The sequence below is a fragment of the Dictyobacter kobayashii genome, from assembly GCF_003967555.1.
Taxonomy (GTDB): domain Bacteria; phylum Chloroflexota; class Ktedonobacteria; order Ktedonobacterales; family Ktedonobacteraceae; genus Dictyobacter; species Dictyobacter kobayashii.
This window is the reverse complement of record NZ_BIFS01000001.1, coordinates 1,498,682-1,556,352: the sequence shown is the minus strand read 5'-3', so window position 1 is coordinate 1,556,352 and position 57,671 is coordinate 1,498,682. Positions and strand designations below refer to the sequence as shown.

Here is a 57,671-nt window from a genome sequence, read left to right as displayed (position 1 = left end):
GTCGCTTGCCAATCTGGAGCCTTAGCCACATAGCCATCATTACACAGCACAATATTAACCTCGCCATGAGGATATTTCTCCAGGTAGCGATCGCGGGCCGCCAAAATACCTTTTAAGGTCGGTCTGAGGATCGCGACCCCCTCATTGACGGTGGGGATAAAGACAAAAATGGGATAGCGGGTAGGATCTTCGGTACGCTGCAACGTCAACTGGGCACGTGGCCAGAGGGTAAACTGCAAGCCTACCGTGTGAATGGCACCCAGTGTCTCCGCGAACAGCAATGGGACAGCGATCCACCAGCCAGCCCAGTTTGTGACCTCAAAGCGCCAGCTCACATAGTCCATAAACGAGATACCAACGGCGATTGCCAGTAGCATCGTAATGATTTGATGGTAATTGACCTTTTTGTGGGCGGAAGTAAGCGAAATGCCCAGTCCAAAGAAGAGAGCAGCGATAATGACCCAGGCATTTGGCAATGCATAGCTCATCAAGCCCAGGGCCATATATCCGATCCAGCCCAAAGTGACCAATACCAGTAGCGGGACTAGCAATGTGCGCAACTTGTTTGAGCGGCTAGCTTTTCTGGTGACGATATGCCCAGGAGTAACTGGCATACTTGCGCTCTTCACTGTTTGCTGGTGAGCAAGGCGTTCAAGCTGCGTTTCTACCCGTGACTGTAAGGTAGCAGCCGTCACCGCTGGCATTACCGAGGTCAGTTCTTGATCGACCGAGACGAGTGAGTTAATGTCATGCTGATCATCCTTCTCAAGACGGGCGGGAAAGATGAAGCGATTTAATAATCCTAAATTGATCAGGGCAAGGGCCACAAAGATGAATGTACTCAAAGGATTCCAGATGCTGGTAGCATAAGGATAGAGGAGAGCCATGCCAACGAAAGCCAGCGCATTGAGCAGGATTACAGCCAGCAGTTTCCAGATCCGCCCGGCCGCTGGAACCTCTTTAAGTAGGCGTCCCATATGCTGCAAAGCCCGAACGCCTTGCTGGAAGTCCGCCTTGCTCTCACCATGTTCACGTTGTTGGAAATGATAAGGCACCTCAACCAGACTATCCCATTGGCAGCGGACCATAATCTCTAACAAGATTTTATAGCCAATCGGCCGCAAGGTAACGCCGTTGAGCAGGGAACGTTTGAGGAGAAAGAAACCACCGAGGGGGTCCGAAACGCCAGCCAGTTGGGTCGGGAAAAGAATTTTTGCCACCCACTTCAGGCCAACAGAGAAAAAGAGACGGCTCGGACCATCCAGGCCACCGGGGCTACCGCCCTTAATATAACGACTGGCCAGCACCAGATCCACATCTTGCTTGACTGCTTCATCATAGAAAACCCGTAATTGTGCGGGTGGATGTTGTAGATCGGCATCAATCACGGCCACATAGCGTGCTTGAGCGACATGCAGACCCAGGTCAACCGCCGTTGCCAGTCCGCCTGCACGCTCAGGACCTTTTACGCGATGCTCAAGACGCACCTGAAAGAATGGAGAATCTAATGTTTGCGCAGCCTCTTTCACTACTTCAGGTGTCTCATCATCGCTATCGTCGACAAAGATAACCTCGACGCGTACGCCGGCCAGGGAGGATTTCAAAATTTGTAATAGTGGTACAACATTATCACGCTCATTGCGGGTGGGCGTAACCACAGATAAATCATAAGCGACAGGTTTAATAACATCCTGGTCAAATGCAAAATCTGGCTCGGATGTCAAAAGAGAGGTTCTTACCCTGTCTATTGAATATGCTTCTGGAGTAGAAGTTGTTAAAGCAAGTAATTTCTGGGTAGCTTCAAATGGATTAATCTCAGGAGAAGATACATACGACGGTTTTATGATCGTAGAATCGATCTGGTCAACCGCCTCTGCGGATGTCTGTTGCGCAGCACGGCTATGCTGAGGAACATCTTGTGCAGGCTGAGGCGTCGACTTTCCACCTTTGTCAGGAGTCTTCCGTGAAGAAGGAAAGGGGTTTTTTAGCATTTATAGTCCTTCAATAAAGATGAGATATGTGTATATGCATATACTAAATTCACGGATGGCTCATCATATATTACACACACACAAATATATATACACACAACAATATAAAAATAGTTTTTTCTCAGCGTAGAGATCATACATTGGCTAGATGATTAAAGGTGCATAATAGATTGGCTCGGTGCATTAAATTATGATGCGCCAAAAACACAGCATAAAATGGATGCAGCCACAGGCATATACATAGCCACAGGCATATACATCATAGTGGAAAACAAAGGCGACAACGCCGGAGAACAAAGAATGGTTGCGGTTGCATTAGAACAACAAATGCAGGTTGGCATCAACGCCGAGGAATAAAGAAGATCCGGGTCAAAAAAATCCCAACTGGCAACAATGCCAGCGAAAGTGTATGCAGATTAATAAGAAGTATGTAAGTGTATTCAGGTAATGGTAGGCCCACTTCCTGTTAGCAAACTTCTCCTAATCCCTATAAATCATGCCTTTTTTTTGTAAACTTATATACATTTTTTACCATGTGGACTTAAAAAAGTCAATAACATAATACTCTTAGTAATATTTTCACTCTATCCTTAGTCTATTTTGTTAAAATATAGCGCATTTGTGCGTTACGCTTTATTCTTACTCATTTCATATTGTAACCCATGTGGAAGTAAAAGTAATAATCTACCATAAAAAATCCTGAAGCAGCTAAGATAGAATTTGTAGCTGCTTCAGGCAATGCATATATTCCTCCTATTTAGGAGTATAGCGTGCTACAAAATCACGGAATGCTTTATTTTGTGGGTAGGAAATGCCAGTCATAGGATCGATCATATCCAGAGAGCCTGAGCCAGCATCACTGGCCAGATCGAACTGATTGGAGATAGCAATACCTTCACGGACGAACGATTGGAGCGAAGCAGTAGTGAACTGCCGCATAAAGTCATTATCGCGTGGCGTTTGACCGGGTTTCCAACTATAGTTCCATTCGGTTACAGCCAGCGGAAGACTATGTCCAAGCGTCTGGGTGACCACTGTTTTTACTTTTTGCGTCGCGATATCATAATCGCCGAAGTGTTGCGGGCAGGTGGCAATAGACTGATCGGTACAGGGATATAAATGATAACTTACCGCGTCAGGCAGATTACCAGCGGCTTTGGTTTGTTGTAAGAAGCTTTGAATATATTCAAGATTGGCAAATGATACCGCCGGCCCAATAAATGCCGCCCTGGTATTAATTAAGCGCAACGTTGGGACCGTTTGATTCCATGAATGCGTATAGTCATTGACATTTGGTCCGCCGTTATCTGGCTCATTCTGCCATTCATAGAGATTACAACGGTTGCCCAGCATATGCACCACCTGAATGGCATCCTCAGGATGTAGTACACCCAGACACACTGCTCCTGCCTGCTCAATAGCGGTGACGCGCTGCAATGCATCCGCCTTTGTCAGTGGCGTGCGGATAATAGTGATACCGGTTGCTCTCACGGTAGCCCGCACAGATGAATTATTGCCCATATTTTGTTTAGACCAGGCCCAGGAAGCGTCATTGGCCCCGAACAGAAAAGACGAAACCCCCGACCAATTTTGTATACCCGGCAAGGCACGTGGCTTATATGCGGGACGATGCGCTGGAGGCGTCGGAGGAATATACGTCGCTGCTACCGGGGGATTAGTGGCGGATGGAACTATCACTCGAGACTGTTGTATCCCTGCCTGTTTTGTGTATTGAGAACCAACCAGTACCAGCACCAGAATGATGGCAACAGAGAGAAAGATCAACAGTGACTGTTTTCTTCTGTCCATAGCAATTTATAATCCAATCATCTACCTGTTTTCTTGGCGAAAAATAAAAGGACAATCTTTGAAAATGTAACTCCCAGACGAGTTCAATGCATTTAGCCTGAGTACAATACTGCGTACTTTTGTGTCTGAGTTGTAGAAAGATAGTCCAGCTAATAAGAAACCAGGATAATTTTGTTATAGATAAAGGCTATCCAGCCATAATTTTATGTCAACTATAATACACGAAGGTGGTAGTAATTTCTAGCGATAACTGACAGTTGAAGAAATATCCTGCAGATATGGACCATGATTAGAGCTTTATTATAAAAAACACTAACCATAATAAGCCTCATTTTATGGTATAGTTTCTAGTAGGTGATCTCCCCACCATATATATCTTCATAGGCAGTGTAGTTTATTTGTAATTAGAACATCCTCGTTGCAGGTAGATAATCGTTTATAATCTTCAGTTATTGAACAGTTTATTTAATGAACTAGTTAAGAGGTACACACGTGAGTCTTGTCGACAAGGACGATCAGCAATCCAGCCCCGCGTTTTCTGACACTTCGCCTCCTTCCACAGAGATAGCCACCCCGCCAGCGCATGATCCGTATCTGGCTATGCGTTCGCGCGATTTCCGGCTCTACTCATTGGATCCTTTATCGTTTCCATGGGTGAAAGGATGCTTGAAGTGGCATTGGGTTGGGATCTCTACGATCGTACCAATTCAGCCCTGGTATTGGGTGGTGTGGGTCTGGTTTTAATCATTCCCGTTATCTTATTATCGTTGCCCGCCGGGCATATTGCCGATCGCTTCAACCGCAAAGGGATCATGCTTATCTCCCAATGCGTCCTGGTTTTATCTTCGCTAGGATTGACTGTTCTCTCCTTTTTTCATGGCTCTATCGCCCTTATTTATGGCTGTCTATTTGTAATCGGAACGGCCAGTGCATTCCTGAGTCCGGCCAGTTCTGCCTTATCTGCGCAGACCATTCCTGAAGAGGCCTTTGAAAGTTCTGCTACCTGGAGCAGCAGTGCCTGGCAGCTAGCCTCTGTAATGGGGCCTGGCCTGGGTGGTATGCTGGTTGCGCTTTTCCACAGTGCGACCCTCGTCTATGCGCTAAACGCGCTGGCAGCCCTGATTTTTGTAATTCTCTTGATCTTTATCCGAGCACGCCACCAGGTAGTGAAGCAGCCTGTCAAGAAAGGAGAGAACAGCTGGAAAACCGTCTTTGAAGGGGTTCACTTTTTACGCCGCACGCCAGTCCTGTTAGCGGCCATTACGCTGGACCTTTTTGCCGTCCTGCTGGGTGGTGCCACGACCCTGCTACCAATTTTCGCCCGTGACATCTTGCACGTGGGACCGACCGGTCTGGGCTGGCTACGCGCCGCGCCCTCAATTGGTGCTCTCTGTGTCGTGCTGATCCTCACCCATCGTCCACCCTTCAAACATGCAGGCCCTACACTATTGATCGCAGTGGCTGGATTTGGCATTGCCACCATTGTCTTTGGCCTCTCGCACTCATTCTGGCTCTCTCTGGCCATGCTCTTTCTGCTGGGAGGACTCGATGATGTAAGTGTAGTAATCCGTAGCTCGCTCTTGCTGACCAGGACGCCCAATGAGATGCGTGGCCGTGTCTCAGCGGTCAACTCACTCTTTATTGGTGCTTCCAATGAACTGGGCGGCTTTGAATCAGGCCTGACCGCACAACTCTTTGGTCCCTTCTTGTCGGTTGTGGGAGGAGGTATAGGGACGGTGCTAGTAGTGATTTGTGTAGCTCTTTTTTGGCCCGAAATGCGCCGTCTAGGAACCTTGCGAGAAACTGAGAAGCAACCCGGCTAAGGTGCTAGCTCTCAGTCAGTTGTGCAGTTTGATGGTTCCTGACGGCGCATGGAAAAAAATTCTAGCGTACGGGTTAAGTTGTCCAGCTGGCTGGCTGCTATGCCTTATTTTCGGGTGTAGCAGCATTGACGGCCAGCGTAAAAGCGATACCATCCTCGACCAGTGCCCAGACAATATCTGGTGTGCTGGTCGTATTGGCTGCAAAGGTGCGATAGGCATAACCGGCCGTTGTTCCCAGGGCGGCTCCCAGTGCTCCCCGCATAGCGCCGGCCAATGGCGGCTGTTGCAAGCGTTTACAGAGCAAGGCTCCAGAAATTGCCCCAATCGCGATGCGAGCTATGAATGGACCCTTGGTGACGCGGCCAGGGGTAAATGGTAATTTATCAGCAATGACCTCACCTACGGCCAGAAAGGTCGCCAACTTTTTCTGCGTCGGTGAAGACTTTGAACTGGTCTCAGTCATTACGGCGATCGGCATCATAGAACGCAAGCCAGCTGCGATACCCAGCCAGGAAGCCTTCTTTAACGCTTCTGCCGTTGCGGCATTGGCACTCGTTAATGTAAAACGAGGCTCATTTACCACAATATATGGTGTATCTGTATCTCTATCTATGGCACTCATCTCTATTCAACCTTTCTATCGCACAGACTTCCCTGCTTTTATCCTACACGTCTGAGCGAAATCATTTGGTACACCCAGGCTATAAAAGATGCCTGTATTGCTAACATCCAAATGCTAGAGCCTGTGCAATAATCCTTTATTTATGATGGGTCTCTTATACAAATATATAGAAGGTACCTTCTTTACACGTAGCTGCTGTGCAAAAAGTTGTACCCTCTTTGGCGTGCATGATTTGACAAATATATGAGCCTGTGGGTAAATATGAGGATGCAGGGTTACATAAAAAAGGATATCGGTTTTGTAGGATGTGATAGAGGATATAGCTAGTAAAAGCCATAAAAAGGGTTTGAAGCTGAGAGGGATGGTGTATCTATGGAACAGGATATTTCCCCAACAGATTTGATTGGCACCTGGAAATTGGTCTCTGTAGAGATGCGCTATAGCGATGGTGATGTCCGTTATCCCTGGGGAATGCATGCAAATGGACATTTAGTGTATTCCGCCGATGGATATATGTCGGCTGTAATTGCAGCTGGAGAACGGCCCCTATTTACCACGGGAGATATTTTAGAGGGAAGCCTGGAAGAACAGGCCGGGGCGGCGCGCTCTTACGTTTCCTATGGCGGCCCCTATGAATTACATAGCAATGAAGTCATTCACCATGTCGAGGTCAGCTTATTCCCAAATTGGATAGGCCAGGCCCAACGGCGCTATATTGAATTGGTAGATGATAAACAACTGATTCTCCGTTCTGCACCCCTGCTGGCATCCGGTCAAGGGATTGGTTATCTAATCTGGCGCAGATATACTAATAATAGAGAAGACTAATAATAAAAAACGAGTCACCTTATGTGGTGCAAAAAGTGCTCCCAGCGCACTTTTTGCACCACATAAGAAAAAAGCTCGGGCGCGCCAGCGGCCGCCCACACAGGACCGCTATGCTTCCCATGCTAATGGGAATCTGGCACATTCAATGAGATCATCCCTTGTTTTTTACACAGGTGGCGGATATCACAACTCTGGCAGACGGAGGGTGGAGGGGGGGTCACGACCTCGAACTGTTTGTTCAAAATCTTCTGGCTAATCGTATCAAAGTGATGATTGACCTGCTCTAAAACGCGATTTAGCTCAGGTCTTAGGCAAACAAGAACTTGCTATGAGAGATATGGAATTAAGGGATACAGGTTTGAATGGCATTCCACGCAGAAGGTTTCTTGCTCATCTTTTCGACATTCCCCCTCTTCTTCTGGGGTTAGCCGCACTCTCGCATCCGTCAAGCAAAATTTCTCAACGTACGTCTGCACCAAGGCCTCTGATCGTTTCAGACCGGATCGATCTTGAGGAGGTTCGAGCCAGGCTGACGGATTTTTGGATACAGAATGATGGAGCCTCTCAGGATGTATTTCATACACTTGATATGACATTGAAGCGATTATATGAATGCTATCCTACCACAGCATCCTCTGAGCGTTTAGAGGTTGTAACCGCTCTGTGCGAATTACACATTCATGCAGCCAATCTTTTACGAGACAGGGGGAAATTCAGCAAATCACTTGAACATTTGAATAAAACAAAAGATCTTCATGTACTTCTGAATGATGATGAGCTCAAAGCCGACGTGCTCTATAGACGCGGAGGGCTGTACCTGGAAAAAGGAGAGATTTCTCTGGCTTTGGATGATTACCATACAGCCGAGCAGAAGCTGAACAATGTCTCTGCACCGCTCCAGGCTGCTGTTTTGCTCGAAACAGCCCTCTCTGAGGCCAGGATAGCAGATTCAAAGCAGCAATGTACGGCTGTTCTGAAAAAACTTGATCAGGCTGGTCGTATTATTAGAGTCGAACGGACAGAAGTAGGAAGAGAAAAGAAGCCCTATCTCAAGGTTGACGTAGCACGCTATCATCTGGATCGAGCCGCAACGTTGATTGCTCTCGGGAATCCTGATGAGGCACAGCAGGAACTCACGCTGCTTTCTTTTTCTCAACTCAGCGGCAGGCGCTCTGTGTACCAGTTGATCTTGCAAGCTCAGGCTTGTTTCGGTCTGAAAGAGTATTCGCAAGCAGCGATGCTGGTAGAAGAAGCGCTGCCTCTCGCCCGTACAATGTGCTCGCGTGTGAATTTGGAACGCATCAAGACGCTCTATAAGCAGCTTCAAGACACCCCCTTTCGAAATAATCCAGAAGTTGGGCGCCTTGGCTATCTGCTTTTTCATACGTGAGAACAAAAGCGCTGATATCACAGTACGGATTCACTGTTGTCTGTTCTTTTTAAGAAATGTCGTAAAGGAGTTTTACTTGCAATTACAGATATCCTCTACTACGCCAATCGACTTGCAAATGCATACCACATATAGTGATGGACGCTGGTCAGCAGAGCAAATTTTTGAGTACCTCGCACAAGAACGTTTTGGCCTGGTCGCGGTGACAGATCACGATCGCGTGGATACGGTAGAACGCATCCAACACCTGGGGGTGCAAAAACAGGTGCCAGTTCTCGCAGCTGTAGAGATAAGTGCCCAGTTTCATGGAAAGATGGCTGATGTTCTCTGTTTTGGTTTTGACCCTCATGATCTGGCGCTTCGCACCATTGCTGATGATGTTCGACAACGCCAGAAAGACAACGCAGAGCGGGTGTATGAAGAGTTACAGAGCCGAGGCTACCGATTTCCACATCCTCAAGATCTGCGTGTGGCAGGTGACTGTGGCAAATTGTTGATCAAGCAGGGTATGGTCCCCGATTGGCCGAGCGCCTTGACATTGTTGACCGATGCAGGATATTGTGAAATGAAGGCGGATATAGGCCAGACCGTTGAGGCAGCACACCAGAGTGGAGGTATCGCCTTGATTGCGCATCCAGGCCGTGGTTTGCGAGAGCCTCAGGAATTTACCAATTACACACCGGAACTGCTCGATCAAGTGCGTGCAGAAATCCCTCTCGATGGCATTGAAGTCTACTATCCCACACACTCTCCAGAACAAGTGGAAACCTATTTAGCGTATGCAATGCAGCACGACTTGCTGATCAGTGCTGGCTCAGACTCACACGGCCCTCCGGGTCGCATGCCGATCAAGTATCGCGCCGAACTCTGTCGACGCCTCCTTGAGCGCGTAGGCATCCAGGTGCAATGAGCTAGAACATATGTCGCGAAACGGTGGGTCTGCACGGAAAAACAGGCATCATCAGTGAATATCCGAGACCAATAATAAGAAAAGCTGTCCACGTAGTGAAATCTACCCGGACAGTTTTTTCATACCTAAATTCTACCCACATTAGGACGCCTGATATGCAAAGATAGACGAATCGTTAAAAATAAAGCGCCACAAATGACAAGATGAAGCCCTGAGACGGCTTTTGAACAGAGATATGAAATGCACTTAATCATGCCTAAAAGTTGTATGCATTGTTGTGTGTATCTATAATTTCCAAAATTAAGGGTCTGGCACAGGTTTAATGATGGGATTTAGAATAAGGTTGTTCGCCACAAAGCTCAATGATAGGGTGATATTCAATGGCGGAGTTGCCTATTCCTTTTATGGAAGTGAAACGGAAGTTCTCTATCTTCTAAAACGCTGTAGGTGTAGTTGTATTCACCTAGAGCGTTAATCAAAAGGATTGAGCCTCAAACTGCTGTGTTTCGGTAAAGATGGGTTCACCCTCACGCGGGAGATAGCCACAGTGAGTAAACCAGCTCCGAGCGTCTTGGTTCGTAATTTCCTCCAGCGCCCGGGCAATCGCTTCCTGCAACGCCTCTGGTGTACGAGCACCGATGCGTCGTAAGCAGGTCTTGAGTTTGGAAAACGCCTGCTCAATGGGTGAGAGATCGGGCGAATAGGAAGGCAAGAACACCAGGATGGGGCGGTCAAGGCTCCTACTGTGCTTGGACTCTTCTCGCTGCAATCGTTCACCAGCTATATTGGTGCCGATACCGAAAATAAGCCTGCGTATAGCTACAGTATGAGTTATACCAACACGCCATTTACCCAGATAAATGATCCTTTGACCTGGGCGCTCGAGTATGTTGCTGGTGAACACCTGCTCACCAGTATTACACCAACCGCTTATATCAGTGGGAGCGCGAATGTACTGAAACCGTATACATTTGCCTATACCCCTGAAACCAACCACTATTCCGATCTGGATCATACGACCACCAATGGGTCTGGTCGCAAATATATCACCGGAACCAACTGGTCGTATTTGACCCATTATGTTGATACTGAGACTCACGTTGGAGGCGATGTCACCTATGCGTTGGCCTACGGCAACTCGCATGGGACACCCTATGTGACCGACTCCAACGGAAATATCACCGATGACCGGCATGATCCGCTCTATTGTGTCAATCATGCCAATGATTCCGATACCAGCAAGCGCTGTCAGTCTCCCTACGATAATAATGAGGATCACAACTGGACCAACTATGTGGTGACCTCCATTTCGACCCTGAACTCGGGGCAGGGGAGCAACACTACCACCTATGCCTATGCGCTGAGCGCCTATGGGACCTATAGTCAAAATTACCAGGGGACCGGACGTTTCTGTGTGCCTGCTGGAACTGCTCCCTACAAACCTGGCCAGGATGACTGTGTCTATGATACCTACATCCCGCCAACCCCTGGTGGAGGAGCGGATACCGATTGGCAGGATTATTATAACGGCGAGTTTCGCGGCTTCGGGAAAGTCTATACGACCCATCCCGATGGCAATCTGACCGTTGATTCCTATTACGCCGCTGAAGCCTGGGGGACGCCGCAGACCAATAGCCAGAATTATCAGTCCGGCAGTGTGTATCAGGAAGATGTCTTTTGGGGCAATGCGGAAGATGACAATCAGCTTATTCAGCGAACGGTGACCCAATACAGCGGCAATAGCCAGTTCCTGCCGCAGGGAAGCCAGAACCTGAAGGATGGGTGTCTCACAGGTTTTACTACGTCCTATATTCCTTGTGAGTCTGTGACGGTCTTCTCAAAGACGACCCAGTATGAGAGTGCTGGCGTGGGAGGAACCGATGCTCCCTGGAAGCAAGTAAACTATACCTACGATGACTACCATCCCGTCAATGGCGTCACCACGGGCCACGGGTACTATCACAATGTGACGCAGGCATTGACGACGGGGTCCAACATCAAGCAGGTGACCCAAAAGTCATCCTATGCTATCAATGATGGCGTGACCAATGGTATCACCTACTACCTGACAGGCAAGGTCAGTCACTCTGAGATCGACGATGATACGGGCCATATCTGGTCCTGTCAGGATACGACCTATGATGAAGGATCATCGGTGGGTGTCTCGCCATCGGTCGGTCTGCCAACCACGGTCCAAACGTATACCAACTGCGGCAACCACAGCAATGGGCAGACCTATACAATGCACACGATGTATGACAAGTATGGGAATGCTGTGGCCTCGGTGGATGCCTTTGGCTCGGCCAATAGCGGCCTCTATAGCAGTAACGGCTGTAGTCTTTCTACGGCTCCTGCCTATCAGTCCTCATCCTGGACGGCCTCTCACTACACCACCTGTTCCGTCTTTGATAGCTATTATGCTCAGGCGACTGACCTCTACAATGTCTATAATCAGCACACGCATCTAACCTTTGATTATACCAGTGGTGGTCGTGCCACCAGCACCACTGATATTAATGGGCAAACGACCAGTAGTGCCCTGATCTATGATGGCAATGGCAATGAGATCCAGCGCACTGCCGCCCCAGGAGAAACAGGGAGTTATACGTCGCAGTCCACGACGGCCTCCTCCTGTTCCGATAGCAGCACGACGCCCTGTTACGAAGCGGACAGCAGCTCATACTTGTACTCCAACGCAGTATCGCGCGTGTTCTATGACAGTGCGGGCCGCGCCGTGGAGACCAGGAGTCCCCTGGATATCAACAATGATCTGGTCACGTACACTATCTATAATGATGCTGCTGATACCACCTTTACCAGCGTGCCGTTCCGCGTGCCCTATGGCACCGGGTGGTTAGACCCCAACACCGCCACCATCGATGGAGGCTCGGTGAAACCAGCAGGCACCACATCGTTGGTAGATCCCCTAGGGCGAGTAATGGCCACGCAGGATCCGGCCCTTGGCTCGGCCGCTGAACCTGGCATCACCTGTTCCGGACAAAATGGGACGTGGACCAGTTGTGCCTATTATGCCTATGGACAGGCCTCGGGTGATAGCCAGAACTATGGCTATACGGAGACTGTGGACGGCAATCAGCAGATGAGCGTCGCGTTTACTGATGTGCTGGGCCGCACGCGCTATGTCCAGAGCTATAGTGTCGCAGGCAACTCTGGTGCCAACATCACGGGGAAAACTGAGACCCAGTTCAATGCGCTGGGCTTGCCAACGGCGGTGATCGTCAAAGATCTGACACCACAGAGTGGTGAAGACACGGCGGCAGTCACCACCACCGCGACCTATGATGACATGGGACGATTGACCCAACTCAACGATCCCGATCGCGGCACGATCACTGACACCTATGATGCTGGTGGACGTGCTCTCACCGTCACCTCAGGTTCTCACACGGTGGGAAGTAGCTATGATCTGCTGGGACGCGTATTGTGTGTGCAGGATGCCGCGCCAACGACCGATGGATCAGGGGCCTGTAGCAGTGGCAGTCATCCATTAGAACAATACACCTATGGGGTAAGCAAACTGGGGACACCCGGGTCAACGGACTTCCCAACGGGGCGGATGACCCAGGATATCTCCACGACGTACTATCCTGATGGGACCTCCTCACAGTCCACGTATCAGTATCAGCACGATGCGCGTGGTCAGCTGACAGCGGAGACGATGCAGCTGAGTGTGCCCAGTAGCTGGAATGTCTCCACGGCATTGCCAACCTATAAGGAGACCCAGGCCTATAACGATGATGGACAGGCGACCACGACCCAGACCACTGTCAATGGTCAACCAGGCTTTACGTTCTCGCAGGCCTATGACAGTACGACCGGCACCCTGACTGGGCTCAGTAACAATGCGACCGGTGTCGCCAACCTGGCCTCTGTGAGCTTCGAAGGTCATGGTTTAACCTCGGCGATCAACTATCAGACGACCACAGGAACCGCGCTAGCCTCCGAGCAGTTTGGCTACGATGGAAACTTGCGCGCCACCGGAGCAACCGCCACCTGGCAGTCTGGCAGTGGATCAACCGGAACCGTCTATAGCGAAAATCGCAGCTATGATCCGATTGGAAACGTTAGTAGTAAAAGTTCGACCTATGCTGCCGTTCCAGGCCAAACCGGCTCTGGTGGAAGTGAGACCCAGAACTTCTGTTACAATGAGCTTAACCAGCTGACCTGGGCGGGCAATAGCGGCACCCAACCTGCGACCACGACCGGAGGCTCCTGCGGCACGGCAACGGCGCAAAGTGGTTTACAAGGAGCGGCTTATGGGACCGGTTTTGCCTATACCCATCTCGGGCAGCTCTGGCAAGGACCGCTCAATGGGTCGGGGTCACAGCTCCAGTATCTCTATTGTGATAGCAACCATCCCCATCAGTTGACGGGCATCTATCCTGCTGGCACCACCTGCGCGACCAAGAATGATGGCAGTGCTTCGTATCTGGCCAGCTACGACGCCTGGGGCAACCAGACCAGTCGCACCTATCAGGGTACCACGGCTACGCTGTCCTATGACGTCCAAAATGAACTGGTGCAATGGAACGCTGGCAGCACCAGTCAGGAATGGTATGCCTATGACAATGGGGAGAACGCACTCTGCGCCGTAGTACGGCTAGCAGTGGCACCACCCTCACGGTGTACGCCTTCGGCCTGGAAGAGCACACCTACAATAGCACTGGCACCCCCACCGGCGCTACCTACTACTACACCCTGGGTGGGCACCTACTGGGCAAAACTGATGGCACAAACACCCAGTTCTACCTGACCGACTCACTGGGCAGTGTGGTCGAAACCTTTACCAATACGGCCAACGCCGCCGCGGTGTTGGGCAACCAGACCTACGGCCCCTATGGCAACCAGCGCTACGCGCAAGGAGCCATGGGCACCGCCAAAGGTTTTACCGGCCAATACGCCGACACATCAGGTCTGGACTACGACAATGCTCGGTACTATGATCCCGTGGTAGGTCAGTTCACCGCTCCCGATACCGTTCAAGGCAACCTGCAGGGTGCCGACCCCTACACCTATGTGGCTGGCAACCCGGAAACCAACACCGATCCCACGGGCAATCGCATCGACTGGGGTGGTGGCGAGCAATCGATCGTCAACTGGAATACCCACACGGCGATCACCACCGAATCGCAAACCAGCACCTGGAGCCAGGTCGTTGACTCCTGGAGTGGCGGCAACTACCGCACCACCTGTACCTATGGCTGTGGTGGCACGCGACCCTGGTATGACAGTCCCAGTTCCGCCTATATCACCCATTACGTCAATACCCATCACACCGTCCGGCATGCGGCCGCGCCGGTTACGCACACCACACCATCCCAACCCAAGCACAAATCGAATGCCACATCGAATCCAGTGGTCGATGGTCTCATGAATGTTGGCAAGGGCCTCATGTGGGCAGGGGATCAGTTCCTGGGCGTCTCATCGATGGTCAACGATGTCCACACGCTTTCCGGCAACGGCAGCTGGCAGGACAAAGCGATTGCCGCTGGTGACCTGGGCATGAACGCCTTCATGGACATCTCGATGGTCTTTGGCGTTGGTGAGGAGCTCCGTGGTGGTGAGTTGCTGGCCAAAGGAGGTTTTGAACTGGCGGAAGAAGGTGGAGAACACCTGGCCGAAGCCTGTGGTCTCAGTTTCTCCTATGCCACCACCGTCGCCGTCGAGGGAGGATCGCAGAGCATTGGCTCCTTGAAGGTCGGACAAAAGGTCTGGGCCTATAACACCCAGACGAAAAAGATGGAACTGGAACCCATCCAACATGTCATCGTCACCACAGACAATGATCTGGTGGACCTGACCATCTCTACTCAAGCCCCAGCCAAAAAGCTGAACAGCGAAACCATCCATACCAACAAAAAGCATCCCTTCCTTGTTGCTGGCAAAGGTTTTATCCCTGTCGGGAAACTGCGCCTGGGGATGCCCATTGTAGAAGCCAACGGCCAACTCGGCATCGTCGCCGGTTGGAAGAGTGTACCCGGTAGCCAGGTGATGTATAATCTCACGGTTACTCAGGATCACACTTACGCTGTGGGCACCAACCAGTGGATTGTTCATAATGAAGGCTCAGAGCCATGCACAGTCTTAGCTAATGATATATATCGTGCAGGACAAAATGGCCTTGATTTAACTCTAAACAGCAGGGAGGTCAAGGATGGAATGGTAACCAGTGGAATCTCACATTTCGAGAAGCCGGTTGAGCGATTAAAAGGAGATTTTTATAAATTACCTGCAGGAACTGAAGCTCCTGAGGGTCTACAGTGGGTTAGTAAGTATTCAAAAACCTTCAAAGCAGTTCACGTTGGTTTAGAGCCAATTGGGGAAGAAATGTCCCAAGAAGCTTATGAAGCAGCAGTTGAAACGCTCCGACCTAGCTACATTAATATAGGTCGCTCTTAATCCTTTGGTATACTTAAAGTCTCGGAGGAAATTTCCTCCGAGGCGCCAAACTCTCAATTGAGGATACAAAATATGAATACAGAGAAGATCCTTTTGCAAGTATATCAAAATGCCATACCCAATTCATGGGAGGTATTTAGAGGAAAGAAACATGATATAAATGACCTGCCTAATGTATCTGATAACGATATACCAATTCTCGTGATTACACCAGAAGGATGGGTTGAATATATAAATGCCTATTTATCAATTAATAGTTTTTCTTTTGCAGATTATAAAGAAATCTATTTGAGAGTGGTAGAAAAAGACTTTGGAGATGATAATACCTGGACATTAATAGATTTAAGGCTAATTCTCCCCGACAAAACCCAACGGTTTTGGAGCCCTCAACCGAATTTTGAAGACAAAGAGATTTTAATTTTTCAACGAGTGATCGAAGCTTTCGCTAGATATTCTTTACTTCACAATAATAGCAACTTAAACGTAACTATTCAGGATGTCTAGCAGGAAGTTATACGTCGCAATCGACGACGGCCTCCTCCTGTTCGGATAGCAGCACGACGCCCTGTTACGAGGTAGATGCCAGCTCATACTTGTACTCCAACGCGGTATCACGCGTGTTCTATGACAGTGCGGGCCGCGCAGTGGAGACTAGGAGTCCCCTGGATATCAACAATGATCTGGTAACGTTTACCATCTATAATGATGCCGCTGATACCACCTTTACCAGCGTGCCGTTCCGTGTGCCCCATGGCACCGGGTGGTTAGACCCCAACACCGCCACCATCGATGGAGGCTCGGTGAAACCAACAGGCACCACATCGCTGGTAGATCCCCTAGGACGAGTAATGGCCACGCAGGATCCGGCCCTTGGCTCGGCTGCTGAACCTGGCATCACCTGTTCAGGACAAAATGGGACGTGGACCAGTTGTGCCTATTATGCCTATGGACAGGCCTCGGGTGATAGCCAGAACTATGGCTATACGGAGACTGTGGACGGCAATCAGCAGATGAGCGTCGCGTTTACTGATGTGCTGGGCCGCACGCGCTATGTCCAGAGCTATAGTGTCGCAGGCAACTCTGGTGCCAACATCACGAGGAAAACGGAGACCCAGTTCAATGCGCTGGGCTTGCCAACGGCGGTGATCGTCAAAGATCTGACACCACAGAGTGGTGAAGACACGGCGGCAGTCACCACCACCGCGACCTATGATGACATGGGACGATTGACCCAACTCAACGATCCCGATCGCGGCACGATCACTGATACCTATGATGCTGGTGGACGTGCTCTCACCGTCACCTCAGGTTCTCACACGGTGGGAAGTAGCTATGATCTGCTGGGGCGCGTACTGTGTGTGCAGGATGCGGCTCCCACGACCGATGGATCAGGGGCCTGTAGCAGCGGCAGTCATCCATTAGAACAATACACCTATGGGGTAAGCAAACTGGGGACACCCGGGTCAACAGACTTCCCAACGGGGCGGATGACCCAGGATATCTCCACGACCTATTATCCTGATGGGACCTCCTCACAGTCCACGTATCAGTATCAGCACGATGCGCGTGGTCAGCTGACAGCGGAGACGATGCAGTTGAGTGTGCCCAGTAGCTGGAATGTCTCCACGGCATTGCCAACCTATAAGGAGACCCAGGCCTATAACGATGATGGGCAGGCGACCACCACCCAGACCACCGTCAATGGTCAACCAGGCTTTACTTTCTCGCAGGCCTATGACAGTACGACCGGTACCCTGACTGGGCTCAGTAACAATGCAACGGGTGTCGCCAACCTGGCCTCTGTGAGCTTTGAAGGTCATGGTTTAACCTCGGCGATCAACTATCAGACGACCACAGGAACCGCGCTAGCCTCCGAGCAGTTTGGCTACGATGGAAACTTGCGCGCCACCGGAGCAACCGCCACCTGGCAGTCTGGCAGTGGATCAACCGGAACCGTCTATAGCGAAAATCGGAGCTATGATCCCATTGGCAACGTTAGTAGTAAAAGTTCGACCTATGCCGCGGTTCCAGGCCAAACCGGCTCTGGTGGGAGTGAGACCCAGAACTTCTGTTACAATGAGCTCAACCAGCTGACCTGGGCGGGCAATAGCGGCACGCAACCTGCGACCACGACCGGAGGCTCCTGCGGCACGGCGACTGCGCAAAGTGGTGGCTCTTCCGCACTTTCCGTGCTAGTTTATGCTGACTTCAAAACACGTTGGCGCAATAATGGGAAGCCCCCTCGACCATACATGGAACGCTTGATATACTTCAGCTTATTGATCTTTCCCTCCACTGGCCCATTGCTGTAGGGGAGCGTTAACGCCGCTCGAAGTGCTGAAACTTCTTTGTTCAATCCTTGAGCAAAGGTTGCCAGTTCGCTGATTCCGCTCATCTGACACGCTTCTAGCCAGGTATCCAGCGGCCTCGCATTTCGTTCTTTGACCATCGCCACAAACTGCTGGGTGAATCTGTAGACCATATCGGCATGCTCCTCTTGACGGATGTGAGCAAGTGCCTGCAGCTCTTGTTTTTCTAAGCGTTTCACGTCACGGAGAAACACCCAAGCCAGATGACGTGGTGCCATATCTTTTACCGGTGCTCTCGCCGGAGTATGGATTGGGTCAAGAGGCTGAGCACCAGCGTCTTTTTGAAGTTGAACCCATCGGTATACCATCATGTGACTGCCAGTAAACCCACGTTCTTGCAATTCCTGCCATAACTGCTTGCTCTGATGACATCCTTCTTGCCAACGCTTAGACAGATAGGGTCGAAACGCATCAATAGCACTCTTCGTACGAGGAACTCTTTGAAATTCAGGGAAATCAGGCGCTTGCACAAATTTCCGTACGGTTTGGCGACTGATGTTGAGTTGGCGAGCAATACCCAGAATACTTCCCCCTTGTTTGTGTAGGTCAATGACCTGATGATAGAGGGCCAAGCGGCGACGCCGTGATCCTTCAGAACGCTCTTGTTCACCTTTGGTCCGTTTTTGGCGGGGAAATACCTCTTGATGGGTATTCGGATGAGCATGCTGTTGTTTCTGAATCCGGTTGAGAAACCGCTCAACGGCTTCCCGAAGGTTTTTTACGACATGCCAACGATCAAGGACTTGTTGGGCCTGTGGAGCTCCTTCCGTGGCACCACGTAGATATTCCGTCGAACGATCTCGACTGATGATTTCGATGCCAGGATGCAGTCTAAGCCATGCTGCAAGGGTTTCTGAGCTGCGATCCTCTAGCAGATCAATTGGGTGGTGTGTCTCTAAATCAACGAGAATGGTTCCATAGGTCCGCCCACGTCGAAACGCAAAATCATCGACGCCTACATACCTTGGAGTCAGAGGAGATGTCGATCGAGCTTTTTTGGCTCGCCGTAGGAGAGCATCTGCACTCACTGGCATGGATAATTGCTCGGCCAAGCGCGAACCAGCCTGTCCACTGAGGACGACGGCAATACTCTCCAGGATGGCGCCTAAACGAGCCGTTTGTCTAGCAGAGAGGGGCAATTCCGGCAAGCGTTCGGCAAAGGTTTGCCGAGCACACTGCCGATTCTGGCAACGAAAACGCCGCACAGATAAGATCAACTGGACTGTTTGACCACTCACCGGGAGATCGTGGGGAGAACGAGTGTAATAACTATGCACACGATGCGAGATGTGCTGGCAGGTTGGGCAAACGGCCGTTGTACTGGTGGTATGGGCTGTAATAGTCAGAGAGGTCCCTTCATGGGCGATCTGCTGAATTTCAAATCCTGATAACGAGAAAGGAAGCATAGGAAAAAGAAGCACCTTACTTTTGATAATTCACGAGCGAGAAATTTTCTCTTCTCATGATTCTACGAACTAAGGTTGCAAAACTAGCACGGAAAGTGCGGAAGAGCCAAAGTGGTTTACAAGGAGCGGCTTATGGGACCGGTTTTGCCTATACCCATCTCGGGCAGCTCTGGCAAGGACCGCTCAATGGGTCGGGTTCACAGCTCCAATATCTCTATTGTGATAGCAACCATCCCCATCAGTTGACGGCATCTATCCTGCTGGGACGACCTGTGCCACCAAGAATGATGGCAGTGCTTCGTATCTGGCTGGTTATGATGCCTGGGGCAACCAGACCAGTCGCACCTATCAGGGTACCACGGCTACCCTGTCCTATGACGTCCAGAATGAACTGGTGCAATGGAATGCTGGCAGTAATAGCCAGGAATGGTATGCGTATGACAATGGGGGGGAACGCACTCTGCGCCGCAGTACCACCAGCGCTGGCACCACCCTCACCGTCTATGCCTTCGGCCTGGAAGAACATACCTACAATAGCACTGGCACGGCCACCGGCGCTACCTACTACTATACCCTGGGTGGGCACTTGCTGGGCAAAACCGATGGCACGAATACCCAGTTCTACCTGACCGACTCGCTGGGCAGTGTGGTCGAAACCTTTACCAATACGGCCAACGCTGCCACCGTGCTGGGCAACCAGACCTACGGCCCCTGGCAACCAGCGCTACTCCCAGGGAGCCATGGGCACGGCTAAAGGCTTTACCGGCCAATACGCCGATACATCAGGCCTGGACTACGACAATGCCCGGTACTATGATCCCGTGGTGGGTCAGTTCACCACTCCCGATACCGTTCAAGGCAACCTGCAGGGTGCCGACCCCTACACCTATGTGGCTGGCAACCCGGAAACCAACACTGATCCGAGCGGCAATCGCATCGACTGGGGTGGTGGCGAGCAATCAATCGTCAACTGGAATACCCACACGGCGATCACCACCGAATCACAAACCAGTACCTGGAGCCAGGTCGTTGACTCCTGGGGTGGCGGCAACTACCGCACCACCTGTACCTATGGCTGTGGCGGCACGCGACCCTGGTATGACAGTCCCAGTTCCGCCTATATCACCCATTACGTCAATACCCATCACACCGTCCGGCATGCAGCCGCGCCGGTTACGCACACCACACCATCCCAACCCAAACACAAATCGAATGCCACATCGAATCCAGTGGTCGATGGTCTCATGAATGTTGGCAAGGGCATCATGTGGGCAGGTGATCAGTTCCTGGGCGTCTCATCGATGGTCAACGATGTCCACACGCTTTCCGGCAACGGCAGCTGGCAGGACAAAGCGCTTGCCGCCGGCGACCTTGGAATGAACGCCTTCATGGACATCTCCATGGCCTTTGGCGTTGGTGAGGAGCTCCGTGGTGGTGAGTTGCTGGCCAAAGGAGGTTTTGAACTGGCGGAAGAAGGCGGAGAACACCTGGCCGAGACGTGTGGACTCAGTTTCTCCTATGCCACCACCGTGGCCGTCGAGGGAGGAACCCAAAGCATTGGCTCCTTAAAAGTGGGGCGAAAGGTTTGGGCCTACAATACTCAAACCAAGAAGATGGAGCTGGAGCCCATCCAACATGTCATCGTCACCAAAGACAATGATCTGGTGGATCTCACTATCTCCACGCAGGCACCCGCCAAAGACCTCAGCAGTGAAACGATCCATACTAACAAAAAGCATCCCTTCCTTGTGGCTGGCAAAGGTTTTGTCCCCGTCGGACAACTCCGTCTCGGAATGCCCATCGTGGAAGCTAATGGACAACTTGGTGTGGTCACCGGCTGGAAAAGTGTTCCTGGCAATCAGGTGATGTATAATCTCACTGTCACCCAGGACCATACGTATACCGTCGGTGCAAACCAATGGGTGGTCCATAACAGTGGCTTTTGTGATAAAGAAATAGAAGAAGAGTTTCCAGATGCAAAATCTGCTTATAATGCTGCAATGGAACATATTGATGGACCACTAGGAGAAAATGCAACAGAAAACACTGCTAAAGGATTACATGGTGATCCAGATGGAGTGAAAGGTTTACCTAATGGACTTCGAGAAGGAAATAAAAGTTGGAGGCTAGATTATGACCCTGACAAAGGTCCACATTTTAATTGGAGCGTGGGTAAAAAGAGTAGTGGTGGAGCATGGGGGGCTGCGAAATTTCCTGGTACTAGTGAAACTTATGTAAACATGATGCTCCGCTTTGGAGAAGGTGGCGTAGATGCGATGTTAAACGACTAGAAAATGGAAGTGTGTTGCTGATCAACTTTAGATTGATCAGCAACACCATAAAGTGTAGGGAATAGAATGAAATTCACAAAAAATGATTTTCTCCCATTAAGCAAATTCGAATATTTGTACAGATGGAATGATTCAAATATTAGTACGCTTTCACAAGAAACTCTTTCTCAAATACACTATTTAAATGCGAGGAAGGCAAAAGAAGTAGATGATAAGCTTTCTATTATTAACAAAAAATTTTATACATATATCTTTGCTTCATTGAGGAGTGAAGAGTCATATGGTGAGTTTTCTGACATTCGTTTGTTTTCGGTAAAGGAAAATGGGTTACAATCTATACCCATTTGGTTTTTTTCCCTAGAAATTCCTCCTGCGACAGAAATGATTTTTTCCTGGGAAATGCACATTGCAGTTAAAACAACGTGGGAAATCTTTACACGATATTGGGACGACTTTTTTTATTTTGGTCAAGACGACCTTTCTATTGGAGCTATAAACGGTCCTTGGTATTTATTATTATTTCATGAAGGGTATTTCGTATACGGGCATATAAAAGAGAATTTGCTATGAAACTTTTATACGCTATTGTAACAGAATGAGAGGCCTACAGCACTGGTTTTACCTACGCCCATCTCGGACAGTACTGGCAAGGCTCGCTCAACTGTAGGGTTGCAACTCCAGTATCTCTACTGTGATAACACCCATACGTATCAGTTAACTGGTATCTATCCTGCTTACACGACCTGTGCCACCAAAAATGATGGCAGCGCCTCGTATCTGGTCGGCTATGACGCTTGGGGCAACCAGACCTATGGACCCTATGGCAACCAGCGCTACTCCCAGGGAGCCATGGGCACGGCTAAAGGTTTTACCGGCCAATACGCTGACTCCTCTGGTCTGGACTACTACAATGCTCGGTACTATGATCCCGTGGTGAGCCAGTTCACCGCTCCCGATACCGTTCAAGGCAACATGCAGGGTGCCGACCCCTACACCTATGTGGCTGGCAACCCGGAAACCAACACTGATCCGAGCGGCAATCGCATCGACTGGGGTGGTGGCGAGCAATCGATCGTTAACTGGAACACCCACACGGCGATCACCACCGAATCACAAACCAGCACCTGGAGCCAGGTGGTTGACTCCTGGAGTGGCGGCAACTACCGCACTACCTGTACCTATGGCTGTGGTGGCACGCGACCCTGGTATGACAGTCCCAGTTCCGCCTACATCACCCATTACGTCAATACCCATCACACCGTCCGGCATGCAGCCGCGCCGGTTACGCACACCACACCATCCCAACCCAAACACAAATCGAATGCCACCTCGAATCCAGTGGTCGATGGTCTCATGAATGTGGGCAAGGGCATCATGTGGGCAGGGGATCAGTTCCTGGGCATCTCATCGATGGTCAACGATGTGCACACGCTTTCCGGCAACGGGAGCTGGCAGGACAAAGCGCTTGCTGCCGGCGACCTGGGCATGAATGCCTTCATGGACATCTCGATGGCCTTTGGCGTTGGTGAGGAGCTCCGTGGTGGTGAGCTGCTGGCCAAAGGAGGTTTTGAACTAGGAGATCACCTTGCTGAAGATGGAGGGGAACACCTGGCAGAGACGTGTGGACTCAGCTTCTCGTTTGCCACCACCGTGGCCGTCGAGGGAGGAACCCAAAGTATTGGCTCCTTGAAAGTAGGGCAAAAGGTCTGGGCCTATAACACCCAAACCAGGAAGATGGAACTGGAGCCCATCCAGCACGTCATTGTCACCAAAGACAACGACCTGGTGGACCTGACCATCTCAACCCAGGCTCCGGCCAAACACCTGACCAGTGAAATGATCCACACCAACAAGAAGCATCCCTTTCTCGTGGCTGGCAAAGGCTTTGTCCCAGTTGGACAACTCCACCTCGGCATGGCCATCGTGGAAGCTAACGGACAATTGGGCGTGGTCACCGGCTGGAAGAGTGTGCCTGGCAGCCAGATCATGTATAATCTGACTATCACCCAGGATCACACCTATACCGTTGGCAGCAACCAATGGGTTGTTCATAATATAGGATGTGGGATAGATGCTCAAGAATTCTCAGATGCTGGTATGCAAGACGATAAGGGTGGAATGACTAAAGGAGGAAGAGCATATCAAAAGCATGTAAGTAGAGAAGGAGGTGAACTTTTCGGGACAGATCCTGGCAAGCCCGCATTGAGGAATCAAGCAGGTCAGGATATAATTGATGATATTGTGACTCATCCTGATACTGAGTGGACTATCAACTACGATTCAAAAAATGCTAGGCATGTAATGGATGGCTATCTTCCAGACGGAAGAGGTGCCCGTTGGTCTATATATCCCAATATAGAATTTGTTGGATTCAGGACAGGATCTTAACTTACAGAAGCGTAACCTTCTTCTATCAAAATAGAAGAAGGTTACATCCCAAAGAGGAAATATAGAAAGAGTCAAAAAATGAGTAAGTCAATCTCTCTAGAGAATTACAAAAAAGCTTTTGCTCGTGATGGATCACTGCGTGATTTATATATACCTAAAACACAGAGAAATGATTGGGAATGTATTTTAAACTATGTTCAAAGGAGAAGTGACTTTACAAACATCCTTTTTATAGATCAACATCCTCATCCTTTAGATGTTGATATACAAGAGCTTTTTCATATAACTTCGGATCATGCTGTCTTACTACGTATTGATGCAAAACAATTGCAGCTTCATTGTCACTTTTTTGAGATGCAAAAAATAGAGTTCGATTTCGATCCCAGTGTCATTAATACTGATGATCGTTTAAATCGTCTAATGGAATTTATTCATAACATAAGTGTAATTTCAAAAAAATGTATCTTCCTCACTCCAGAGAATGAAGAAAATGTACACTATTACTCCTATAACCCAGAAACAGGAGACGAAAAATGGTCTCTTCCTGAATGGGAGTCCTATAAAATACTTGATTTTAAAAACATACCAAGTATTCTCCATGAAATAGAAGAAAAACATAAAAAATAGTTGAACCCCCATCCTTTAGGTGAAAACCAACCTGATCCCACGAGCAATCGCATCGACTGGAACGGTGGCGAGCAATCGATCGTCAACTGGAATACCCACACGGCGATCACCACCGAATCGCAAACCAGCACATGGAGCCAAGTCGTTGATTCCTAGGGTGGTGGCAACTATCGCACCACCTGTACCTATGGCTGTGGTGGCACGCGACCCTGGTATGACAGTCCCAGTTCCGCCTACATCACTCATTACGTCAATACCCATCACACCGTCCGGCATGCGGCCGCGCCGGTTACGCACACCGCACAAGCACATCCCAAGTCTAAACCCAAGTCCACAGCGAATCCAGTGGTCGATGGCCTCATGAATGTGGGCAAGGGCATCATGTGGGCAGGCGATCAGTTCCTGGGCGTCTCATCGATGATCAACGATGTCCACACCCTTTCCGGCAACGGCAGCTGGCAGGACAAAGCGCTTGCCGCCGGCGACCTGGGCATGAATGCCTTCATGGACATCTCCATGGTCTTCGGCGTCGGGGAAGAACTCCGCGGCGGTGAGTTAATGGCCAAAGGAGCCTTTGATCTAGCAGAAGATGGAGGAGAACACCTGGCCGAAGCCTGTGGTCTCAGTTTCTCCTATGCCACCACCGTCGCTGTCGAGGGAGGATCGCAGAGCATTGGCTCCTTGAAGGTCGGACAAAAGGTCTGGGCCTACAACACCCAGACGAAAAAGATGGAACTGGAACCCATCCAACATGTCATCGTCACCACAGACCATGATCTGGTGGATCTCACCATCTCAACCCAGGCACCAGCCAAACACCTCAGTAGTGAAACCATCCATACCAACAAAAAGCATCCTTTTCTCGTGGCCGGAAAAGGCTTTGTTCCCGTCGGACAATTGCGTCTCGGGATGCCTATTGTGGAGGCTAACGGTCAACTTGGTGTGGTCACTGGCTGGAAGAGTGTGCCCGGTAGTCTGGTGATGTATAATCTCACTGTCACCCAGGATCATACCTACGCCGTCGGCACCAACCACTGGATAGTCCATAACGAAGGTATCTGCACATCAGATACACTCCAAAAAGATATCTATAGAAGTATTAGAGGGGATGGAGGACTTTCGTTAGAATTAGCAGATAACGAACTAACCCCTGCTGGAAAAATAAAAGCTGGCTCTATCTCTCATTTTGAGGATCCCGTTGACTTACCAGGTACCAAAGGTTATGGCATTTTGGAGGCGGGCACAAAGGCCCCTGAGGGAACAGTATGGACTTCGAAGCCAAGTCCTAACTGGAACGCGGTTCACGTTGGCTTAACTCCTATTGATCCCACTATGTCACGAGCTGCCTTCAACGCAGCTGTAGAAACCCTTAGACCCTTGTATGTAATTGTAATGAACGGCGAGTAGCATATTGCTTTCGAGAGATAAAGATAAACACATCTTTATCTCTCGAAAGGTCAGTCAAGAAGAGGGCTATAAAATGACAACAGTTTTTTATAATGCCATATATAAAGATCAATCTGGTGAAGAACGCATCATCATTGAAAACGATGGGAAGAGGTTGAAATTCATTTTGCGCGATATTGCATTTCAAGGTACTACATTTAGTCGTATGTTTGTTGAGCAAGAAAATAAAGTAAAAGAAGCCCAAGATAAATTCACTTTATTTTTTATAAAAGAAGTGCGTGAAGAAAATGTTATTTCTGCTACATTCTTTTGTTTGGATGCTTTTACACTATCATGGGATATGCCACTACAAATTGTTGTGCAAAATCAACCCTTAGATTGTCGCTTACATGTTTTTATGAAGCAATCATATCAATTAAGAGAAATAAACGGTCCATCAGCTAAATATCAGCTTGATTTGTGGCTGGCCAATGCTCAAATTGGTACTGCTACTGGAGCATTATTTCGATCAATGCTTTTTGCTCTACAGAGGCAATTGCCACCAGGAGAATATATAAGATGCTGCTATATGTGTGCTTTTTCGTCAACGTACTATGGAAATATGGGACCTACATTTGGTGCGTTGGCTTGTTTTCGTAATTCTAAAGAGAAAATGATTGAGATAAAAAAGAGAGCGGAAATTGCCACATATGGTTTTGAATACGATGATGATATGGCAACTATTTGGGATGAAAAAGTTGAAGATGTACAGGAAACGTATGTATGTGCCGAGTTTCAGGCTGACTGGTCTAATCCGTATATAGAATTACAAGAGCCAAGCTAATGAAAACACAACAATTTCGGTGCTGTTGCCATTTTGGAACTATTCACACCAATAAGAAGCATCCTTTCCTTGTGACTGACAAAGGTTTTGTGCTCGTTGGCTAACTTCGTCTCGGCATGCCCATCGTGGAAGCCAACGGACAATTAGGCATCGTCGCCGGTTGGAAGAGTGTACCCGGCAGTCAAGTGATGTATAATCTCACTGTCACTCAAGATCATACTTATACAGTTGGTGCGAATCAATGGATTGTTCATAATGCAAACTGCAAAGTTAGTGAACTCGATCCGTTACATAGTTCAGCAACCTCTGGGAGAAGGCCTGAATTAGAAAATCTTTCCGATCAAGAACTTTTGGAGTCTGTAAATAATCCAAGAAATGGAGATCCCATCAAAATTAATACAAGAACAGAGAAAGTTGTAGATGGAAACGGTAGAGCGTATGAGCTCTTAAATCGTGCATCATCTCCTATGAGTAGTATCACTCCAGATACACTCGTACATTATGAACCTTATACACCCATGTCTATACCAGAGCCATGGGAGTGATCATAGTTTTGGATTTTGCAATCATAGCAAAAACCACATGTTTGTAAGATCGAGACAGCAACAGATAGTTGTTTAGTATTAGTGGAGAGCAAGTAAAAATGTCACCTTGCTCTCCTATTGATCCGAAAATCTATGGCAGGAGATATTTATGGTAGATAGAGAATACATATTAAAACTTCTGTATGCAGCATTCATTGATATTCGAGTTGCCAGTCATTCGGAAGACAATCAAACTTGTTTTGTGATTTCAGATGTGTTTCATACTATTCCTTTGCAGCTTAATCGAGCTGATAAAGGCGAAATTGAGTATGCGGATATCATTAAAAGCATAAACCAGAAGTGCGAAGAAAGAAAATGTACACGTTGGCTTGACAATGCCAAGGAAAACATTGCGAGGCTTCCTTAACAAACAATTTGGTAAATCAAGTAATACGTTAGTGAGTATGATTATTTACTAAAGTTACTTTTAATCGAGGGTGTAAAATATTTTGGGCCTTCTCCACTTTTCTTGCTGAGTTTGTAACCCATAATCGTAGATACAAATGGAAGGACTGCTGTGATCCTTCAAGTTGTTTTTTACGAGGGCTTTTCTTATCACATGCTTCAGTTTGCCTTTGTTGGTTTTGAGATCCAGCACATCATTCAAGAACCATCCTGACGATTACCGCTTGCACGACAACGGAAACGGGAGCTTGCCCCTCCTGTGACGAGGAAGCAAGCCATGTACATAGCTATTACCAAAGGCATCCCCAGGACTTGCCTATTAGTGGTCGGAGGGTACAACTGATTTTACAGGTTCAGCGCTTCCGCTGTAAAAATCTCTCCTGTCCCCGACAGACGTTCGCTGAGCGATTGCCAGAACTGCCTCTTTCCGTTCGCCAAACCCGTCGACTTGGAGCCATTCTTACAGCAATGGGCCAGTATTCAAAAGTAATTGAAAGTTATTAGTTATGCTTTCCAAACATACACGTTATTTTTGAAGTCAAAAATCTGTCAGTTAAATTTTCTTCCGGTTCAGAAAATCTTCAAAATCGCTAGGTTTGATCCTATATTCAGGGCGGCGACCGCCAATATTGAATGCTTGCAAATCTCCCTTAAGAATCCAGTTGCGTACTGTTTTCTCATCAACAGTCATCTTTTTGGCTATTTGCTTTACTGTAAGCATGCTTTCTTCTGCCTCTGCCATTTGCATCTCCTAAAAAGATTTTAGATCATTATAGTATCTAAATCCCTTGAGATCAATTAGTTTCCTAACATTGGTTGTATCCCCTTTTTACCAGTTATTTAGTACTTAAAAAGTTGTAAATTTCTTTTATATTCTGGTTTAATGGCTTTGTGTTGCTAAAAGTTTGATTTTTTCTCATATATTCCGTATAATCACATTTATGGATGTTTGAATGAGTGTATCAAGGTTGTTGTGACGAATTTATCCTGGCAACCTTTCTTTGATGGCTGCTTTCCAGATAAGAAAATAAAACGGAATTAATCCTAATAGGTAGCTAAAAGTAAATCGAAGAGTATTGCAACATCCTAATAAAAGAAACATTAACCGATGACGAATAAAGGATAGACATCATGGATGATTTTGGGATAACGCGGAAAGATAATGAGATAGGGAATTACAAACGGGCAGCTATCTATGCTCGGGTGTCTACTGATCGGCAAGACGAGGAAGGCACAAGCCTTATATCTCAGGTGCAAAAGTGCTTAGATTACTGCAAGGAACACAAATATATAGTTGGTGATATACATATCTACAGAGAAGTTTGGACCGGTACGCAATATCGAGAACGTCCAGTGCTGAGCAAATTACGAGCTGCAGCGAGAAGTCAAGAATTTGATGCCCTTGTATTTTATGCATTTGATCGTTTATCTCGTAATCAAGTGCATCAGGCTGTCATTATTGATGAATTGCAGCACAACAATGTTAGTGTGGAGTGCGTTACTGAGCAGTTTGATGATTCTCCCGTTGGCCGTTTCATGCGCTCGGCACAATCATTTGTGTCAGAAGTAGAACGGGAGAAGATTCGTGAACGATCTTTACGGGGTTTCTTGCAGAGGTACAATGAAGGCAAAATGATAGGTGCTGGTCCAGCTGCTTACGGTTATAAATGGAATAAAGATCGAACAGCTTTTGAGATTGAGCCGACGGAAGCAGAAGTTATTAAAAGGATATTCAATCTTTACAAAGGCAATACTTCATTACATCAACTAGCTCGTATTTTGACTGATGAGCAGATTCCAACCAGAACGAGTAAAGAAGGTGAACCACCTAAAGGGTGGAATTTATCTAGCATTAATCACATATTAAAGAATGCTAATTACATAGGAGAAGCATATGGGCGAAAGTGGCAAGCTATTGCGAAATCAGGGACAACGAAATATTTAAGGAGGCCTTCCGATGAGCAGATACTTCTACCAGAAGGCACTGTTCCGCCTATTATTGACCGAGAAACTTTTGATATAGTACAAGCTAAACTGACAAGAAACAGAGAAGTATCAGCCAGGCGTAATATGAATCCTGAAGATAATCTACTACGATGCGGTTTTATTTTTTGTGGGAAGTGTGGAAGACGAATGTCAGTTCAACGCAACAAGCCCACCAAACACTCTCCTTATATTCAAATTTTTTATACTTGTAAAAGAGGTGGACAAGTTACAAGTACGGAGTGCCGTAGCGTTTCCATTAATGTTGATCTTATAGATCCTTATGCCTGGAGCTTTGTTAGCGAGCACCTAAAAAATCATGAGCTGATCAAAAATAAAATAGAAGAGATTGGGGTAGCGCTACGTAAGCTGTCACCAGCCGCAAGGTAGCGGTCATGAACAGCATAGAAGATAAAAGTATCTTTCTGTTGTTTTACTGGATAGGAAAATGCTCCATAGCTTGATTGTAAGACGGTTGTGCGTCCGCCAGTGAAAGCCTGGAGTAGATTTCGAGTGATTGTCGTGTGGAGTGTCCAGAGTAAGGCTGGATCAGGGCGTCATCGATGCCCTCTTTTTTCAGCCAGGTGAAGAGAAAATGCCGCCATTTGTGGGGAGACATGGAGCGTGTCATCCCGGCAGCTTGGGCATAGCGAGTCAACATTTTTCGCACGCCTCGATCTGTATATCGGTGCTTGCGCACTGACTCGAACAAGTACATCGCTCCACGAGCTTTCATTTGTTCGATATGCAGTGCAAGCAGCTCACGGAAGGTATGAGGGAAGGGAACTTCGCGGTCCTTGTTCCCTTTGCCCTGGGTAATGCGAATCTGGCAACGTTCAACATCGACCTCGGTGATGCGAATTGCCACTAGCTCGCTGACTCGGACGCCTGTGTAGAAGAGCGTTTTGATCAGCACCATATCCCCGAAGTTCCGACAATTCCATACTGCTTGGTAGAATCGACGAATCTCCTCTTCCGTGGGAACCTCGGGGAGTCTGATCTCTTTCCGAGGAACTTCAATCTCCATCTCCGCGCGTAGCGCTCGAAAGACGCTTTTGAGATAGGGATAATCAGGCCGCTCTGTTCGAAGCAGCTTCGCTAACTCTTTGGCCTTTTTCTGTGGTGGTGTCCGAGTCATTGTTCTGACCTTTCTGTGTATGAGAGCGCTCAGGCGAGCGCGAGGCGTTTGTCCATATCCAGCCTGAGTGATCCGTAGGGTTCAACGTGTGCATAGAACAGTGGCGTCAAGCCCGGTAATCCTCTTTGGTCAGGCGCTTCATCCATGTCTCGTCTTCGAGCACTTTTTGCACCATCAGCGTGTTGATATAGACCAGAGAAATTTGCAGCAGATGCAGCGCGAGCATGGAGATCTCCTGGTCATCTAAGCGATTGGAAGCAAACTCGCCTCCCTTGCCATAATGAATAAACGAGTTGGCGGAATTCCAGTTCTCAATGACATTTAAGCCCTCATGAATTTCTCGCCGCAGCTCCTCAGATTCCAAGTACTGGCAGAGAAAAATGGTCTTGATCGCGCGCCCTAGTTCGGCGAGTGCTTGATAGGTGGGATGCTGGAGGTTATTACGAGTAAATCGCCGCAGGATCGCCTCTGTTTCCGCAGTTCCCAGGCGCAGGGCTGTCGCGTACTTGACCATCTCGTCATACTGGCTGCTAATCAGTTCCCAGTTGATGGGTCGAGTCAGAATGGGTTGCAGATTCTCGTACTCGGCTGGGTTGCCCGTTTCTGGTCGGTAGAGCTTCTGAGAGGCAATGTTCTTGAGGCGGGGGAGCAGGCGGAAGCCGAGCAGATGGCAGAAGGCAAAGGCGACCTCACTTTGCCCGTGCGTGTCAACATAGTTTTTCTCGATCTCAGCATCAGTGCAATGGCGCAGCAGTCCCTCAATCATCGCCGCTACCTCGGAGGAGGAGCAACTTTTAAGCTGGGAATAGATGCAGGTGGACTTTCTTTCGACGTGCCAGTAAATCATAATGCCAGGACCACGATAGCGAATATGCCACTCGGTGAGCAGGTTCTGGTTCCACGCTCCGAATTTCTTGGAGTCGGAGGCACACGCGGTCGTGCCTTCGCCCCAGATGTCGGCACGCCTGACCTCAAAAATCGCATTGGCAACATGGGCGATGGCATTGCGCAACTGCTCTTTGTGAATGTAACGAGAACGCACATAGCGCAGATCGGAGTCAGTGGTGCCAGGATCGGCGCTGGGCAATCTCTTGAACCCGGTATTCGTCCCCAGACCATAGAGGCACAGAAGCAGCCGCCGATGCAAAGTGTCGCGAGGAATGCGTTCTCGGCTGGCGACGCTGGTAAACAGCTCAGGAAAGCCCGTCAGCAGCGCGGTTTCCTTGAGCATATCAAGCAGGCTCGTCATGGACCAGCGGGTGCCTATCTCTTGCTTCAGGCTGGCGAGATTGCGCGGCTCCGGCTGAGCCGCGAGCGGTGTGATGCTAATGGGCTTCTTCTTTCGGTTGGGCAAGAGGCGCACCTGGTCACGGATACGTGGCATGGCCCTGTTCAGTGACTGAAGCGACTTACGCATCTCTTCCTGAATATGCTGGATAAAATCTTCTGCCTCGGTCGGCTGGCGCAGCGCCTCGTAATAGGTCTCCCGCTTCTGGTTAAAATCAGTGGGCAAGTCATCATCTGGATTACGGAAGCGATTGGCTCCAACGACCCAGACTTCTCTGACGCGGATTTTCTCTCGAAGCGCCTGCAGCACGCAGACCTCATAATTGAGTCGGTTGACTTTCTCGGTTCCATCATCCTCTTTGTCAACCACAAACTCGCGCCACTTGGGCGCGACCACTTCTTTGATGGGAATAATTTCATGGTCAGGATAGTATTGGCGAGGGCTACGAACATAATCCTTCACCAGGTGGATCGCGCGGATCACTGGGCGGTACAGCTCATTGTTGGAATGAAAGTCGAGCATCTCCAGGAGCTCTGGAACCATGCGCCGGTAGTGGCGACTGTAGGATGCACGCATAATGATATGCACCTGCTTGCGAAACGCCGGACTTTTCGCTTTGTATTCTTTGATGAGATCGCGGAGAAGTTTTTCGCTGGCGACCTCAAAAACCACCTTGCGGACAGGTTCATCAGGGCGTTCGACGGAGGCTTCAGCAATGCGATAGAGAATACCCTCTTTGTTCGCAATGCGCTTGAACTCGTTCGCGTACTCCTCCTCAACCCGCTTTTCAGCACGCACGTCAATTTTGTGTACGATCTGGATGAGCAATTCGACCAGTCCATCGGTGATCTCCTGCGCTCGTAGAGAGCAGAGCACGGCCAGCAGGGTCAGGCGATAGGCTTTGGAGTGCGCACGCAACCGTGAGGGTTCTTCGACACTCGCCCGATTGCGATAAACATTCAACACCTTACGTGCTACCCCTGGAAAGAGCGTGTCTGGCAGCTTGAGTTCCCTGATGAGCCGCAATTTCGCCATCTCTTCCAGCATCGTTGCCAACCCGACGCGTCCAGGGTCCATACGTAGGTGTTGGAGAGGATTGGGAAGTGCCTCAAAGGAGGTTTCGAGCACTGGTTCCTCTGGGAGAGAGGGAGGAGCCTCAGGGACTGGTTCCTGTAAAGCAGCCACCTCCCCTGGTGTCGCCAGCAACGCTTCCAGAGCCGCCTGGGTCGCTTCAGGGAGTTGGGCCAGCGTTGCGTCATAGAACTGCTGCTCAAAGGCATGCAGCGCAGAGCGAATCAGGCGTCTGAGGCGATCTGAAGAGGGTGCCTCCAGGTGGTGACGCCGAAACCAGACGTAGGCTTCCTCCCGTAGCACATCCTCTTGATGTTCGAGGGGGAGCACTTCAGCAATGAGCCATTGTTTCAATTGCTCTCCATCAGCTACCGTCGATTCCCGGAAATCAAAGAGTTTGCGGATCTCTGCTCGGTGATACTCGATAGTTCGACCTTGCCAGGCATATTGCAGATACGCTTCTGCAGACACCCCTACTTGCGTCGCCACAAAGGTAATAACGGTGCCAGGAATATCGTTTTTGAAGGTGGGAAAGCGCGCCTCGCGCTGAAAAAATTTGAGCAACAGGGCAAATCCCAAACGGGTCGCTCCTGTCTTATTCCCGACCTGGGCCAAATCCCAGGCGCTGAGCATCCAGTGCTCAATCAAGTCTTCATTTTCCCATTGTCTCTTCATTCGTTCGTTTTTCGTATTCCTTTCAATTCATGAATGTGTGAGTTCCTCAAATCGTAAGAGTCGGAATTAGCAGTTTCTTCATGAATAAAACGAATAACAGCAATGAGCGCAACCCCTGATACTCCTGATAGGTAAAATAGGGCCAAGTTCCTTTCCAGAAAAAAAGACGGAACTTTGAGGATGGAGAGAAGTATGCCTGTATTGCCTGCTACCCTGTCCCTAGCGACAGCTTACGTAGCGCTGCCTCAGTATGTTTAGAAAACTGGTAAATGGGCTGAAACATCGAACGCAAATACTGGGCTGAGATCCAACGTGTCGAACATTGAGCCCATTTACCAATAGCCATCCTGGTTCTTAAGGCGCACATCTTAACCCTGATGTGAAATGTCAAGAATATGTGCATTCCTGATTGAGCTACTCATCATAGCCAATAATGCAAGCAATATCTGCCCACCTACTGCAAGCAGAATGGTCATTTTCGTGCCATAGTATTGCAATAATAACCCTGTAAGTGTTAATCCTAGAGGAGCTAGGCCGTTGCTAATTAGGCGTGAGACACTGTTTACTCTTCCTCGCATTACATCAGGTGTGATTTTAAATCGGTAGTCCATATTCGCAACGTTGTAGATTGGACTCAACAAAGAGATTGCTCCCACTACACACCCAAGCAATAGTGGCGATGGCAATATTATCAAGGGTATCCATAGCAATGCAAAGAGCCAAACTATTCCTAAGATCACATAAGCAAAGCGAAAATGTTTTTGAACCTTCGGTGCTATCATTGATCCAATAATTCCTCCAATACCCCCAATACTTAAAATGATACCAATTACTTCACTAGATGCCTGATGAGATTGTGCAATAATAATTACAATAAGTGTTAGACCAGCCCCAAAGAAAACAGATCCAGAAGTCACAAGAGCCATCGCTCGCAGGAGTGGTTGTCGCCAGAGCCAGTGTAAGCCTTCTGTAATATCCTTGACAAGATGCTGACCTGTTGGTTCTCGTTGTTCTTGAAACTTAACCCGCATGAATAACAATGAAACTAATGAAAATAAATAAGAAGCAGCATCTGTAAGGAAAGGCAAAAATATTTGTATTGAAAAGAGTAATCCACCAAGCGGAGATCCAATGAGATTCATAATTCCAACAGTCGCTTGTGTACGTCCCATCGCAGAGGGTAGTTGTTCTTTGTTAACAACTTGAGGTAAACAGGTAACTTCTGCAATACTAAAGAAAGTTCCTAGCAAAACATCAATAAACCCTGTGATATATAACACCTCAATTGTGAGATTTCCAAATATACCAATGCAGAAAATGCTTGCCATACTTAGCAATCGTCCAGTATCGCATACTACCATCACAATTTTACGATCCCAACGGTCAACGAGAGCTCCTGCTGGGAGTACAAAGAGTAAATAGGTAAGCGAGCGCATCGCGCTAATAAATCCTGCCTGAGCTGGTGAATGTGTTACGGCTAATATGAGCAAAGGAAAGGCCAAGAGTGAGACAGCAGTACCGACACTCGAAAGTGTTTGTCCACTCCATAATAAAAGGAAATCACGATTTTGCCAGAGAGATGAAGATGTTTTTTTCAGTGTCATGGCTGCTCTTCCACCTTTCGAAAAGAAGATCTTGAGAGAAACGGTAGCAGTATGAGAGGTGAGAAGAGTATAAATCACTTTAAATAGAAAAACACCGTTCTTTCGGACGATGTCTCTTCTTGACAACTGCTGTTATAATAATAGTGAGAAATAGCACCCTGCCTTTAGGGCACTATTGCTTCTTTTCGATTATTTATGTAAACCATAGCCTCCTGCAATCTGTAAAAGCTACTACAACACCCTCTGATAGAGATAATCCATCTTTGCTTACAATGGGAAGCATTCCCAGCAATCGGGAGGAGATGGATATTCAAAAAACGTGAAATATGTGTCCTTCGTTATTTTGCCCTCTCTGTTCATTACCAGTCTGCATCTCTGACCTTTTTTACCTGTTCTGACCGCTACATTGCGGCTGGTGACAGCTTACGTAGCGCTACCCCAGATTAAGAAACAAGATTTTAATTTTGATGAGCTAGCTCCTGTAGAGCGTAACATAGCAAGAGTTATTGCTGAACAAGACAATCTGACTTTAGCGATCAGTAAAGTAGATCTAAGTCAATCAGGGGCAATCTACGCTATCAATAGCTTAACCGGCTTGCTGGGGCAAAAAGCTGAGGAGAGGCAAAAGCTAGAAGCTGAAAAATATAAAATTATAGATCAACAAAAGCACTTACAATCAATCGCACAAAAACTAGATGAATTCAAAAATAAGTGTTTAGAAATAAGTAAAAACTTAAGTGAGGAGCCAGATTATAAAACAAAAAGAGAGGTGATTGAATTTCTAGGATTACGCGTTACCGTATGGCCTCATAAAAGCGATCCTCGATATAAGTTTGAATTGGCCCCTCCGAGTATTGTTTCTAACAAGCCTTGGCCTGGTGAATCGTCATGATCTGCACATGATCCAGTGGTACCAGTTCATCAGGATTCTCAAATTGATTGACGCCATCCAGATGCAGGAAATAGAGGAAGGTATGGAAAAAATCATATTGGATGACGGCCAGATTTCTATTGCTCAGATTTGTATGCTGAAAGCTGGTCAGAAACGTCTTTAACTGCTGAGAGAAAATAACCAGGCCGGCCAGGGCATGCTTATCGGCCCGATAGGCATCGAAGGCGGAGGTGAAGATGAGGCGATAGAAATAGTCTGCCAGTTGCTTCTCTGCCGTCTCTGACCATTCAGCGGTCGTCCAGATTTCCTCTTGTATGCTATGTAACTCGCTTGTCAGATCTCTATGATGCTGGCAGGATTGCGTGAGCTGCTCTCGGCATGTCTTGAGATAGAGCTGAAAGTTTTCTTGTTCGGGTGTAAAATCAGCCTCGTGTAGATGGAGTATCTGTGCAAAACAGCCCAGCAACAACTGAATCTCTGGTTGACTGAAATAGTTGCGTGCCCGTGGACAATAAGCTGGAATATGGTATTTGCCAAGTGCCTCTATGTAGGGCTGGCTGTAGAATGGACGCACACTGTGCAGCAGGATGGCAACCTGGCTATAATCCTGGATACGTCCTTCTTGTTTCAATTCATAGATCAAGCGAGCAAATTGTTCAGCCTCATCATAATTATCCCTGGCCTCTAAACTAATGACTGCCGGATAGGCTCTAGCCTTTTCGGGCGCTTGCGCGGCGCGTATTGTTTTCTGGGTACGAAAGACACTGGGTAGCTGTTCAGCCAGGCCGGGCAGGGTAGCATTAAGTGCCTCCATCCATTGGTTGCAGGTTGCGATGATGGTCTCATGCGAACGATAGTTGATCGTCAACTGGACCTGTTTGCAGGTGGGGAAGGTATGTGCAAATTCAAGGATATTGCGCACGGTCGCGCCACGAAAACGATAGAGGGCCTGATCTTCATCTCCCACCACACAGAGATTGTGCTGTTCGGTAGCCGATGCCAGGCGCGACAGAATTTTTTCTTGAATGTAATTGGTATCCTGGTATTCATCGACCAGCACATAGCGAATATGTTGCGCGATAGCTTGAAAAACGGCTGGCTGTTGAAGCAGGTTATAGGCATAGGCCTGTAAATGGGCAAAGTCAACATAATTTGCATAGCGCAAGAGCTCAGTATATTTCAGATAGATCTGTGGTAACAGGCTGGCCAGGGTCCGCTGATCGCTGCTGGCATCGAAATGGGGGCGAGGAAATGCCTGCACCAGCTTATCTATGATCATTTCCTCAGCGATTTTATCGCATAGAAACTGTAGCTTCTTCGCGATCTGCCAACCACTGCCCCATTGCTCCCGAAAAAAACGTAGCATACCCGGCTCACAAAGCTCATCTAAATGACGATAAATCAACAATTGTTGCGCAAACTGGTCCAGCGTCTCAAAATTATTTCCCAGGGGGGTATGGTGCAGGTGGCGAGTTAGAAAATGTTTACAGATGCTATGGATGGTACCTATCTTGATATGCGAAAGATCTTCTGTATAGCCAATGGTGTGAGCGATCTCTAGCAGTCGATCCTGCATTTCATAGGCGGCCTTCTGGGTGTACGTGCATAAAATAATGCCTTCCGGGGTGGTATCGCCACAAAGGAGCAAGTTCATGGCTAAAAGTGTCAGGCTATAGGTCTTGCCGGAGCCAGGACCAGCGATCACACGTAGAGGACCCTGTTTATGGGAAATGATGGCAAGTTGATCGGGATTCATATCGTAATGGGAGCTAAGTAAGGGGGAGATAGCACTACTGGTCTCTCTCATGAATAGCCTATACCTTCTATACAACAGGAGTGGCAAATTGCTGTAAATAGCTAATTTGTCAGCACAAACGACAGCTCTGGTTTCTCACTTATAGATATACGCAGCGGGATCAGCTTTTTTAGCAGGAAAGGCCAGAAGGGCTAGATGGGTGAATAGAGTACCTTATCAAACAAGGAGGTTAAGATGTGTAAAGTAAGAGAGCAACAAAAAACACCCGTGTGGGCGGGTGAGACGGCGACTTCCTATTTTCCCACGCAGTTGCCCACGCAGTATCATCGGGGATGAAGAGCTTAACTTCCGTGTTCGGGATGGGAACGGGTGTGCCCTCTTCTCTACAGTCACCAGCTCACCTGCACATACAGGTGTTCTTGACAAAGGGAATAATACTACAGCTCAAAGTCTTTGTCAACCCCCAATTCTGGAATTATTAAATACAATCCCCAGGAGAACTGTTTTTAGGAAATGGAATACGAATTTTGCGGCCGAGTTAAAATAAGTATGAAAAGTGCTTGACAGAGCAAAGAGAGTTATGGCATAATCATCGAGCTGTCGAAACGAGGCAATCACCCAATCCCATCTACGAACTAGATAGAGAACGAGTGCTCCTGTCCCCTTCGCAACTCTTGTGCCACGCTAAAGTGGCTCCTCCGAGATCATGCATCTCTCATTTCTATACTCAACGAATTGTTGTGTCCGTGGGAGTGTCAGCCATTTTTTGCGGCATATGCCCTGGCTTACCAGGCGCGTGGACGTAAGAAACGAGTTTTCGGAGCCGAGCAAAAATTGCTCGGAAAAACGCTTGACAATGCACAACGGATATGCGATACTACAGCACATGAGACAAGCGAACGAAAAAAACGATCAACGCTTGTCAAAGAGCGAAACAAACGTTTCGCCTGGTACCTTGACAACTGAAGAGTGGAAAGCAGAACAGCAACTGGAACCAAGTGAATACACAAACCAGTTCCTGTCAATTCGGTCCCATATCATTCCGATGTGGTGACCACAATAATCTGCGAACTAGAGCCAATGTTATAAATTGGCCATGATCGCACTTCACATGCAATAAATAGTTGCTCGCTGAGTAACTGTTATATAAAAAATTGGATGGCGAGTTTGATCCTGGCTCAGGATAAACGCTGGCGGCGTGCCTAACACATGCAAGTCGAACGCCCTGCGCAAGCAGGGAGTGGCGGACGGGTGAGGAACACGTGGGTTATCTACCCTTAGGTGAGGAATACCGGCGAGAAATCGCCGACAATACCGCATAGGCTCGGGAACGAGCAAAGCTCGCAAGGGCGCCTGAGGACGAGCCTGCGCTCGATTAGTTAGTTGGTGGGGTAATGGCCTACCAAGACTGCGATCGATAGCTGGTCTGAGAGGACGATCAGCCACACTGGGATTGAGAACGGCCCAGACTCCTACGGGGGGCAGCAGTGAGGAATTTTCGTCAATGGGGGCAACCCTGAACGAGCAACGCCGCGTGCAGGAAGAAGGTTTTCGGATCGTAAACTGCTTTTCTCTGGGACGAGAACGGACGGTACCAGAGGAATCAGCCCCGGCTAACTACGTGCCAGCAGCCGCGGTAATACGTAGGGGGCAAGCGTTGTCCGGATTTATTGGGCGTAAAGCGCACGCAGGCGGTCAGGTAAGTCTGTGGTGACAGTCGTCGGCTCAACCGACGAAGGACCATGGAAACTGTCTGACTTGAGGGCTTCAGAGGGACACGGAATTCCGGGTGGAGTGGTGAAATGCGTAGATATCCGGAGGAACACCGATGGCGAAGGCAGTGTCCTGGGAAGTACCTGACGCTCAGGTGCGAAAGCTAGGGGAGCGAACAGGATTAGATACCCTGGTAGTCCTAGCCGTAAACGATGACCACTAGACGTTGGGGGTATCGACCCCTTCAGTGTCGTAGTTAACACAGTAAGTGGTCCGCCTGGGGAGTACGGTCGCAAGATTAAAACTCAAAGGAATTGACGGGGACCCGCACAAGCAGCGGAGCGTGTGGTTTAATTCGATGCAACGCGAAGAACCTTACCAAGGCTTGACATGGATTTGCACCAGCCGTAACGGGCTGTCCCTTCGGGGCGGATCCACAGGTGCTGCATGGCTGTCGTCAGCTCGTGTCGTGAGATGTTGGGTTAAGTCCCGCAACGAGCGCAACCCCTGTCGTTAGTTGAATTTTTCTAGCGAAACTGCCGTTTTAAAACGGAGGAAGGCGGGGATGACGTCAAGTCAGCACGGCCCTTACGCTTTGGGCGACACACACGCTACAATGGTCAGGACAAAGAGTTGCGAACCCGCGAGGGGGAGCCAATCTCGTCAAACCTGGCCTCAGTTCAGATTGGAGGCTGCAACCCGCCTCCATGAAGTTGGAGTTGCTAGTAACCGTAGGTCAGCACACTACGGTGAATACGTTCCCGGGTCTTGTACACACCGCCCGTCACACCACGAAAGTTGGCAACACTTGAAGCCGCTGGGCTAACTCGCAAGAGGGGCAAGCGTCGAGGGTGGGGTCAGTGATTGGGGTGAAGTCGTAACAAGGTAGCCGTACCGGAAGGTGCGGCTGGATCACCTCCTTTCTAGGGAGCTTGGATGAGCGTCATGGATCCCATGACATCTCAGTCTCATCCCACTTCCAGGTCGACCAGGAATCGGTACGTGTTCACGCCAGATGGTTGGGCTGGTTTCCACTCTTGAGCTGTTGGGGTACAGCGTCCCCTTCTACGGAAGGATGACGACCAACAGTGCACCTGAACAACTGAAGATAGTATTCCTTCAATTTTGCTGAGCGATTTATAGGTCAGCCAGAGTTGAAGCAGAGGATCGATTTTTTCGAGAACAAGAGAAAAAGTCAAAGCATTCCAGAGACATGATGTAGATCTGAACGAAGAGAACAAGCTACACAGAGTACGAGGTGGATGCCTTGGCGCTGAAGACCGAAGAAGGACGCGGAGACCGGCGAAACGTTCGGGGGGAGCTGCATACAAGCGATGAACCCCGAGATTCCGAATGAGGCAACTCCTCCAGAGTGATGTCTGGAGACCGCCTGCTGAACACATAGGCAGTGACGGGGGGCAGTGGGTGAACTGAAACATCTCAGTAACCCGACGAAAAGAAATCAACCGAGATTCCCGTAGTAGTGGCGAGCGAACCGGGACCAGCCCAAACCAACCATCCCTTGGGACGGTTGGGGTTGTAGGACCGATAACAAACAACTTTTGCTTACTTGAACACGTTGGAAAGCGTGACCAGAGCGGGTGAGAGTCCCGTAAAGGACGAGCGAGAGGAGTGGATCGGTATCCTGAGTACCACGAGGCACGTGAAACCTTGTGGGAAGCTGGGGGGACCACCCTCCAAGGCTACACATCTTCAGCGACCGATAGCGAACAAGTACCGTGAGGGAAAGGTGAAAAGCACCCCGAGAGGGGGATGAAAGAGACCCTGAAACCACGTACTCACCAGCAGTCAGAGGCCACTGTCCCATGAGGGACCAAGGGCTGATGGCGTGCCTTTTGTAGAATGATCCGGCGAGTGCATCGTCGTAGCCTGGTTAACCAACGTTAAAGTTGGGGAGCCATAGGGCAACCGAGTCTGAAGAGGGCGAACGTTGCGGCGATGCGACCCGAAACCGTGTGAGCTATCCATGAGCAGAGTGAAGCGGATGTGACAGTCCGTCGAGGCTCGAACCCACCAGTGTTGCAAAACTGGGGGATGACTTGTGGATAGGGGAGAAATTCCAATCGAACACGGAGATAGCTGGTTCTCCCCGAAATGTATTGAGGTACAGCTGTATGAAACACTATCCTGGAGGTAGAGCACTGAATGGGCTAGGGGCCTCGTGCAGGTTACCAAACCCAACCAAACTTCGAATGCCAGGACAGCATGCATGCAAGTGAGACGGCGGGGGCTAAGCTTCGTCGTCAAAAGGGAAACAGCCCAGACCATCGGCTAAGGTCTCTAAATCCGCGCTTAGTGTCAAAGGGAGTCAGTACGCCCAAACAGCCAGGATGTTGGCTTAGAAGCAGCCACCATTTAAAGAGTGCGTAATAGCTCACTGGTCGAGTGTAGTGGCACCGACAACGTATCGAGGCTCAAGCGAGGTACCGAAGCCATGGAATCCGTCGCAAGATGGATTGGTAGGGGAGCGTTCTGCGGGCAGAGAAGCCAGACCGCAAGGACTGGTGGAGCGTGCAGAAGTGAGAATGCCGGAATGAGTAGCGTCATGTCTGTGATAACCAGACACACCGAATGCCTGAGGGTTCCTGGGCACCGTCAATCGTCCCAGGGTAAGTCGGGTCCTAAGCCGAGGACGTCATAGTCGTAGGCGATGGCAAGCAGGTCAGAGATTCCTGCACCGGAGTAGCTCGTTACGAGCAATGGGGGGACGCGGTAAGGAAGGTGAGCCCATCGAATGGACAGGATGGGTCTGTGCGGTGAAGTGCGAAGCCGAGGCAAATCCCGGTTTCCTGTGCATGACACGTGCAGCGAGCGGACGTCAGTCCGCGGAAGTCATCGGCCCCTAAGCCGCCAAGAAAAGCCTCTCGCCAGAGTATACTCCGCCCGTACCGCAAACCGACACAGGTAGGCAGGGGGAACTCTCCCCAGGTGATCGAGCGACCCTCTGTTAAGGAACTCGGCAAATTGACCCCGTACCTTCGGAAGAAGGGGTGCCCTAGTAGCGATATCCTTCGGGATGGCGTGAGGGGGTTGCAAGAAATTGGCTCAACCGACTGTTTACCAAAAACACAGGTCTCTGCGAACGCGAAAGCGGAAGTATAGGGGCTGACTCCTGCCCAGTGCCGGAAGGTTACGAGGAGCGGTGATCGTAGCTGCGAATCTAAGCCCCGGTGAACGGCGGCCGTAACTATAACGGTCCTAAGGTAGCGAAATTCCTTGTCGGGTAAGTTCCGACCCGCACGAAAGGAGTAACGAGTTGAGCACTGTCTCGACAGAGGACTCGGCGAAATTGAAGTACCCGTGAAGATACGGGTTACCCACGACAGGACAAAAAGACCCCGTGGAGCTTTACTACACCTTGACCTCGAAACGAGGCAGAGCGTGCGTAGCATAGGTGGGAGTCGGAGAACCTATCCTTGTGGGGGTAGGGGAGACAGCAGTGAAATACCACTCTCGTTGTGTTTTGTTTCTCACACGTCACCGTGAGCCGGGACGTGGACAGGATCAGGCGGGTAGTTTGACTGGGGCGGTCGCCTCCCAAAGAGTAACGGAGGCGCCCAAAGGTTCCCTCAGGGTGGATGGACATCACCCGTAAGAGTGCAAAGGCAGAAGGGAGCTTGACTGCAAGACGGACAGGTCGAGCAGGGACGAAAGTCGGGCTTAGTGATCCCACATTCCCGAGTGGAAGGAGTGTGGCTCAACGGATAAAAGCTACCCCGGGATAACAGGCTTATCTTGCCCAAGAGTTCACATCGACGGCAAGGTTTGGCACCTCGATGTCGGCTCGTCGCATCCTGGGGCTGGAGTAGGTCCCAAGGGTTGGGCTGTTCGCCCATGAAAGCGGCACGCGAGCTGGGTTCAGAACGTCGCGAGACAGTTCGGTCTCTATCCGTCGTGGGCGTAGGAGAATTGAGGGGCGTCATCTCCAGTACGAGAGGACCGAGATGGCTCAACCGCTGGTGTGCCAGTTGGCCTGCCCGGGCCAGAGCTGGATAGCTATGTTGAGAAGGGATAAGCGCTGAAGGCATCTAAGCGCGAAGCCGCACCCAAGACGAGTTCTCCCATCCTATTCGTAGGATCAAGATCCCAGGAAGACGACCTGGTAGATAGACGACACGTGGACGCCTGGTAACAGGTGTAGCGAAGTCGCCCTAATGATCGTACGGCTTGTTTCACCCCATCGTTGAGTATCTTCATCGTGGCATTCTGAGGATGCGAGTCCGCTGCTTCAGCGCAGGCTGATCTGGCGCTCAGCAAAATTGAGGGAATACTATTTCCAGTTAGTCAGTATTAAAAAAGACCTCGAGATTCGTTATATATATAACGAATCTTTTTTTATGCAGCATTTCACAGAAATATCTTCTCCCAGTTATTTCCCTTGACACATTTTTGGGTTATGATAACGTAAGGTGTACTCATTCACCTGATACTCTTAACTGCAGACCTTTTTGCATTGTGATTAACAATTTAGTCAAGAGGGCCCTTGTCACCATGAAAGTTAATGATGATCTGATTGGAACTGTGCTGGGAAGCTACACGCTTGAAAAAATTGTGGGGTATAGCAGACTCAGCGCGGTTTACCTGGCCAGGCAGTCTCACCCTGGACGCCTGGTAGCGGTAAAAATCGTCCAGGCCCAATCTCCGGGGCGAGATGATTTCTTTCTGCGTTTTCGTCGTGAAGTGACAAGTATTGCCCGTTTAGAACATCCCCATATTCTTCCCTTGTTGGATTATGAAGAGCGCGATCAACTGGCATATGTGGTGATGCCATATATTGGGGCAGGCAATCTTGAGCAGGTCTTAAAACGTGAGGGCAAGCTAGCGCCCCGGCAAGTACTCTCTTACTTATTACAGATCGCTTCCGCCCTGGATTATGCCCATGCTTTGCACGTAGTGCATGGAGATCTCAAGCCCACCAATATCTTGCTTTATCCAGATGGGCGCCTGGTCCTGACTGATTTTGCCCTGGCTAATCTGACTGAATGCGCGGCGGATATTGATTATACCGCCGAGCTACTTACTACATCGCTCTATATGTCGCCGGAAATGGTGCGTGGAGAGCCACTTACGCATTGCTCGGATATATATCAGCTGGGAACCCTGCTTTTTCAAATGCTATGCGGCCATGTACCATTTAAGGGGGAGGGGACTTATACATTGATGCGCCAGCATTTGCAGGAAAGGTTGCCCTCAGTCGCCGTGCTTACCCCTGATCTACCTCAGACCCTGGATCGCGTACTGCAGAAAGCGACCGCCAAAAATCCTGCAGAGCGCTATAGATCAGTAGGAGAGCTTGCCCAGGCTTTCGCCGCGGCTATTGCCCCTCTAGATAAGCCACAGCAGTCTCTACCCCATCATTTGCAATCCCAGGAACGTCCTCAGTCACTAAGCGATCTATCTAAATTAGAATTTATTACTACATCTATCTGTCCGCCTTCATCTGCATTGCCGGAGAGCCCGCCAACGCCAGTTAAAGTAGTTGTTGATAGTGGTCCTCTCACTGCCGACTTCGGTTTTTCTTATATTCAGGATCAGATTCTCCCCTTGCCTTCCACGATCTCACGCAAACCTCATATATTCAGCTTCTTTTTGCTCAGGTGTCTACCTTTATTTGTCCTGATCGGCATCGGTACCCTGGCCTTTCTTAATGTCCTGGGTGCCTTTGCGACCTCCCCTTCAACATCGGCCGAACAGGCACGCACAGTAATCAGCCAGTATTATGATGATCTAAATCAACACAACTATCGGCTAGCATATGCCCTCTGCAGTACCAATTTTCGCCGCCGTATCTCCTATGCACGCTTCGTGAGTAGCTATCAGCATCTAACCCATAGCGACATCCTGTTTAAACAGACGGCCGAGCGCTCACCTTCAGAAGTTAATGTTGTGATGCAACTACAAACGCAGGAGAAAGCTTCTCAGGGGACCCTGATACAGCATTATCAATGGAATGGCATGGTCGATCGTCAATCCGATGGTTCCTGGCAGATTGAGCAAATCACTATCTCCCCTGATCGAGCGCTAGATTCTGTCTAACACCAGGGTCAATATTTTGATATGCGTTGAAATAGCTTGCATATTAAACATGAAAGATGCTATAAAATAGTGTAGAGTATTACTCTGACACTATGAGAATTCATTCCCGTACAATAGCCTCCAATAGCGATCTGGATGCTTGCTATGACAGCACCGTTTGTACAGACTGATAATTTCGATAGTGATGCACATCACTTCCGTGTTTACGAACCTGTTGTTCAAGAAGATGTAGAGTGGCTTTATCCGATTGCTGAAGAATATATTAAGCTCCTGACTCATCACGAGGCTCCGCTTACGATGTTGAAGCCGGTAACCAGCGAAGCTGTGATGGATCTGCTAACTGTTCAAAAATATATGCGTAAGGCTAGTATACCGTCCTATAAAAAGGGCAATTTTAATGTTGTGCGCAGTGATTTTGGCGAACTTCTCTGTTATATGCTGTTAGAGAAAGAATACAAAACTCTATTTGGGGTCAAAAGTATTTTTTCTCGTGAACTGAGGGACGCGGCTGGACGAGGAATTGATGCTATTGGCATCGAAATGGGTGATGTTCTTACGTTAGTATTATGTGAGGTTAAGGTTTCTGATGAGAAACCATCGCCTCCACGTGTGGTGGACTATAATGAAGATTGTTTAAGCAAGCAGCACCGTTATCATCTGGCGCATCTGGCAGAAGCGACCAAAGATAAGATCTGGCGTGCAGCGCTGCGTACTCGCGATGAAGACGTCGCAGAACTATTGATGGCGGCGGCAATTTATCTGGAAGAGCAAGAATTAGATAAATTACGTATTGTGGTATGCAATGTACTGATACGACCAAAATCGAAATATACCAAGGCTGACTTTGGGAGCTTTCGCACACAACCAGTACAATATGATCCTGCTGACATCCGTTTTCTAATTGCCTGTGTGCCCGATAATGTAGATGTAATCATTAAAGAATGGTATGACGTCATCCAGAATATTGATGAGGTGTCAGCTTGAGTGGCTCCCTTTTGCAAAATGCTTTAAAAGAGCTCAATGTGCCTGCATATATACAACGGGCGGACAATACTACCCTGGCCAGTATGCTTGCAAATGGACAGAGTGAAGAGTTAGAGCAACCATATCCAGAGCGTTTACCACGTTATGGCCTGATTTATGAGCGTCAGGGGTTGAGGATGTTTAAGCGGGCCATTTTGGAGCGCGCACCTGTCCCTAAGGAAGAGATACAGGTTTGTTTTCAGACCGCCTATACCTGCTGGCGCGCTCTCGCCTTCCTTCCCGATTCTGCATCCCCTACCCTGGCACTGTCTCAAAATGGACTTTCCCCGTTTATGGCCAATTCTGCCGATGATCTTTTACCAGCTGAACTGGTCCTGGCCTTTCGCTTAAGTATCGCTGGCCTCCTGGGGTCTCGTACCGCTGAGACGCGCCTGGATTTAAGAAAATTTGAATTGACCATCGCTGACGCCGGTCAGGTAGGCTGGCGTGAGTATGTCGCGGAACATCTCTTCAGCGCCTTTGTACGCCTGGTACGCAAAGATAAGGGTTGGGAGGATATTCAGCAAGCTATTCAGAGCATCAAGGTGCTACGCCTGATGCAGCAGCACTATGAGGAGACCTATCTGAAGAGTTTGCATGGCCCTGAACGGCAAAGCCTGGCCGCTCTGGAACTGGCCGGCCTCTATTATCTGGCCCAACTTGTCATTACTGTGGGTGAATATCTGCAATCTGGTCAGCCTGAGTATGAGCAGGTAATGGAGCAGATCAATACCTATTATGGCCAGGCGTCGCAAGTATTAGAAGATGGGCAACTGACCGTCGTTGCGTATCTGGCCGATCTTTTATGGGCTGGTTGTTGTGAATTGACCCAGAATGCCATCTGGACGCATGTCAGCCACCTGGGAGAGCATGTGCAACGTTATGTGCAGCTACTCACCTCATCGGTCCGTGATCAGCCTGTCATTGAACTCTGGCCCAGTCAGCAGGAAGCTTTTCGCCGCCATGTCCTGGATGCCCACCAACGTGCTATCCTGGTTGAAATGCCGACCAGTGCTGGCAAGACGCTGCTCGCCAAGTTTGCGATCGTACAGACCAAAGCCCTGCATCCTCAGGGGCTGATTGTCTATGTCGTGCCAACGCGGGCCCTTGTCAATCAAGTCACTAGCGATTTGCGCATCGATTTTCGCCAGTTGCTGGTTGTTGAGCAGGCAGTGCCAGTCTTTGAATTAGATCCGACCGAGGAGCGGCTATTGAATAGCCATATTGATGTGCTGGTAACCACACCTGAGAAACTGGATCTGCTGGTGCGCCGTGAGCATCCGATCGTCAACAATATCATACTGGTAGTGGCTGATGAGGCGCATAACATCAATGATGAGGAGCGTGGGGCCCGGCTCGAATTACTGCTGGGTACTATCAAGCGCGATTTTGCCACCGCGCGCTTCTTGCTCTTATCCCCATTTTTGCCCAATCCCCAGGATCTCATTCAATGGTTGGGCTCGGACCAGGCCTTGCCGCCGATCTCAATTGATTGGAAGCCCAACCGCAAATTAGTCGGTACCGTCCAGTGTGTGCGCGATCTGGATGGCTGGAAGTTAGAATTTGAGACCTGCCAATCCGCCCATGCGATGGACATTAAAGCCGATATGAAGATTGGCCTTGGCCAGTATCCCGCGCGCCTCACCTCGATTTATGCCTTATCAAAAGCCACCATTCATGCCCTCGTGAAACGTGGCTCGATCCTGGTACTTTGTAAGGGTCCAGGCACAACAGCCAGGCGAGCCAGGCAGATCGCCGATGAACGCCCACTGCTTGCTCCGAGTCCAGTATTGGATGCGGTCTGTCACTACATTGAAGCCGAGTTGGGCAGTAACTGTGAACTGGTGTATTGTTTGCGCCATGGGGTAGCTTATCATCATCGTGGCCTCTCCCATGAGACGCGCTGGCTGCTGGAATTTTTGATCCGAGATAGCATCGTCAACGTTGTGTGTGGGACCACCACCCTGGCCCAGGGTATTAATTTCCCGATCACCACAGTCATCATTGAAACGCTGGGAAAGGGGCGCTCGGCCAAATTGACGTTCCAGGATTTCTGGAATGTAGCTGGGCGGGCTGGCCGTACGCTGGTGGATACATTGGGCGTAGTTGCCTTTCCCGCGCCCGATAAAAACAGGCGTGAAGAAGTGACCGAGTTCCTGAAATCTGATGCTGAAGCTATCGCCAGCCAGCTGGCCGAACTTATTGAGCGGGCAGAGATGATCAGTACCGAGTTCAATCTGCAGTCACTACGTGAGCATCCTCAGCTATCCCCACTGCTGCAATTCCTGGCTCACGCTATGCGCGTCTCTGGCAAGGCTAATCTGGCCGTCGAGGTTGAACAGATCTTGCAGGATAGCCTGGTCTATCATCAAGTTCAGAAGCATGACCAGGCAGCGGCCCGCCGCCTGGTGCAGATCTGCCAGGCGTATATGGAACAGACCTTACAACACCGTAACATTTTGAAGTTGGCGGACCGTACGGGCATCGCCACCCCTAGCGTGCTCTCTCTTCTTGCCCAGAAGGGGCAGAGTTTAGAATTGTCTCAGGCTGAGAACTGGCTGCCCGAGCGCTTATTCGGAGAAGATCTGGAGCCCTTGATTGAGCGGCTCCAGGTGGTTGCGCAACTGCCTGAGATTCACTTTGAGCAGATTGACCAGCGTTTCGAGGTTAGGCGGACCGCTGAGATTCTACGTGACTGGGTGAATGGCAAGACTGTAGAGGAGATGGCTACCATCTATGGTGGCCATGTGCGCGATAAAGATAAGCAGGTCGCTGATTTCTCAAATTATCTCTTCTCGATCTTGAATAGGGCTTCATGGGGCATCAGTGCCCTGCAAACGGTCTGTTTAAGCTCAGATGAGACGATTAATTGGAATACTGTTGGTTATGTCCCCTCAATGATCTTCTTCGGAGTACGGCAGAAGGATGCGGTCTGGTTGCGGATGGTTGGAGTCCCACGCATTGTGGCTAATCGGATGGCGTCTCTCTGGCAGCAGCGTATGGTTGCCGAACCGATTAGCTATGATCTGGTGCGTTCGTGGGTGGCTCAACTCTCAGACCAGGACTGGCGCCAGGTTATCCCTGCTGGGACCACACTGACTCCCAGTGATATGCGTATTATCTGGCAGGTGTTTTCGGGTAGGTGATAACAGTAGAGTTTCCCCAACTGGCAATACTCGCAGGCAAAACAAAACCGCCTTCTCGTGAGTGCTCATGAGAAGGCGGGAATGGGTGCCGAAGGGGGACTCGAACCCCCATGCCCTTGCGAGCACAACGCCCTGAACGTTGCGTGTCTACCAATTTCACCACTTCGGCTTGTTCCGTTTAGGATGGGTATATCATACAGGATTTCGGCTGGCTTGTCAACGAGATATTTCGGGTATTTTTATGGTTTTCTATCCTGTTTTTCCTGGGTACATATGCGGACGCAGCCGAGAAATTTTTCTGTAGTTGTTCGAATGTGTGCCGCACAGGCAAAACAAAACCGCCTTCTCGTGAGTGCTCATGAGAAGGCGGGAATGGGTGCCGAAGGGGGACTCGAACCCCCATGCCCTTGCGAGCACAACGCCCTGAACGTTGCGTGTCTACCAATTTCACCACTTCGGCTTGTTCCGTTTAGGATGGGTATATCATACAGGATCGCACCTTCAATGTCAATAGGTTTTTCTGCATTTGCCTATTCAATCTCTATTACAAATTTCCCAGGAATAGTGTATACTTGAAATAGCTTATAAATCTTTTTATCAGCTTTTCTCCCCAATCAGATTTCTCATAATAATTGGCGATCAGAATTCCCTTTCATTAAATGGAACCTGCCGTCTGGGAAGGTTTTGCCCTCTCAGGCTGGTATTGCTTTTCTCTTCTCCAAAAACACCTTAGAATATGTCTGATTCACATGTGTTTTCGCATCTTCGATGCTCAAATAATTTTTATGGTGCGTTGCAGCAAATGTGCACTGCACATTTGCTGCAACGCACCATAAAACCAGTTCGGGCGCGGCAGCGCACGTACGCACGAGAACAACCCGATTCCCATCATCATGGGAATCAATCACATTCTTATAGAAAGGGCAAAAAATAATGGAGACAAACGTAGACGGAACCTTCTTTCAAGAAGGGGATCATGTGCGTATCAAACGCACACAGGAAACAGGGATAATCAATGCTGTTGCTGGTGGGGTTGTATATGTACTCATGGATGATACTGATGAGAATAGACTCTTTGCTGCTTATGCCGATGCCGATTCCCCCCTTGAGCTTGTTCAGCCATAATGCCGTTAATAAGCTCTGCCTTATTATAACAAATTCATGTTATAATAACATTAAAGTCCCTTAAAGGAATAAACGTGAGAAGTTTTGCACTTGAATAGTATTGCTAGACATACTCACATTAATGGATGTGTGTTTTTATAGGGCTATCAAAACTAGAAGTTTGGAGTTTATTCATGCCAGAACAAACCGCATCTGTGTGCGCTGCTATCGATATTGGCAGCAATACCTTGCGTGTTGTCGTTGCCCGCTGCTCCCCTGCTGACTTTGAAATTCTAGCTGAGGATGAAGCTTTGGTGCGTATTGGTGAAAGTGTCAATTCCACCGGGGCTATCTCTGCGGAGAAGCGAGAACTGACGATCTCAGTGCTCAAAAGATTTCAATCCTTAGCTCAAGAGTTTAAGGCCGATACGACCCTGGCTATTGCTACTGAAGCTATTCGCAAAGCCAAAAACCGTACTGACTTCTTGCAGGCGATTCAACAGGAAACTGGCATTGAGGTTCATTGCATTGGTGGTGATGTTGAGGCGACTCTAACTTTTTATGGTGCGACATATACTGTCAGCAAGTTACCCCAGCCCCCCACTCAGATCGGAGTGATGGATATGGGCGGTGGTAGTACCGAGCTCGTCTTTGCTAAAAATCTTCATATCTCCTGGCATACTTCTTTGCCGATCGGTTCTGGCTGGCTGCACGATCGCTATTTGCAGGCTGATCCCCCCACAGTCGCTGACCAGGCAACCGCCAGGACGTTTCTGCGTACATATCTGGGAGGCTTAAATATCAAGTCATTTCCTCCCATGCTCTTTGTCACAGGCGGGAGCGCGAACTCTCTCTTGCTCCTCTCCAAGCGGGCCTTTAGTCTAGATGAAGACCTGGATGTCTTGACATACGAAGACCTGCTACGCTGTGAAGGATTGCTATGGGCCTTACCTGCAGAAGAAGTGGCCCAACGCTATCAACTGGATGTCCAGCGTGCTCGCATCATCACCGCCGGCGCTTTAATACTGAGAGCAATTCTTGAGACTTTTCACTTGAAAGAGATTCATGTTAGCTCGTTTGGTATTCGGGAAGGGCTGGCCCTGGCCTATTGCCGTGATGGCGAGCGATGGTTGCAGCGTGCCCAACAGCGGGCTGAGTCGGCGCAACAGAGCTCACAGCAGGTGATAGCGGGTAGTGAGCTATTAAATGATACGACGACTTATCATGATGACTTTGGTATGACTGGTCGTCGTATGTTTCAGGAGCGGGCTGAGGATATGTTGAGCTGGCGTGAAGCCGTCTTACGCCGTAAAGATATCGAGGCGGTACATAAGATGCGTGTCGCCTCGCGTCGTCTGCGGGCTACTATGGATGCCTATCAGTCGGTCTGTGATCCCAAGAAGTTTAGTGCGGTCTATCGCCAGGTGAAAGAGATTGCCGATGTGTTGGGGGTCGCCCGTGATACAGATGTGATGATTGAAAATCTGCATCAGCAAGCAGGGCAAGGTTCGCTGGCTGAGCAACAGGGATGTGAATGGTTGGTTCAGCAGTTGACCAACTATCGACAGGAACATCAAGAAAAGGTTGAACAAGTTTTGCGCTCATTGGACGAGAGAAGCTTCATGCGTAAAGTGATGGCATGTCTGCCAGAAGAGGAGATTATCAATGGCAAAGGCTAGTCTGATAGCCAATCTGGATATTCATGCCCCCACTGGAAAGAATGCACGCGAAATTGCCAGGGTGCGCTTAACTGAAATGTATAGCTGGGAAATCTATATCGATGATCCTTACGCAATCCAGAATTTGCATAATTTGCGGATCGCGGCCAAACGGTTTCGCTATACTCTCGAGATATTTGCGGATACATTCCCAGAAGAATGTGCATCCATCCTCAAGGAAGTAGAACAAATCCAGGAAGAACTGGGTCAATTACACGATAGTGATGTCATGATCGCCTTGCTGCGGCTCTGTCTGGGTGGACAGGATAGTGGTTCTGCATATCAGCAGGCGCTACTAGAAACTACTCAACATAGCCCGAAAGGTCGCCTGATGGTCAATCCCGGGTTGGTTGAGCACCTTTTGCAGCCTTCTTCTGCACTCTCTGCTGAGCAGCGTGAGGGTTTAGAACTATTACTGCGTGACTTGCAGTTGCAGCGCGAGCAGCAGTATACGGCTTTTTACCAGCATTGGTATCAACTCAAGCAGCGGAATTTTCAGCGCGAAGCTTTTGATATGCTTAAAGATTAATAAGCAATTAGAAGAGCGTATATTATTTTGGTAAACTTTGTTTGTACCTGTCGAACTCTCTCTTTTGTGGAGAAAAGCAGAGAGTTGTGACAATTGTTCGGTTGGGTTCGTGTAATGAAAGAAACAGTTAAATTGATGTGGATAGGGAAGGGGGTTTGCCAGCTAGATGAATGTCTGGCTGTATACTGTATCCTTGGAGGTATATGCGCATGATAATGCAGGATTCGGTTCAGGAGTTGACTGGGGTCAGATCTGATGAGCCGACAGCAGAAGAGATCCGTCTGAGTGGTGGTTTGCTGGTCGAAGATTGGCCGCATGCCCGCCAGGTAATGCGTCTCTCCATACAGTTGTTTGAAGCTACCCAACCTTTGCATGGGTATGGCAAACATGCCTTGCGTTTATTAGAGCGGGCAGCATTTTTGCATAATACTGGCATGATGGTGGAGGCGCGACGCCACCATAAGCACTCGTATCGTTTGATCAAGGAGACGCCGCTGCCTGATTTTTCGGATAAACAGCGCCATGAGATTGCCTGTATTGCTCGCTATCATCGGCGTGCATTGCCGAGCACAGATCATGAGGAATATGCGTCTCTCTCATCCAGTGCGCGCAAACGTGTCTCGGCTCTTTCTGCTTTGTTGCGTATCGCGGATGCCCTGGATTATGATCACGATGGCCGTGTGCTCAAAGTGGCCGCTGACTCTGCCCATTGCACTGAAAAGCATTGGACCTTGCGCCTATGGGTGCGTCCCCTGGCCGATCTGGATGTTGAATTGGAGCATGCGCAGGAGAAGGCCGACTTATTTGAAAAGATTTTTGATCGCAAGCTGCACTTCGTTACCCATGATTAAGCCACGAAGTGTCAGCTATGCTTTATTGATAGGTGCTTTTTTAATATTTTATGGTTCGACTAACACAATGAGTGCGCCATTTGCCTGCTCTGGATGTATCCATAGTGTCTGCTTTCCGTCTTCTAACAATGTATAGCTTACCTTATGGTCATCCAGATAGTCTCTGGCAACCTCTAGCTTGCTAACCTCCAGGGTGATGCAGTAGAGGCTTTCTTTTAGCTGGCGCAGATGGGTTGAGAGCGTTGCGGCCTGTGGCAGAGGTGTTTCTGTCGCTGGTAGCGCTGCAGCTAGCTCAACGCTTTGGGTCCCTTGCGCCAGGGTCAGTGTCACAACCTGTGCCCCCCATTGCTTATGCAGATGTGGTTGCGAAGAGTTCAAACCATAGATCTGTTGGAAGCGTCGTGTCGCCTCTTCCAGATTTTCTACTGCCAGCGTGACGCTCTGAACACGCTGAACCCCTGATGGATGGCCGGGTGGTGTATTGCCACCTGCCAGGCGTCTGCGCCGCTCCAGACCGCTACTATCGTGTTGGATGATAAACGGATAGTGCTGCGTTAGATCTGGTCGCTCAACATCGGTACGCAGCCAGCCACGCGAAACCCCATCAGCACTCTTTAGTGAACCCTGATCAGGTCCAATAACCCTCACGCCACGTTGGAACATCGCCCGGCTATCCGCCTCAATATCATCAGAAGCCAGCACGCAGTTTAAATAACCATCCCCCAGTGCCAGCCGTTCCAGCATACTCTGCTGTGCCTCCTCGGGCGCCCGAACCGCGATCAATTCCAGATAGGTATCTCCGATCACGATAATCCGATTAGCTGTTCCGCCGCTGGGATGATTGCCACCGCCGCTGCTGACTAACCCTAATTGCTGGCGAAAGGTCTCGTCCGCCTGTGCTAGATCGCTTACACCAATGATAATATGATCCAGTGCTGTTAACATGCTCTATCCTTCTCTACATAAAAAAGAACCGCTTGACTGCATTGTCCCTCTTACGGGACAGCTCTGTCAAACGGTTCTTTTGTTTATATTTGTGCGAGGAGCTTAGCCGCGCGTCTCCGCTAACTCGCGAACTTCGCGGTCGCGTTTGCGGGCGTAGGGTTTCTCATCGCGTTTACCCTGCAGGTACTTCATACCCAGCTCGCCTTTATCCCAGATGACCAGCATCATACTGGCATTGAAGATTGAGGAGTAGGTACCACTGAAGATACCGATCAGCAGGGCCAGGGTAAAGGTATGGATATCAGTACCGATACCGGTGAAGAGTGTCAGGGTTAACAGGGTAAAGAGTACGGTCAATGAGGTGTTCAATGAGCGGGCCAGGGTCTGAACCAGGCTGGCATTGACAACCTCTTCGAACGTCTCGACTGTACGGCGCTGCATGTTCTCGCGGACGCGGTCGAACACCACGATGGTATCATGGACCGAGAAACCGATTACAGTCAACAGGGCTGTGATGAACAGCGAGTCGATCTGTATGCCGAATAATTTACCCAGGATTGAGAAGATACCCAGTACAACCAGGGCATCGTGCAGCAGAGCGACGATAGCGCAGACGCCATAGCGCAGGGCTTTCGGAACCTTACGGAACGAGAACCAGACATATAACAGGATCAAAAATGATGCTGCCACGACAGCCAGGAAGGCCATCAAGGTTGTACGACCAGCGACGGAAGGACCAACCTGTGAGTTACTCTCAACCTGGATGTAGGGTCCGCCATGCTGCAAGAAGTACCCCTGGATCGCAGCCACGGTTACCTTGGCTTCGGCGGTCGGGTCACCCGAAGAGATCGAAGTCTTGGTCAGAATATTAATGGTCTGGTCGCTATCGCCAAGCTGTAGGTCCACAATTTTAAATGGTGCAGTTGCTGTGCTACCATTCTGCGTATTGGTCGCGGTTGGGTCGCTGTCGGTGTTCCCTTCGCGGTTGCGGTTGGGGTCACCGTTGGTGTCGCGCTACCAACCGTGGGTGTGCTAGGTTTTGGCAGATTGTTCAGCGCGGCCTCGAGATCTGCGGCTTTGGGTGCGCTCGTAAATTTAGTGATCGTTACCAGTGTATAAGGTTTGCTATCAGGAACTGTGGTAAATGCATATCCCAGTGCCTGCTTGTATTTCGCATTCAGCGTTTTTTGAATGTTATCAGTGACAGATGTGTCAAGTTTGCTATCAAAACGAATCCAGGCGGTGTTGGTGGCGCCTTTTGAGTCTTTACCCAGGATAACCTGCTCGCTCTCCAGATTGAAGGGCTTGAGCAGATTTCTGACCTGGTCGGCATCCGTAATAGTGTGTTGAGGGCGCAGTACTATGTTGGTACCACCAGCGAAATCGATACCAACGTTCAGGCCGAAGATGAGTAATGAGATGGTTCCAGGAATGATCACGATCAGCGAGATCAGCAGAAACAATTTGCGATATTTGACTAAGTTTAACACTGCAGCCTCCTCTACACCGTGCTATTGCGCCGTGCTGCCACTTTTGTGCTGGGCAGTGCATCGGCAGGTAATCCGAACAGTGCAGGGTGATTGATGACGCCAGTCGGCACAAGCAGATTCAAGAATGTGCGGGTGACGACCACGGCGGTGAACATACTAATGATAACGCCCAGGAACAGGGTGGTGGCAAAACCAACGATGATGGTGGCACCGAAGTTAGTACCGAAGGCGTATAGGACCGCGCAGGTAATCATCGTCGAGATGTTTGAGTCGCGGATCGAGGGCCAGGCGCGTTTCCAACCGATCTCAATAGCCGATGCTAACAGACGGCCTGCGCGTAGTTCTTCTTTCACGCGTTCAAAGATTAGCACGTTGGCGTCTACCGCCATACCAATTGATAGGATGAAGCCAGCTATACCAGCCAATGACATGGTCACGCCGATCATTTTAAAGATGGCAAAGGTCAGGACTGCATAGAGTACCAGGGCCACGTCGGCCAGCAATCCGGGCAGGCGATAGTAGAGCAACATAAACAGGGCGACGATGCTCAGACCAATAATACCAGCCAGCAGGCTATGGTTGATGGTCTCTGCGC

42 protein-coding genes, 2 tRNA genes, 3 rRNA genes and 1 pseudogene (2 of these 48 running past the window's edge) are annotated in these 57,671 nt (G+C 49.3%); 29 read left to right on the top strand and 19 right to left on the bottom strand.

Annotation, left to right across the window (positions count from 1 at the left end; all coding sequences use genetic code 11):
* A protein-coding gene (locus EL645_RS06895; protein WP_126549335.1) for a glycosyltransferase crosses the window boundary here: on the bottom strand, window positions 1–1,991 show its start. 2,152 nt of this gene lie to the left of the window's left edge; 1,991 of the gene's 4,143 nt are visible here — the first part of the coding sequence; it begins with the start codon at window positions 1,989–1,991; its stop codon lies off the left edge, out of view.
* A gap of 753 nt (window positions 1,992–2,744) precedes the next feature.
* A complete protein-coding gene (locus EL645_RS06890; RefSeq protein WP_126549334.1) occupies window positions 2,745–3,800 on the bottom strand; it encodes a hypothetical protein in 1,056 nt (351 codons plus the stop codon).
* A gap of 671 nt (window positions 3,801–4,471) precedes the next feature.
* Here EL645_RS06890 and EL645_RS06885 point away from each other — a divergent pair.
* Entirely contained in the window at window positions 4,472–5,623 is a 1,152-nt protein-coding gene (locus EL645_RS06885; RefSeq protein WP_246035298.1) for an MFS transporter, read from the top strand.
* A gap of 97 nt (window positions 5,624–5,720) precedes the next feature.
* On the opposite strand, the gene EL645_RS06880 is transcribed toward EL645_RS06885, so the two are convergent.
* Window positions 5,721–6,245 (bottom strand): hypothetical protein, encoded by a 525-nt coding sequence (locus EL645_RS06880; protein ID WP_126549332.1) that lies wholly within the window; start codon window positions 6,243–6,245, stop codon window positions 5,721–5,723.
* Window positions 6,246–6,617: 372 nt separating this feature from the next.
* On the opposite strand from EL645_RS06880, the gene EL645_RS06875 reads away from it, so the two are divergent.
* The 3 genes from EL645_RS06875 to EL645_RS06865 all read left to right on the top strand — a co-directional run bounded on the left by EL645_RS06875 (window position 6,618) and on the right by EL645_RS06865 (window position 9,373).
* Window positions 6,618–7,073, top strand: coding sequence for a lipocalin-like domain-containing protein (locus EL645_RS06875; protein WP_126549331.1), 456 nt, complete (start codon window positions 6,618–6,620; stop codon window positions 7,071–7,073).
* 328 nt (window positions 7,074–7,401) lie between these two features.
* Window positions 7,402–8,463, top strand: coding sequence for a hypothetical protein (locus EL645_RS06870; RefSeq protein ID WP_126549330.1), 1,062 nt, complete (start codon window positions 7,402–7,404; stop codon window positions 8,461–8,463).
* 76 nt (window positions 8,464–8,539) lie between these two features.
* On the top strand, window positions 8,540–9,373 hold the full coding sequence (locus tag EL645_RS06865) for a PHP domain-containing protein (protein ID WP_246035297.1): 834 nt from the start codon (window positions 8,540–8,542) through the stop codon (window positions 9,371–9,373).
* Between the two features lie 475 nt (window positions 9,374–9,848).
* Here EL645_RS06865 and EL645_RS06860 read toward each other — a convergent pair whose 3' ends face one another.
* The gene (locus EL645_RS06860) at window positions 9,849–10,142 is read right to left on the bottom strand and encodes a transposase (RefSeq protein ID WP_174845293.1); all 294 of its coding nucleotides are present in this window, start codon (window positions 10,140–10,142) and stop codon (window positions 9,849–9,851) included.
* Here EL645_RS06860 and EL645_RS42445 point away from each other — a divergent pair.
* The 4 genes from EL645_RS42445 to EL645_RS06845 all read left to right on the top strand — a co-directional run bounded on the left by EL645_RS42445 (window position 10,119) and on the right by EL645_RS06845 (window position 18,105).
* Window positions 10,119–14,147 carry an RHS repeat domain-containing protein gene (locus EL645_RS42445; RefSeq protein ID WP_246035296.1) on the top strand — a complete coding sequence of 1,343 codons (4,029 nt, stop codon included), beginning with the start codon at window positions 10,119–10,121 and terminating at the stop codon, window positions 14,145–14,147. The two genes, EL645_RS06860 and EL645_RS42445, sit on opposite strands and share 24 nt — an antisense overlap.
* A gap of 17 nt (window positions 14,148–14,164) precedes the next feature.
* Window positions 14,165–15,793 (top strand): RHS repeat-associated core domain-containing protein, encoded by a 1,629-nt coding sequence (locus EL645_RS06855; protein ID WP_307720570.1) that lies wholly within the window; start codon window positions 14,165–14,167, stop codon window positions 15,791–15,793.
* Between the two features lie 72 nt (window positions 15,794–15,865).
* On the top strand, window positions 15,866–16,297 hold the full coding sequence (locus tag EL645_RS06850; RefSeq protein WP_126549328.1) for a hypothetical protein: 432 nt from the start codon (window positions 15,866–15,868) through the stop codon (window positions 16,295–16,297).
* A 113-nt stretch (window positions 16,298–16,410) separates the two neighbouring features.
* Window positions 16,411–18,105, top strand: coding sequence for a hypothetical protein (locus tag EL645_RS06845; RefSeq protein WP_126549327.1), 1,695 nt, complete (start codon window positions 16,411–16,413; stop codon window positions 18,103–18,105).
* Here EL645_RS06845 and EL645_RS06840 read toward each other — a convergent pair.
* Both EL645_RS06840 and EL645_RS39130 read right to left on the bottom strand, forming a co-directional pair.
* Window positions 17,991–19,568, bottom strand: a complete 1,578-nt coding sequence (locus EL645_RS06840; RefSeq protein ID WP_126549326.1) for an ISL3 family transposase — start codon at window positions 19,566–19,568, stop codon at window positions 17,991–17,993. The genes EL645_RS06845 and EL645_RS06840 overlap by 115 nt on opposite strands.
* Before the next feature lie 238 nt (window positions 19,569–19,806).
* A complete protein-coding gene (locus tag EL645_RS39130) occupies window positions 19,807–19,968 on the bottom strand; it encodes a hypothetical protein (RefSeq protein WP_161977183.1) in 162 nt (53 codons plus the stop codon).
* Between EL645_RS39130 and EL645_RS06835 the strand changes: the two genes are divergently transcribed.
* The 5 genes from EL645_RS06835 (at window position 19,963) to EL645_RS06815 (ending at window position 24,874) form a co-directional block, all read left to right on the top strand.
* A complete protein-coding gene (locus tag EL645_RS06835; RefSeq protein WP_126549325.1) occupies window positions 19,963–20,322 on the top strand; it encodes a hypothetical protein in 360 nt (119 codons plus the stop codon). The genes EL645_RS39130 and EL645_RS06835 overlap by 6 nt on opposite strands.
* The gene (locus EL645_RS06830) at window positions 20,309–21,859 is read left to right on the top strand and encodes an RHS repeat-associated core domain-containing protein (RefSeq protein ID WP_126549324.1); all 1,551 of its coding nucleotides are present in this window, start codon (window positions 20,309–20,311) and stop codon (window positions 21,857–21,859) included. The genes EL645_RS06835 and EL645_RS06830 overlap by 14 nt, the downstream gene beginning before the upstream one ends.
* Before the next feature lie 66 nt (window positions 21,860–21,925).
* Entirely contained in the window at window positions 21,926–22,429 is a 504-nt protein-coding gene (locus tag EL645_RS06825) for a hypothetical protein (RefSeq protein WP_126549323.1), read from the top strand.
* A 99-nt stretch (window positions 22,430–22,528) separates the two neighbouring features.
* A complete protein-coding gene (locus tag EL645_RS06820; protein WP_126549322.1) occupies window positions 22,529–24,247 on the top strand; it encodes an RHS repeat-associated core domain-containing protein in 1,719 nt (572 codons plus the stop codon).
* Between the two features lie 78 nt (window positions 24,248–24,325).
* Window positions 24,326–24,874 (top strand): hypothetical protein, encoded by a 549-nt coding sequence (locus tag EL645_RS06815; protein WP_126549321.1) that lies wholly within the window; start codon window positions 24,326–24,328, stop codon window positions 24,872–24,874.
* Between the two features lie 15 nt (window positions 24,875–24,889).
* Here EL645_RS06815 and EL645_RS06810 read toward each other — a convergent pair whose 3' ends face one another.
* Window positions 24,890–25,120, bottom strand: a complete 231-nt coding sequence (locus EL645_RS06810) for a hypothetical protein (RefSeq protein ID WP_126549320.1) — start codon at window positions 25,118–25,120, stop codon at window positions 24,890–24,892.
* Between the two features lie 114 nt (window positions 25,121–25,234).
* On the opposite strand from EL645_RS06810, the gene EL645_RS06805 reads away from it, so the two are divergent.
* From EL645_RS06805 to EL645_RS45300, 5 genes are all read left to right on the top strand, one after another.
* Window positions 25,235–26,281 (top strand): polymorphic toxin-type HINT domain-containing protein, encoded by a 1,047-nt coding sequence (locus EL645_RS06805; RefSeq protein WP_136625179.1) that lies wholly within the window; start codon window positions 25,235–25,237, stop codon window positions 26,279–26,281.
* Between the two features lie 73 nt (window positions 26,282–26,354).
* Entirely contained in the window at window positions 26,355–27,104 is a 750-nt protein-coding gene (locus tag EL645_RS06800) for a DUF6304 family protein (RefSeq protein ID WP_126549318.1), read from the top strand.
* Between the two features lie 125 nt (window positions 27,105–27,229).
* Entirely contained in the window at window positions 27,230–27,649 is a 420-nt protein-coding gene (locus EL645_RS06795) for a hypothetical protein (protein WP_161977182.1), read from the top strand.
* 148 nt (window positions 27,650–27,797) lie between these two features.
* A complete protein-coding gene (locus tag EL645_RS06790; RefSeq protein ID WP_126549316.1) occupies window positions 27,798–28,055 on the top strand; it encodes a hypothetical protein in 258 nt (85 codons plus the stop codon).
* 245 nt (window positions 28,056–28,300) lie between these two features.
* Window positions 28,301–28,597, top strand: a complete 297-nt coding sequence (locus EL645_RS45300) for a transposase family protein (protein ID WP_126554061.1) — start codon at window positions 28,301–28,303, stop codon at window positions 28,595–28,597.
* A gap of 49 nt (window positions 28,598–28,646) precedes the next feature.
* Here EL645_RS45300 and EL645_RS06780 read toward each other — a convergent pair whose 3' ends face one another.
* Window positions 28,647–28,835, bottom strand: coding sequence for a helix-turn-helix domain-containing protein (locus tag EL645_RS06780; RefSeq protein ID WP_218031772.1), 189 nt, complete (start codon window positions 28,833–28,835; stop codon window positions 28,647–28,649).
* A gap of 389 nt (window positions 28,836–29,224) precedes the next feature.
* Here EL645_RS06780 and EL645_RS06775 point away from each other — a divergent pair, with 389 nt between their 5' ends.
* On the top strand, window positions 29,225–30,466 hold the full coding sequence (locus EL645_RS06775; RefSeq protein WP_126549315.1) for a recombinase family protein: 1,242 nt from the start codon (window positions 29,225–29,227) through the stop codon (window positions 30,464–30,466).
* 43 nt (window positions 30,467–30,509) lie between these two features.
* Here EL645_RS06775 and EL645_RS06770 read toward each other — a convergent pair whose 3' ends face one another.
* The 3 genes and pseudogenes from EL645_RS06770 to EL645_RS06760 all read right to left on the bottom strand — a co-directional run bounded on the left by EL645_RS06770 (window position 30,510) and on the right by EL645_RS06760 (window position 35,852).
* Window positions 30,510–31,214, bottom strand: a complete 705-nt coding sequence (locus tag EL645_RS06770; RefSeq protein ID WP_126549314.1) for a tyrosine-type recombinase/integrase — start codon at window positions 31,212–31,214, stop codon at window positions 30,510–30,512.
* A 29-nt stretch (window positions 31,215–31,243) separates the two neighbouring features.
* Window positions 31,244–34,248 (bottom strand): annotated as a pseudogene (locus EL645_RS06765) (Tn3 family transposase).
* 368 nt (window positions 34,249–34,616) lie between these two features.
* Window positions 34,617–35,852 carry an MFS transporter gene (locus EL645_RS06760; protein WP_126549313.1) on the bottom strand — a complete coding sequence of 412 codons (1,236 nt, stop codon included), beginning with the start codon at window positions 35,850–35,852 and terminating at the stop codon, window positions 34,617–34,619.
* Between the two features lie 415 nt (window positions 35,853–36,267).
* On the opposite strand from EL645_RS06760, the gene EL645_RS06755 reads away from it, so the two are divergent.
* Window positions 36,268–36,744, top strand: a complete 477-nt coding sequence (locus tag EL645_RS06755; RefSeq protein WP_126549312.1) for a hypothetical protein — start codon at window positions 36,268–36,270, stop codon at window positions 36,742–36,744.
* On the opposite strand, the gene EL645_RS06750 is transcribed toward EL645_RS06755, so the two are convergent.
* Both EL645_RS06750 and rrf read right to left on the bottom strand, forming a co-directional pair.
* The gene (locus tag EL645_RS06750; protein WP_126549311.1) at window positions 36,713–38,551 is read right to left on the bottom strand and encodes an ATP-dependent helicase; all 1,839 of its coding nucleotides are present in this window, start codon (window positions 38,549–38,551) and stop codon (window positions 36,713–36,715) included. The two genes, EL645_RS06755 and EL645_RS06750, sit on opposite strands and share 32 nt — an antisense overlap.
* A gap of 229 nt (window positions 38,552–38,780) precedes the next feature.
* A 5S ribosomal RNA gene (rrf, locus tag EL645_RS06745) occupies window positions 38,781–38,897 on the bottom strand.
* 758 nt (window positions 38,898–39,655) lie between these two features.
* Between rrf and EL645_RS06740 the strand changes: the two genes are divergently transcribed.
* The 5 genes from EL645_RS06740 (at window position 39,656) to EL645_RS06720 (ending at window position 50,439) form a co-directional block, all read left to right on the top strand.
* A 16S ribosomal RNA gene (locus EL645_RS06740) occupies window positions 39,656–41,136 on the top strand.
* Between the two features lie 312 nt (window positions 41,137–41,448).
* Window positions 41,449–44,409 (top strand): 23S ribosomal RNA (locus EL645_RS06735).
* A 316-nt stretch (window positions 44,410–44,725) separates the two neighbouring features.
* On the top strand, window positions 44,726–46,270 hold the full coding sequence (locus EL645_RS06730) for a serine/threonine protein kinase (protein ID WP_126549310.1): 1,545 nt from the start codon (window positions 44,726–44,728) through the stop codon (window positions 46,268–46,270).
* A gap of 144 nt (window positions 46,271–46,414) precedes the next feature.
* Window positions 46,415–47,254: a Hachiman antiphage defense system protein HamA gene (locus EL645_RS06725; protein ID WP_126549309.1), complete on the top strand. Its 840-nt coding sequence runs from the start codon at window positions 46,415–46,417 to the stop codon at window positions 47,252–47,254.
* Window positions 47,255–47,292: 38 nt separating this feature from the next.
* The gene (locus EL645_RS06720; protein ID WP_136625178.1) at window positions 47,293–50,439 is read left to right on the top strand and encodes a DEAD/DEAH box helicase; all 3,147 of its coding nucleotides are present in this window, start codon (window positions 47,293–47,295) and stop codon (window positions 50,437–50,439) included.
* Between the two features lie 86 nt (window positions 50,440–50,525).
* Here EL645_RS06720 and EL645_RS06715 read toward each other — a convergent pair.
* Both EL645_RS06715 and EL645_RS06710 read right to left on the bottom strand, forming a co-directional pair.
* Window positions 50,526–50,608 (bottom strand) — tRNA-Leu (locus EL645_RS06715).
* 208 nt (window positions 50,609–50,816) lie between these two features.
* Window positions 50,817–50,899 (bottom strand) — tRNA-Leu (locus EL645_RS06710).
* Between the two features lie 473 nt (window positions 50,900–51,372).
* Here EL645_RS06710 and EL645_RS06705 point away from each other — a divergent pair.
* The 4 genes from EL645_RS06705 to EL645_RS06690 all read left to right on the top strand — a co-directional run bounded on the left by EL645_RS06705 (window position 51,373) and on the right by EL645_RS06690 (window position 54,641).
* Entirely contained in the window at window positions 51,373–51,564 is a 192-nt protein-coding gene (locus EL645_RS06705; protein ID WP_126549307.1) for a KOW domain-containing RNA-binding protein, read from the top strand.
* Between the two features lie 173 nt (window positions 51,565–51,737).
* Window positions 51,738–53,222 (top strand): Ppx/GppA phosphatase family protein, encoded by a 1,485-nt coding sequence (locus tag EL645_RS06700; RefSeq protein ID WP_161977181.1) that lies wholly within the window; start codon window positions 51,738–51,740, stop codon window positions 53,220–53,222.
* A complete protein-coding gene (locus EL645_RS43995) occupies window positions 53,209–53,790 on the top strand; it encodes a CHAD domain-containing protein (protein WP_126549305.1) in 582 nt (193 codons plus the stop codon). Before EL645_RS06700 ends, EL645_RS43995 begins: the two co-directional genes overlap by 14 nt.
* Before the next feature lie 209 nt (window positions 53,791–53,999).
* Window positions 54,000–54,641, top strand: coding sequence for an HD domain-containing protein (locus EL645_RS06690; protein ID WP_161977180.1), 642 nt, complete (start codon window positions 54,000–54,002; stop codon window positions 54,639–54,641).
* 48 nt (window positions 54,642–54,689) lie between these two features.
* On the opposite strand, the gene EL645_RS06685 is transcribed toward EL645_RS06690, so the two are convergent.
* From EL645_RS06685 to secD, 4 genes are all read right to left on the bottom strand, one after another.
* Window positions 54,690–55,586 (bottom strand): VOC family protein, encoded by an 897-nt coding sequence (locus tag EL645_RS06685; protein WP_126549303.1) that lies wholly within the window; start codon window positions 55,584–55,586, stop codon window positions 54,690–54,692.
* Window positions 55,587–55,688: 102 nt separating this feature from the next.
* Window positions 55,689–56,492, bottom strand: coding sequence for a protein translocase subunit SecF (secF, locus tag EL645_RS06680; RefSeq protein WP_218031771.1), 804 nt, complete (start codon window positions 56,490–56,492; stop codon window positions 55,689–55,691).
* Window positions 56,447–57,076, bottom strand: a complete 630-nt coding sequence (locus EL645_RS06675) for a hypothetical protein (protein ID WP_126549301.1) — start codon at window positions 57,074–57,076, stop codon at window positions 56,447–56,449. Before EL645_RS06675 ends, secF begins: the two co-directional genes overlap by 46 nt.
* An 11-nt stretch (window positions 57,077–57,087) precedes the next feature.
* A protein-coding gene (secD, locus tag EL645_RS06670; RefSeq protein ID WP_126549300.1) for a protein translocase subunit SecD crosses the window boundary here: on the bottom strand, window positions 57,088–57,671 show its 3' portion. 808 nt of this gene lie beyond the right edge of the window; only the last 584 of its 1,392 coding nucleotides appear in the window; its start codon lies off the right edge, out of view; its stop codon occupies window positions 57,088–57,090.

What these genes read in the sequence shown, in the direction of transcription:
- EL645_RS43995 (WP_126549305.1), top strand. Translation starts at nt 53,209, where the DNA reads ATGGCAAAGGCTAGTCTGATAGCCAATCTGGATATTCATGCCCCCACT.
- EL645_RS06725 (WP_126549309.1), top strand. Translation starts at nt 46,415, where the DNA reads ATGACAGCACCGTTTGTACAGACTGATAATTTCGATAGTGATGCACAT.
- EL645_RS06730 (WP_126549310.1), top strand. Translation starts at nt 44,726, where the DNA reads ATGAAAGTTAATGATGATCTGATTGGAACTGTGCTGGGAAGCTACACG.
- EL645_RS06685 (WP_126549303.1), bottom strand. Translation starts at nt 55,586, where the DNA reads ATGTTAACAGCACTGGATCATATTATCATTGGTGTAAGCGATCTAGCA.
- EL645_RS06770 (WP_126549314.1), bottom strand. Translation starts at nt 31,214, where the DNA reads ATGACTCGGACACCACCACAGAAAAAGGCCAAAGAGTTAGCGAAGCTG.
- EL645_RS06825 (WP_126549323.1), top strand. Translation starts at nt 21,926, where the DNA reads ATGAAATTCACAAAAAATGATTTTCTCCCATTAAGCAAATTCGAATAT.
- EL645_RS06890 (WP_126549334.1), bottom strand. Translation starts at nt 3,800, where the DNA reads ATGGACAGAAGAAAACAGTCACTGTTGATCTTTCTCTCTGTTGCCATC.
- EL645_RS06760 (WP_126549313.1), bottom strand. Translation starts at nt 35,852, where the DNA reads ATGACACTGAAAAAAACATCTTCATCTCTCTGGCAAAATCGTGATTTC.
- EL645_RS06805 (WP_136625179.1), top strand. Translation starts at nt 25,235, where the DNA reads ATGAATGTGGGCAAGGGCATCATGTGGGCAGGCGATCAGTTCCTGGGC.
- EL645_RS06830 (WP_126549324.1), top strand. Translation starts at nt 20,309, where the DNA reads ATGGGCACGGCTAAAGGCTTTACCGGCCAATACGCCGATACATCAGGC.
- EL645_RS06700 (WP_161977181.1), top strand. Translation starts at nt 51,738, where the DNA reads ATGCCAGAACAAACCGCATCTGTGTGCGCTGCTATCGATATTGGCAGC.
- EL645_RS06810 (WP_126549320.1), bottom strand. Translation starts at nt 25,120, where the DNA reads ATGAGTGATGTAGGCGGAACTGGGACTGTCATACCAGGGTCGCGTGCC.
- EL645_RS06705 (WP_126549307.1), top strand. Translation starts at nt 51,373, where the DNA reads ATGGAGACAAACGTAGACGGAACCTTCTTTCAAGAAGGGGATCATGTG.
- EL645_RS06870 (WP_126549330.1), top strand. Translation starts at nt 7,402, where the DNA reads ATGAGAGATATGGAATTAAGGGATACAGGTTTGAATGGCATTCCACGC.
- EL645_RS06690 (WP_161977180.1), top strand. Translation starts at nt 54,000, where the DNA reads ATGATAATGCAGGATTCGGTTCAGGAGTTGACTGGGGTCAGATCTGAT.
- EL645_RS06780 (WP_218031772.1), bottom strand. Translation starts at nt 28,835, where the DNA reads ATGGCAGAGGCAGAAGAAAGCATGCTTACAGTAAAGCAAATAGCCAAA.
- EL645_RS06850 (WP_126549328.1), top strand. Translation starts at nt 15,866, where the DNA reads ATGAATACAGAGAAGATCCTTTTGCAAGTATATCAAAATGCCATACCC.
- EL645_RS06840 (WP_126549326.1), bottom strand. Translation starts at nt 19,568, where the DNA reads ATGCTTCCTTTCTCGTTATCAGGATTTGAAATTCAGCAGATCGCCCAT.
- EL645_RS06750 (WP_126549311.1), bottom strand. Translation starts at nt 38,551, where the DNA reads ATGAGAGAGACCAGTAGTGCTATCTCCCCCTTACTTAGCTCCCATTAC.
- EL645_RS06815 (WP_126549321.1), top strand. Translation starts at nt 24,326, where the DNA reads ATGAGTAAGTCAATCTCTCTAGAGAATTACAAAAAAGCTTTTGCTCGT.
- EL645_RS06880 (WP_126549332.1), bottom strand. Translation starts at nt 6,245, where the DNA reads ATGAGTGCCATAGATAGAGATACAGATACACCATATATTGTGGTAAAT.
- EL645_RS06875 (WP_126549331.1), top strand. Translation starts at nt 6,618, where the DNA reads ATGGAACAGGATATTTCCCCAACAGATTTGATTGGCACCTGGAAATTG.
- EL645_RS06800 (WP_126549318.1), top strand. Translation starts at nt 26,355, where the DNA reads ATGACAACAGTTTTTTATAATGCCATATATAAAGATCAATCTGGTGAA.
- EL645_RS06790 (WP_126549316.1), top strand. Translation starts at nt 27,798, where the DNA reads ATGGTAGATAGAGAATACATATTAAAACTTCTGTATGCAGCATTCATT.
- EL645_RS06775 (WP_126549315.1), top strand. Translation starts at nt 29,225, where the DNA reads ATGGATGATTTTGGGATAACGCGGAAAGATAATGAGATAGGGAATTAC.